Raw genomic sequence first — 57,671 nt, forward strand, 5'->3', positions numbered from 1 at the left:
CACGCGCCTCGGTCATCTCGTGGATGACCCCGCCGTAGGAGCCCACGAACTCCGGGCCTGCGGTCTCGGGTGTGGAGAAGTAGGTGTCCAGCTTCTTCGCGAGGCCGTCCCGGCCGCCGTACAGGTTGGCCAGACCGCGGCTGTCCTGCGGGGCGGTGAAGGCGTAGCCCCAGCCGTTGGTCTCGGTGTAGTCGTACCCCCAGACCCTCGGGTCGTACTGGCCGGAGGGCAGCCGCCAGTCGCCGTCCGGCTTCTTGCCCTGGAAGAAACCGGCCTGGTCGTCGAAGAGCTTGACGTAGTTCCGGGACCGGTTGAGGAAGTACTCCGACTCCTCCTTGTAGCGCGCCTTCTTCGTCTTCTTGTAGAGCGCCTTGCCCATCTGGGCGATGCCGTAGTCGTTGAGGTAGCCCTCCAGCGACCAGGAAAGGCCCTCGTGCGTCGAGGTGTTCGCGTATCCGGTGAAGACCGAGGTCTCCATCCCCTTGCGGCCGACGCCGGAGGACGGCGGGGCCACCGTGGCGTTCTTGACCGCCGCGTCGTAGGCCGCCTCCGCGTCGAAGTCCACGCCCTTGACGTACGCGTCGGCGAAGGCCACGTCCGAACTGGTGCCGGTCATCAGGTCGGCGTAGCCGGGGGATGACCACCGCGAGACCCAGCCGCCGTCCTTGTACTGCTGGACGAAACCGTCGACCATCTTCCCGGCCTGCTTCGGGGTGAGGAAGGAGTACGCCGGCCAGGTCGTCCGGTAGGTGTCCCAGAAGCCGTTGTTGACGTACACCTCGCCCTCGACGATCTTCGCCCCGGTCCGCGTCGGGGTGTCGGTGCCGGTCTTCGGCGAGAACGCGCTCGCGTACACGCTCTTCCCCTTCACCTGCTCGAAGCCGGAGTTGGGGTAGAGGTACAGGCGGTAGAGGCTGGAGTAGAGCGTGGTCAGCTGGTCGGTGTCGGCGCCCTCGACCTCCACCTTGCCGAGGAGCGCGTCCCAGGCCTTCTGCGCGTCCTTCTCCACCCGCTCGAAGGAGTGCTTCGCCGGCAGTTCCGCGGCGAGGTTCGCCTTCGCCTGGTCGACGCTGATCAGTGAGGTGGCCAGCCGCAGGCCGACCGTGCGGTCCTTGCCCGGGGCGAAGCGGAAGAAGCCGGTGACGTCGTCACCGCCGCCGCCCTTCAGCCGGCCGCTGTCGGTCACCTTCGCGTCGAAGACGCCGTGGACGAACAGCCGGGTGGCGCCGGTGGAACCGCCGCTCTTCACGTCGGAGTAGCCGCTGAACGAGCCGGTGGCCGGGTCCAGGGTGAGGCCGCCGTCGTTGCTGACGTTGTCGAAGACGACGCTCGCGTCGTCACCGGGGAAGGTGAAGCGCATCCGCGCCGCGTGGTCGGTGGGCGCCATCTCGGCCTTGAGGCCGTTCTCGAACGTCACGCCGTAGTAGTGCGGCCTCGCCGTCTCGTTCTCGTGGCGGAACGGCAGGGCGCGGGCCGTCCGGGAGGCGTCCGGGGTGCCGGAGGCCGCCGACGGCATCAGCTGGAAGGTCTGGCGGTCACCCATCCAGGGGCTTGGCTCATGACTGGCCGAAAACGCCTGGAGCGTGGGCAGGTTGTCCGCGTTGTTGCCCCGCGCGTAGTCGTACAGCCAGCTCGTGGTCCCCGCGTTGGTCACCGGGGTCCAGAAGTTGAAACCGTGCGGGACGGCCGTGGCGGGGATGTTGTTGCCCCGCGAGAAGCTGCCGCTGGAGTTCGTGCCGCGGATGGTCGAGGCGTAGTCCGACAGGTGCGCCCGGCGCTTCTCCGGGGCCTTCGGGGCGATCGTGATGTCGTCGATCCAGCCCTGGAACTTCGCGGGGCCCTGGGAGGAGTCGTACGCCACCAGGATCCGGTCGACGCGCTTGCCGGCCGCGACCGCGCCGATGCCCGCGTCCACCTTGTTCCACTGGTTCACGTACAGCCGCTTGGCGTCCGCCTGGCCCTGCGGGGTCAGCGGTCCGCCGTGGCTGTCGGTGGCCTTCAGCTCGCTCAGATAGGTGCCGTCGGTGAACGCCAGGTCCACCGCGACGTGCGTCGACGGGTAGTTCAGGTCCGTCTCGCCCATCTGCGGATAGACCAGGTAGGAGAGCCGGGTGTCCCGGGTGACGAGCGTGTCCACGTCGAAGACCTTGTTGTACGCGTACGCCCGGCCCTTCGGCAGGTGCGTACCCGCGTAGCGCAGCGCCTTCGTCCCGGTGAACCCGGCGCCCGCCTTGGCGGTGGGGGAGCCCGACGGGCCGCGGTCGGTCTGGGTGCGCATCTCGTCGGGGGCGGGCGAGTAGGTGCCGCCGTCGGAGAACTGGACGTCGGCGAGCTGGATCGCGTCGGAGGCGCCGTTGTTCTTCGTGATCTCCAGCCGGAAGTGCTGGTAGGCCCGGCCCGGGGCGATGTCGTACGACGTGGTGTGCAGCCGCTTCGCGAACGTCTGGCCGGTCCGGGTGTCCAGGTCCGTCCAGCTCTTCCCGTCGGCGGACCCCTTCAGCGTCCAGTCCTTCGGGTCGCGTTCGTCGTGGTCGTTCGCCGACGTCAGGGCGTACGCGGCGAGTTCGACCGGTGCGGCCAGATCGAACTCGACCCAGCCGGAGGAGGCGAATTCCAGCCACTTGGTGGAGGGCTCCACGTCGACGAGGTTCTCCTTCACCTCGCCGCCGGCGGTGTTCTCACCGCTGGCCCGCAGCTCCGTGACCTGATCGGTGACATTGCCCGGTATTCCGGCAGAGAATCCGCCATCGACACCGGATGTCCTTTTCTTTCCGTCCGGGGCTTCTTCGACGGTGTTCCGCCAGTCCGGCTGAATCTCGTCGGCTTCGAAGGAGGAGCTGAACGAGGTGTTTCCGGGCGATTTCCCCGGAGAGCCCGACGGATGCGCGAGAGCCGCCGTGGGGGTCGCGGCGACGAGGACGAGAGAGGCCGCGGTGACCGCGGCCCAGTAGCCGTGTCTCTTTCGAGAGCCTTGCCGGTGAGCGCGTAGGGACTGCATGCGAAGCACATCCTCCTGTGGGGCACGCGGAGACAACGTTGTCACTGTGGGACGCGGGTACCAGTAGGGAGGTAAGTGGCTCGATGTGTCAAGGGTGTTGCACCGGAACGGCGGGCCGAAACGGCCGAAAAGCGGAAATGGGCATTCCGGTGCATGGGCCGTTGCCCGGACAGACGGTGCCGACACGTCCGCGAGGTCTCAACTCGGGAAAGACTGCCGCTCAAACCTGCATTCGATCTTGCTCAGTTGGCCGCAAGTGGACTATACCTGTCGGCGTCCGCACAGCCGTTTCCCACGGCCGCGGGCACGGGGGACGGGTCACGTCTGCGGGGCGCCATGCGGCGGCCGGCAGCACGCTCCCCGGAAACTCCCCCACTGCACCTGGAAATCCGGCAATCTGCACGACCCAAGCGCAACTGACCGCGGTGGCGGGACCCTTCGCCTGAGGCGAATTCACGACGGGTGACCGGTACACCGCCTGAGTCCTGGAGAAGGCGAGGACTTGAGCATGGGATCCACCTCCGGCCACACGAATGAGGGCCTTGGCCGTCGCGATGTGATCAAGCGTTCTGCCGCACTCGGCCTGATCGCCGTACCGACGATGGGCTTCCTGTCGTCCTGTGCGAGCAGCGACGGCGGGAGCGACGACGACAAGGTCGAAAAGGGCACCAAGAGCGCGAAGAACCCGCTGGGTGTCAACGAGACCGCGGCGCTCGACGTCGTCATCTTCAACGGCGGCTTCGGCGAGCAGTACGCCATCGACGCGGAGAAGAAGTACAACGCGGCCTTCCCCAAGGCTCCGAAGGTCAAGCACACGGCGACCGAGAAGATCCAGTCGACGCTTCAGCCGCGCTTCAACGGCGGCACCCCGCCGGACCTGATCGACAACTCCGGTGCCGAGCAGATGGACATGGGCGTCCTGGTCGGCAAGAACCAGCTGCTCGACCTCACCCCGCTGATGGACGCCCCGTCCTACGACGACCCGGCCAAGAAGGTCCGCGACACGCTGCGCCCCGGTGTCCTGGAGATGGGCCAGTTCGACGGCGACCCGGTGTGGATCATGTACTACGCGTACACGGTCTACGGCGTCTGGTACTCGCAGACGGCCCTGGAGAAGCTCGACGCGACGTACCCGGAGAACTGGGACGACATGCTCGCGCTCTGCAAGAAGGCGAAGAGCAAGGGCATCGCCGGCTGGACGTACCCCGGCAAGTACCCGTACTACCTGCCGTTCTCGCTGTACCCCTTCATCGGCAAGATCGGCGGCCGCGAGGTCCTCGACAAGATCGACAACCTGGAGCCGAACGCCTGGAAGGACCCGGCCGTCAAGGCCGCGTTCGAGGCGTACTACGAGCTCTACCAGAAGGGCTACGTCCTCAAGGGCACCCCCGGCCTCACCCACATCCAGTCGCAGACCGAGTGGACCAAGGGCAAGGCGCTGTTCATCCCGAACGGCTCGTGGGTGGAGAACGAGGCCGCGCCCACCACGCCGGACGACTTCAAGATGATGGTCGGCGCGCCCTCCAGCCTGGACTCGTCCGACAAGATGCCCTACGGCACCATCTGGGCCTCCGGCGGCGAACCCTTCATCGTCCCGGCGAAGTCGAAGAACCCCGAGGGCGCCATGGAGCAGCTGCGCATCATGCTCAGCGAGGACTCCTCGAAGAACTTCACCAAGGCGGTGAAGTCGCTCAGCGCCTACAACGGAGGCACCGACGGCCTGGAGCTGTCGACCGCCATGCAGTCCGGCGTGGACGTGCTGAAGCAGGCCGGCGACAACGTGGTGAACCCCCGTATGCAGGACTGGTACGTGAAGCTCCAGAAGGAGCAGATCGGCATCGCCGGGCTCGGCGAGATGATGGCCGGCCGCGCGACCCCGGCGGAGACCATCAAGAAGATCCAGGCGTTCGCCGACGCGGCCGCCAAGGACCAGTCCATCAAGCACTACAAGCACCAGTGAGCAACCGTCACCAGCGGCGGCACCCGCTCAGAGATCGGGGTCGGTAAACGATGCAGCACGGCAAGTACCGTTTCATCGTGGGATTCCTCGTGGTCCCCCTGGCGTTGTACGCCATCTTCGTCATCTGGCCTTTCGTCCAGTCCATCTACTACTCGTTCACGGACTGGACGGGGCTCAGCCCGGAATTCAAGATGGTCGGCTTCGACAACTACAGCCGGATGCTCGACGACCCCATCTTCTGGAAGTCGTTGCAGCACAGTGTGCTGCTCGTGCTGCTGCTGCCGCTGGTGACGCTGGGACTCGCGCTCTTCTTCGCCTTCATGCTGAATGTCGGCGGCCGTCGGCGGAAGAACGCCACGGTCGCCGGCGTGCGGGGTTCCTCGTTCTACAAGATCGCCTATTTCTTCCCCCAGGTGCTGTCGATCGTGATCGTCGCCCTGCTCTTCCAGTTCGCGTTCAACCCGACGTCCGGAATGCTGAATTCGACGCTGAAGGCCGTCGGTCTCAGAAGCCTTCAGCCGGACTGGCTCGGAGATCCGAACCTCGCGCTGTACTGCGTGATGGTGGTCCTCATCTGGTCGACCGTCGGATTCTTCGTCGTGCTGTTCTCCGCCGGAATGGCCTCCATTCCGAAGGACTTCTACGAGGCGGCGCTGCTGGACGGTGCCGACCGCGTCACGACGTTCTTCAAGATCACGCTGCCGCTGCTCTGGGACACGGTGCAGTCCGGCTGGGTCTACATGGGCATCCTGGCCCTCGGGGTGGAGGCGTTCACCGCGGTCCAGGTCATGACCGTGGGCCCCGGCGGCCCCGACTACTCGACCACCATCCTGCCGCTGTACGTGTACCAGACGGCCTTCCGGGACGCCCAGGCCGGATACGCCACCACGATCGGTGTCGGGCTGCTCATCGTCACCATGCTCTTCGCGGGCATCGTGATGCGGCTGGGCCGGCGCGAGCGGCTGGAGTTCTGATGCCGGGGCCCGTCAGGTACGACGACCGGGTTCCCGGCGACGCGCAGAACAGTTCGGTCCCGGTGGCCGGCCCGACAGTTGTACGAGGTGAGCACACGTGAAGGTCACTGAGACCCCTCCCGCCGTCCCGTCACCGCGCTCGCCGGTGACGAAGAGCGCCACCCCCGCGGGTGAACCGGCCAAGGCGACCGAGGGCACCGTCCTCAACGTCTTCTCGCACGGGATGCTCGTCATCTGGGCCGTGCTCGTCGTGATGCCGCTGCTGTGGGCGGTGATGGCGTCCTTCAAGACGGACGACGCGATCCTCTCGACCCCGTGGTCGCTGCCCGACCGGCTCCACTTCGAGAACTGGTCGCGGGCCTGGACCCAGGCCCATATGAGCGACTACTTCCTCAACACCATCCTGGTGGTGGGCGGTTCCCTCATCGGCACACTGCTGCTCGGCTCGATGGCCGCCTATGTGCTGGCGCGGTTCGACTTCCCGGGGAACCGCTTCATCTACTTCCTCTTCATCGGGGGGATGAGCTTCCCGATCATCCTGGCGCTGGTCCCGCTGTTCTTCGTCATGAACAACATGGGCCTGCTGAACTCGGTGCACGGGCTGATCCTGGTCTACATCGCCTACTCGCTGCCCTTCACCGTCTTCTTCCTCACCTCCTTCTTCCGGACGCTGCCGACCTCGATCGCGGAAGCGGCCATGCTCGACGGCGCCTCGCACACCCGGACCTTCTTCCAGGTGATGCTGCCCATGGCCAGGCCCGGCCTGATCAGCGTCGGGATCTTCAACTTCCTGGGCCAGTGGAACCAGTACATGCTGCCGACGGTGCTCAACACCGACCCCGACGGCAAGGTGCTCTCCCAGGGACTCGTCGAACTGGCCACCAGCCAGGGGTACAAGGGTGACTGGTCGGGCCTCTTCGCCGGCCTGGTCATGGCGATGCTGCCGGTCCTCGCGGCCTACATCGTCTTCCAGCGGCAGGTGGTCGCGGGGCTGACGGCGGGGGCGCTCAAGTAAGGGCCGCCCACGCGTTCACGTATCAGTCACACCCGCCGCAGAAGCAACAACAGTCACCAGAAACGAACACGTCTCTGAGCCCGTGAACCGCCCCCGGTCATCGACCGGTGGGCGGTTCACGGCGTTTTCGGGGCCTTCGCCGGGGCGTGAGAGGGGAGGCCCCGCGCTCACCCGAGGCTGCCACTGCTCAAGGTCTTGACGGGGGGCACCCCAAAACGCTCAGCTTAGAGTTCACATGTTGGAGAATATGGCAGGAGTGGGAGAGTCGATGGAGACTCCGGGGTCGCAGACGTCTCTGCATCGGGCCAACCTTGAGCGGGTCGTGCGCGCGGTGAGGATGGCGGGGTCGCTGACCCAGGCCGAGATCGCCAGGAGCACGGGCCTGTCGGCGGCCACCGTCTCCAACATCGTCCGCGAACTCAAGGACGGCGGCACGGTCGAGGTGACGCCCACCTCGGCGGGCGGGCGCCGGGCCAGGAGCGTCTCCCTCAGCGGGGACGCGGGCATCGTCATCGGGGTCGATTTCGGCCATACGCACCTCAGGGTGGCCATCGGCAACCTGGCCCACCAGGTCCTCGCCGAGGAGTCCGAGCCGCTGGACGTGGACGCCTCGTCGGCGGAAGGTTTCGGCCGGGCGGAACAGCTGGTCAACCGCCTCGTCGAGACCACCGGCATCGCGCCCGGGAAGGTGATCGGTGTCGGCCTCGGCGTACCGGGCCCGATCGACGTCGAGTCCGGCACGCTGGGCTCCACCTCGATCCTGCCGGGCTGGACCGGCATCAATCCCGGCCAGGAGCTCGCGGGCCGCCTGGGCGTCCCGGTGTACGTGGACAACGACGCCAACCTGGGGTCGCTGGGCGAGCTGGTCTGGGGCGCCGGCCGGGGCGTCAAGGACCTCGCGTACATCAAGGTCGCCAGCGGTGTCGGCGCCGGCCTGGTGATCGACGGGCGCATCTACCGCGGACCGGGCGGGACGGCCGGTGAGATCGGGCACATCACCCTGGACGAGTCCGGCCCCGTCTGCCGCTGCGGCAACCGCGGCTGCCTGGAGACCTTCACCGCCGCCCGGTACGTGCTGCCGCTGCTCCGGCCGAGCCACGGACCCGACCTCACGATGGACCGGGTCGTGCAGCTGGCCCGCGAGGGTGATCCGGGCTGCCGCAGGGTGATCGGTGACGTCGGCCGGCACATCGGCAGCGGCGTGGCGAACCTGTGCAACCTCCTCAACCCCAGCCGGGTGGTGCTCGGCGGCTCACTCGCCGAGGCGGGCGAACTCGTGCTCGGGCCCATCCGCGACTCGGTCTCGCGGTACGCCATCCCCAGCGCCGCCCGGCAGCTCTCGGTGCTTCCCGGCGCGCTCGGCGGACGGGCCGAGGTGCTGGGCGCCCTGGCCCTCGTACTCAGCGAGATGGGGGATTCAACCCTTTTGGAGAGCACTGCCCCTGCGGCCTCTCCTGCCTTCACTTAGATAACGGATGGCACCGTTGTCATCTCGTTAAGAATTTACTCCTTGACGGCGGCCCTGCGGCCGAGTTGACTTCCAGCCACCTCGGCCGCAACGTCGCGGCCTCGTCAGGGAGGTTCGAAATGAACACGCGTATACGTCGTGCCGCCGTTGCCGTTGCCGCCACCACGATGGCCGTCTCGCTCGCCGCTTGCGGGAGCGCCAAGGAGTCGGGCGACAAGGCCGAGAAGGACTCGGGCAAGAAGGGCGACGATCTCAAGATCGGTCTGCTCCTTCCCGAGAACGGGACCGCCCGTTACGAGAAGTTCGACAAGCCGATCATCGAGAAGAAGGTCGGCGAACTCACCGGAGGCAAGGCGGAGGTCGTCTACGCCAACGCCAAGCAGGACGCCACCACGCAGGCGCAGCAGGTCGAGACCATGATCACCAACAAGGTGGACGCGCTGATCATCGACGCCGTCGACTCCAAGGCGATCGAGAACAGCGTCAAGAAGGCCAAGGACGCCGGGATCCCCGTCGTCGCCTTCGACCGCCTCGCCGAGGGCCCGATCGACGCCTACACCTCCTTCGACAACGAAGAGGTCGGCCGCGCCCAGGGCACCGCCCTGCTGGAGGCCCTGGAGGGCAAGACCAAGCCCACGATCGTGATGATGCACGGCGCGATCACCGACCCGAACGCCGCGCTCTTCAAGAAGGGCGCCAAGTCCGTCCTCGACGGCAAGGTGACCTACGGCAAGGAGTACGACACCAAGGAGTGGAAGGCGGAGAACGCCAACGCCAACATGGAGGGCGCGATCACCGCCCTCGGCAAGGACAAGATCGACGGCGTCTACTCCGCCAACGACGGTCTGGCGGGTGGCATCATCCAGGCCCTCAAGTCCGCCGGTGTCTCCAAGCTCCCGCCGATCACCGGCCAGGACGCCGAACTCGCCGGTGTGCAGCACATCGTGGCCGGTGAGCAGTTCATGAGCGTCTACAAGTCCTACCCGCAGGAGGGCATCGTCGCCGCGGAGATGGCCGTCGCGCTCGCCAAGGGCGAGAAGCTCGACTCCATCGCCACGTCCAAGGCCGACAACGCCACCCAGAAGGACGTCCCCACGGTGCTCGTCCCGGTCGTCTCGCTGACCAAGGACAACATCAAGGAGACCATCATCAAGGACGGCATCTGGAAGATCGAGGAGATCTGCACGGCCAAGTACAAGGCCGCCTGCGACGCGATCGACCTGAAGTAGTCCTTGCCGCGGACCGGCCCGCAGCACCCGGCCGTTCCGCAGGTGAAGAGCCCGTCCGGTGCCCCGCCCACCAACTGTCCCGCTACCGGGCGGGGCACCGGACGGAACGCTTCCGCAGTTCCTATGTTCCTGCTCGACCACCGCGCCTCCCCCCAGGCGCGGCATCCCCGCCGGGTCAGGCGGCGAAGGAGATGGTTCACGTGTCCGCTACGCCCGTGTTGGCGTTGCGAGGGGTCTCCAAGCGATTCGGTGCCGTCCAGGCGCTCACCGATGTCGAGCTTGAGGTCCACTCCGGCGAAGTGGTCGCCCTGGTGGGCGACAACGGCGCCGGCAAATCGACGCTGGTCAAGACGATCGCCGGCGTCCACCCCATCGATGACGGCGTCATCGAGTGGGAAGGCCGGCCGGTCCAGGTCAACAAGCCGAACGACGCCCAGAATCTGGGCATCGCGACCGTCTACCAGGACCTCGCGCTGTGCGACAACATCGATGTCGTCGGCAACCTCTACCTCGGCCGGGAGATCCGCCGGTTCGGGGTCCTCGACGAGATCGAGATGGAGCGCCGCTCCCGCGAACTCCTGAGCACGCTCTCGATCCGTATCCCGAGCGTCCGCATCCCGATCGCCTCGCTCTCCGGCGGCCAGCGCCAGACCGTGGCCATCGCGCGGTCGATGCTCGGTGAGCCCAAGCTCGTCATCCTCGACGAGCCGACCGCCGCACTCGGCGTCGAGCAGACCGCACAGGTCCTCGACCTCGTGGAGCGGCTGCGCGAGCGCGGCCACGCGGTCATCCTCATCAGCCACAACATGGCCGACGTGAAGGCCGTCGCGGACAAGGTCGCCGTGCTCCGGCTGGGCCGGAACAACGGGATCTTCGACGTGAAGACCACCTCGCAGGAAGAGATCATCTCCGCCATCACGGGCGCCACGGAAAACGCCGTGACCCGTCGTGCGGCGCGCAACGCGGAGGCCCAGAAGTGACGACCGACAAGACCACCACACCCGTGGTCAACCCGGAGGCCGCCAAGGGCGCGGACACCGTGGTCGACCCCCGCCTGCTCGTACGCGAGCAGGGACTCGGCGGATATGTCACCGAGTTCAAGCGCAAGATGCGCGGGGGTGACCTCGGCTCGATACCCGTGATCATCGGCCTGCTCATCATCTGCGTGGTCTTCCAGAGCCTGAACTCCGAGTTCCTCTCCGCGAAGAACATCAGCGACATCGCCGTGGCCATGGTGGCCACCGGCATGATGGCCGTCGGCGTCATCTTCGTGCTGCTGCTCGGCGAGATCGACCTCTCGGTCGGCTCGGTCAGCGGCGTCTCCGGTGCGGTCGTCGCCGTCCTCAGCGTCTCGCACGGCATGAACGAGTGGCTCGCCATCGTCGTCGCGATCGTCAGCGGCGCCGTCATCGGCGCGGTCCACGGCTTCTTCTTCGCGCGGATCGGCGCCCCGGCGTTCGCCGTCACCCTGGCCGGCCTGCTGTTCTGGCTGGGCTTCATGCTCCAACTCCTGGGCGACAGCGGCACGATCAACCTGGACAGCGACGGGGTCGTCGGCAACCTGACCACGTACTACTTCACGGACGTCGCCGCCGCCTACGGCCTCGCCGTCGTCGCCGTCGTCGCGTTCTTCCTGTCCGCCTTCCTGGACAGCCGCCGCCGGGAGGCCGCCGGCATCCCCGCCCGGCCGCTGACCGACATCGTGGTGCGCACCGTCGTACTCGCGGTGTTCGCCTTCGCCGCCGCCTTCATGTTCAACCAGCACCGGGGCCTCCCGCTGGCCCTGGTCCTCTTCCTCGTCGTCCTGGTCGGCACGGACTTCCTCCTGCGCCGCACCGCGTACGGGCGGAAGATCTTCGCGCTCGGCGGCAGCGTCGAGGCCTCCCGCCGCGCCGGCATCAACGTCACCGCGATCCGCATCTCGGTGTTCGCCATCGCCGGGACCTTCGCGGCCGTCGGCGGCCTCTTCTGGGCCTCCAAGATCGCCGCGGTCAACCAGGGCTCCGGCACCGGTGACCTCCTGATGAACGTCATCGCCGCGGCCGTCATCGGCGGCACCAGCCTCTTCGGCGGCCGGGGCCGCACCTGGAACGCCCTGCTCGGCGTCATGGTGATCGTCTCGATCCAGTACGGCCTCGCCCTGGAGGGCATCGCCACACCGATCCAGTACATGGTGACCGGCGCGGTGCTCCTCGCCACGGTCGTCATCGACTCCGTCAGCCGCAAGACGCAGAAGACCGCGGGCCGCGCGTAGCCCGCCTTCCGTACGCGACCCGGCCGGCCCGGGACCGCGTACGGAAAATCCCGGCCGCACACCGGTGCCCGGCGCCCCACCCGGGCGCCGGGCACCGGTGTGCGCCCGTCCCCGGCGACGCCCCAGGTGAGACCGGACACGGGCTCCGGGGCCGGGCCGCCCACGCCACCCGGCGGGCGGCGCACGGCGCGGCCCGCCGCCAGGTCCCGGGCGGCGGCACAAACCCCGCCCGATGCCCGCGGTCGCGCGGGGAACATTAGACTCATCGGATCGGCATGCTCGACCAGCTCAAACGCAAGGAGGCACGGGTGGACCTGCTGACCCGCATCGGGGGACCGCGCGACCTGGACCGGCTCAGCCTTGAGCAGCTGGAGCGGCTCGCCGAGGAGATCCGTACCTTCCTCGTCGACGCGGTGTCCAAGACCGGCGGCCATCTCGGCCCCAACCTGGGAGTGGTCGAGCTGACCATCGCCCTGCACCGGGTGTTCGAGTCCCCGAAGGACAAGGTGCTCTTCGACACCGGCCACCAGAGCTATGTGCACAAGCTGCTCACCGGCCGGCAGGACTTCTCGAAGCTCAAGAGCAAGGGCGGCCTCTCCGGCTACCCGTCCCGCGCCGAGTCCGAGCACGACGTCATCGAGAACTCGCACGCCTCGACGGTGCTCGGCTGGGCCGACGGCCTCGCCAAGGCCAACGAGGTGCGCAAACGGGACGACCACGTCGTCGCCGTCATCGGTGACGGCGCGCTCACCGGCGGCATGGCCTGGGAGGCGCTGAACAACATCGCCGCCGCCAAGGACCGCCCCCTCGTCATCGTCGTCAACGACAACGAGCGCTCCTACGCCCCGACCATCGGCGGCCTCGCCAACCACCTCGCCACCCTGCGCACGACGGACGGGTACGAGCGGTTCCTGGCCCGCGGCAAGGACATCCTGGAGCGCACGCCCGTCGTCGGCAGGCCGCTCTACGAGACCCTGCACGGCGCCAAGAAGGGCCTCAAGGACTTCATCGCCCCGCAGGGCATGTTCGAGGACCTGGGCCTGAAGTACGTCGGCCCCATCGACGGCCACGACATCGAGGCCCTGGAGTCCGCGCTCCAGCGGGCCAAGCGCTTCGGCGGCCCGGTCATCGTGCACTGCATCACCGAGAAGGGCCGCGGCTACACCCCCGCCCTCCAGGACGAGGCGGACCGCTTCCACGCGGTCGGCAAGATCCACCCGGACACCGGGCTGCCCATCTCCACCTCCGGTCTGGACTGGACGTCGGTCTTCGGCGAGGAGATGGTCAAGCTGGGCCACGAGCGCGAGGACGTCGTCGCCATCACGGCGGCCATGCTCCAGCCCGTCGGCCTCGGCAAGTTCGAGGAGGCCTTCCCGGACCGCATCTACGACGTCGGTATCGCCGAGCAGCACGGCGCGGTCTCCGCGGCCGGCCTGGCCACCGGTGGGCTGCACCCCGTCTTCGCGGTCTACGCGACCTTCCTCAACCGCGCCTTCGACCAGGTGCTCATGGACGTGGCCCTGCACCGGTGCGGGGTGACCTTCGTCCTGGACCGGGCCGGGGTCACCGGCACGGACGGCGCCTCGCACAACGGCATGTGGGACATGTCGATCCTCCAGTGCGTGCCCGGCCTCCGGATCGCCGCCCCGCGCGACGCCGACCAGGTCCGCGCCCAGCTGCGCGAGGCCGTCGACGTCGACGACGCCCCGACCGTGGTCCGCTTCTCCAAGGGCGCGGTCGGCCCGGCGGTCAAGGCCGTCGGCACGGTCGGCGCCATGGACGTCCTGCGTACGGCGGGCACCGACGCCCCGGACGTCCTGCTGGTCTCCGTCGGGGCGCTCGCCCCGATGTGCCTGGAGATCGCCGGGCTGCTGGACGCCCAGGGCATCTCCACCACCGTGGTGGACCCGCGCTGGGTCAAGCCCGTCGACGAGGCGCTCGCCCCGCTCGCCGCGCAGCACCGGGTCGTCGTCACCGTCGAGGACAACAGCAGGGCCGGCGGTGTCGGCTCCGCCGTCGCCCAGTCCCTGCGCGACGCCGGGGTGGACGTACCGCTGCGCGACTTCGGCATCCCGCCGGTCTTCCTGGACCACGCCTCCCGCAAGGAGGTCCTGGCCGAGATCGGGCTGACGGCGCCGGACATCGCCCGGCAGGTGACCGGCCTGGTCGCCAAGCTCGACGGCCGGTACGAGAGCAGCGCCGCCGTCGCACCGGTCAGCGACTGACCCGCGCCACGCCCCAGGCACCGTCCGCGCCCCTCCGCCCACCCGGGCGGAGGGGCGCGGACGTGTGCGGGCCTGGTGCGGGGTGGTGCGGGGCGCTCACGGGCGGCGCCGGGGCGCGTCCGGACCACGGGCCCGGCCCGCCGCCCCGGCGCGCGCCCGCGCGCCCGCGGCCTCCCGAGCCCGCGGGGCGCCGCCGGACCGCCCTCACGCCCCCTCCGAGCCCGCCGCAGGGCCCCCGGCCGGACCGTCCTCACGCCCCCGCCCGAGCCCGCAGGGCCCCGGCCGGACCGTCCTCACACCCTCCCCGAGCCCGTAGCGCGCGGTCGGTCCGCTCCACGCCCGCGAGCCCCGCCGGCCCACCCCCACACCCCCCTGGTACGCCGTTCGGCGGAGCGCGCGTCCCTCTCACGGGCCCCATCGGGTGAATCGCGCGCTCCCGCCGCTCCTCGGCCACGCCCCCTCTCGATCATGACCGTGAGCCGGGGTCACGCGAGGACGCGGCGACGGACACCACGGAGGCGGGCCGATGAGCACACTGTTCCGGACGAAATCGGTCGAACAGTCCATCAAGGACACGGAGGTACCCGAGCAGTCCCTCAAGAAGTCCCTCTCCGCGCTCGACCTCACCGTGTTCGGCGTCGGAGTCATCATCGGCACCGGCATCTTCGTCCTCACGGGCAAGGTCGCCAAGGAGACCGCCGGGCCCGCCACCGCCCTCGCGTTCGTCGTCGCCGGTGTCGTCTGCGCGCTGGCCGCCCTGTGCTACGCCGAGTTCGCCTCGACCGTGCCGGTGGCCGGGTCGGCGTACACGTTCTCGTACGCCTCGCTCGGCGAACTCGTCGCCTGGATCATCGGCTGGGACCTTGTGCTCGAATTCGCGCTGGGTACGGCCGTCGTGGCGGTCGGCTGGTCCGGCTACGTACGCTCGCTCCTGGACAACATCGGCTGGTCCATGCCCGAGGCGCTCTCGGGTCCCGACGCCGCCCAGGGGTTCGGCTTCGACATCCTGGCGTTCGCGCTCGTCCTCGTCCTGACGGTCGTCCTGGTGCTCGGCATGAAGCTGTCCGCCCGGGTCACCACGGTCGTGGTCGCCGTCAAACTGGCCGTCGTCGGGATCGTGATCGTCGCCGGGCTCTTCTTCGTGAAGGCGGCCAACTACAAGCCGTTCGTCCCCCCTGCCGAACCCCAGCCCTCCGGCGCGGGCTGGGACGCGCCCCTGGTCCAGCTGCTGTTCGGCTACGCGCCCACCAACTTCGGCCTCATGGGCATCTTCACCGCCGCCTCCATCGTCTTCTTCGCCTTCATCGGCTTCGACGTGGTGGCCACCGCGGCCGAGGAGACACGGATCCCGCAGCGGGACATGCCGCGCGGCATCCTCGCCTCGCTCCTGATCTGCACACTGCTCTACGTCGCGGTGTCCATCGTGGTCACCGGCATGCAGCACTACACCGAACTCTCCGTCAGCGCCCCGCTGGCCGACGCGTTCAAGGCCGTCGGGCACCCGTTCTACGCGGGGGTCATCAGCTTCGGCGCCGCGGTCGGGCTCACCACGGTCTGCCTGATCCTGCTCCTCGGCCAGACCCGGGTGTTCTTCGCGATGAGCCGCGACGGGCTGCTCCCGCGCTTCTTCTCCAAGACCCACCCGCGCTTCGGCACCCCGTACCGCCCCACCATCCTGCTCGGCGTGGTCATCGCGATCGTCGCGGGCGTCACGAGCATCAACGAACTGGCGACCCTGGTGAACATCGGGACGCTCTTCGCCTTCGTGGTCGTCGCCCTCGGGGTCATCGTCCTGCGCCGCATCCGCCCCGACCTCCACCGGGCCTTCCGTACCCCCTGGGTACCGCTGCTGCCGATCGTCTCGGTGGCCGCGTCGGTCTGGCTCATGCTGAACCTCCCGGCCGAGACCTGGCTGCGGTTCGGGGTCTGGATGGTGATCGGGGTGGTCATCTACCTCGCGTACGGCCGCCGGAACAGCGGCCTGGCGCAGGCGGAGCGCCGCTGAAGGGGGCCTGCCGGTCGAGCCGCTGACGGGCTTCTGCCGGGCGCGCCGCTCAGTCCCGGGGCCGCACCGTGCGCGGGCCCGCGCACCGGGCCCCGTGTGCCTCGACCCGGCGGCGCAGTCCGCGGTCGGCCGTGACCACCAGGCACTCCCGGCCGGGCGCGCGTCCGGCGACCAGCTCGACGATCCGGTCGTCACCCTCGCCGGGGGCGCTCACCACGCGTACCCCCGGTACGGAATCCACCTCCCGCGCCGCGCCCTCGACGACGAGCACGACGTCGAGCGGCCCGGCGAGCCCCGGCAGCCCGGCCGCGGCGTACGGGACCAGGGAGTCCCGTAGCCGCTCGGCCGCGCCGCGCCGGTCGTGCCACCAGCCGTCCGGGACGGATCCGACCACGTTCGCCGCGTCCACCACGACCAGGGCCCGTTCGTTCGTCACCCCCGAAGGGTGACACACGGTCAGCCCCCGGTGGCCGGTGACTTCTTCGCGGACTCCGGAATCGTCGCGTCCTCGCGGATCGCCTTCCAGAGGTCGTCGGCCTGCGGCTGGGCGGCCACCACGCGGTTCGGGTCCTTCTTGTCGTACGCCACCGGCAGCATGATCGTCTCCATGCTCGCCGGGTCCACCCCGTTCATCGACCGGGCGAACTCGCTGAGCGAGGTGAGCGACGCCAGCTCCTCGTCCGTCGTGAGCGACTTGGTGGCGGAGTTGGCGATCTTGTACGTCTTCGTCGGACTGCCCAGCAGGTCCTGCGACTTGATCTCCGTCAGCAGGGCGATGAGGAACTGCTGCTGCAACCCGATCCGGCCGAGGTCGCTGCCGTCACCGATGCCGTGCCGGGTACGGACGTACGAGAGCGACTCGGTGCCGTTCAGCTTGTGCGTACCGGCGGTCAGGTCGAGCCCGGAGGACTTGTCGTGGATGGCCTCCTCGACGTCGACCGTGACTCCGCCTATCGCGTCGACCAGGTCCTTGAACCCGGCGAAGTTGATCTCCATGTAGTGGTCGATGCGGACCCCGGACATCTTCTCCACGGTCTTGACCACACAGGCCGGACCGACCTGCGCGTACACGGAGTTGAACATGACCCGCTCGGCGGAGGGCGCCGTCGAGCCGTCGGTCTTCGCGCACTCCGGCCGGGTCACCAGCGTGTCGCGCGGGATGGAGACGGCGACCGCCTTCTGCCGGCCCTCGGGGATGTGCACCACCAGCGCGGTGTCCGACCGGGCCCCGCTGACGTCACCGCCCCCGCCCAGTTCCTTGTTCTCCGCCCCGGCGCGGGAGTCGGAACCGAGGACGAGCAGGTTCTGACCGGCGGTGGGCAGCTTCTCGGGGCGGTCCTCACCGAGCGCCTTGTTGATGTCCACGCCCTTGATGTTGCCGTCGAGCCGGCTGTACAGCCAGTAGACGGTGCCGCCCCCGGCGAGCAGGAGGACGAGCAGCACGCCGAGCGTGATCTTCAGACCGCGGCGGCGCTTGCGTTCCTTCCTGCGGCCCCGGCCGGACGGCTGCCCGTTGCGTGGGGCGGGCGGGCCCGGAGGCATGACGTCGTTGCTCATCCTGTTCGAGTCCCTCGTTCTGGCAGCCCTGACAGCCGGCTGTGGGCGGTGGACTCGGGTGGGGGGTGAGCCGGTCCGACGTTCGTGGTGCATAGCACTATAGACAGTTCATCGAGCACCCGTACGAACCCCGGCGCTTCCACCCCTTGCCTTGCCGCTGTCCGGCCGTCGCGTTCCGAGCCCGGATGTTCCCCTATGTATGGGTCTAAGATGTGGCAGATTTCGAAAACACGCGCGAGGCGATCACCCCGACGTGCGGATGTCTGGAAGGGCGGGCCACGGAAATGCTCGGACGGAATACCCGTACGACCTCACGGTCCGCCGCGGAGACGGACGCACTCCGGGGAGTGTGGCTCGTACGGGGCAAAGAGGGCCGTCTCAGTGCCTACGTCCCCGCCGAGGGCGGACTCCTGCGCTGGACCGAGACGCGTGCCGGCGGGCCGGACTGGGACCGGCCCGTCCTCGTCGCCGTCCCGCACCTGACCCATCTGTCGGTGACGCAGGACGCCAACGGATACGTGCACTTCGTCGGCCGCCGTGAGCAAGGAAAGGCCGACGGGCGGCGGGTCGTCGACGTCGTGTACGCCATCCAGTACCAGAGCGGCCGCGCCGTCTCCCAGTGGCGCTCGCTCGGCAATCCGCACAAGGACGCGGAGTCCGCCGCGCGGCTCGGACGGCCCGTGGTCGTGGTGACCGCGGCGGGCATGGTTCACATCTTCGTCAGGAACGCCGACGGCGGACTCACGCTGCGACGTGAACAGAGCGACGGCAAATGGCGCGGCTGGGAGGACCGGAACGACAGCGGCATCGAAGGTTCCCTCGCCGCGATCGCCCTGAGTTCGGGCCGGATCGAGCTCTTCGCCACCACCGACGGGGGGACGCTGCACTGGTCCCAGAAGCAGGCCGGCGGGGCGCTCGGCGCCGGATACCCGTCCGGCTTCGCGGTGGTGCGGGACTCCGTGGCCGTGCTGGAGACGGGTCCCGACCGTCCGACCTACTACTGGACCGACCCCGCGGGGCACGGCGTCGTGGCCTACCGCGCGGGTGGGTGGCCCGTGGCCCTGGGCGGGGCGCCGGGCGAGGGCTCCCACGCGGCGACCCGCGCGTTCCTCGACGGTTACGACTGCACCGTGCTGGCTCACAAGGGAGTGGACGGCACGGCCGTGATCGGCGTGGGCGTCACCGAGAACGAGGGAAACGGGGTGTGGTGGTCGGACACCGGTGTGCGGTGCCTGACCACGCCCGCTCTGGCGCAGGACGCGTTCGGCAGGGTGGTGGTGGCCGTCGTCGGCGAGGACGGGGAGCCCAGGGCGGCGCGGCAGACGGACGAGCCGGGGCTGTCACTCTCGGGGTGGAACTCCCTCTGACGCGTGCCGGGGTGAGGGGACGGCCTGTTCCGGAGCGGCGCATGCCCTCCCGCGGTACGGGACAGGGCAACGCGGACGGCCAAGACCCGTCGATGGTTGTGCGGCGGACAGTATGGCGTGCGTCACGCGCCCTGTCGAGCGCCATGTCGCGCTCTGCACGGAATCGACACGTTGACATCTATTAACGTTCACTTAAAATCTTTGCCTGACGCAACAGTTTCGAGAGCTTGGCCGCGAGCGCTCGATGGGGGCGCGTCCGCAGGCGAGTCGAGGGGGACTCGGGTGGGCGTGGTGTGCGGAGCGGGCAGTCGGCAGTGTGCAGGTGATCTCTTGCCTCGAACTGGAGTGTGAAATATGGGTGCTGGGCCCCGTCTGAGTGTCATCGTCCCGTTCCAGGACGTGGAGACGTACCTCACGGAGTGCCTGGAGTCCATCGCACGGCAGACGTTCCGCGACTTCGAAGTGATCATGGTCGATGACGGATCGACGGACTCGTCCACCGCCATCGCCGAGGAATTCTGCGCGGCCGATCCCCGGTTCCGTCTGATACGCCAGGATTCCCAGGGGCCTGGGCACGCGCGCAACACCGGGCTCCGGGCCATGCGCCCCGGCGGGGAGTTCCTGGTCTTCGCGGACGGCGACGACGTCATCCCGGAGTACGCCTACGAGTTGCTCATCCGCACGCTGTCGGAGTCCGGGTCGGATTTCGTGTCCGGAAACGTGCAGATGATGAACTCCACGACCAAGTGGCAGTCCCCGCTGCACAAGGGGCCGATGCAGCGTGACCGCAAGGGGACGCACATCACGCGGTTCGAGGCGCTCATCTACGACCGCACGGTCTGGAACAAGGTGTTCCGCCGGAGCTTCTGGGACTACCACTTCATACAGTTCCCCGAAGGGGTTCTCTACGAGGACTCCTGGGTCAACATGTTCGCCCACTTCAAGGCGAAGAAGGTCGATGTCATCAGCGACATCGTCTACTTCTGGCGCAGACGCGACGGTGGCGCCGCGCCCTCCATCACCCAGCGGCACACGGAGCTCAACAACCTCCAGGACCGGGTCGCGGCGGTGCAGTCCGTCAGCCGCTTCCTCGGGCAGCACCGCTCGCGGGCCTTCAAGGCCCACAAGCGCAAGTACGACCTCGCCTGCCTGAAGTCGGACCTCATGCTGCACCTCAAGGTCCTCCCGGACGCCGACGACGAGTACCGCGACGCCTTCATGTACGCGGCCCAGGAGTTCTTGTCCGAGGCCGACGGAGACATCATCGAAGAGCTTCCCGCGGACGCCCGTGTGAAGTGGCTCCTCGTCCACCAGGGCCGCCTGGACGAGCTCCTGGACGTACTGGAATTCGAGAGGAAGGGCGGGCCGCTGCCCGTCCGGCGACGCCTGCGCCGGTACCTGAACTACCCGCACCTGGGGAACCGTGAGACGGGTCTGTACAAGCGCGACTACCGCCTCGACAAGGAGCTGTCGCCCTTCAGTTCGCTCTCCGAAGCCCGGTGGGACGGGGATCTGCTGACGTTGAGCGGGTCCGCCTACGTGCGCTTCATCAACGTGCACAAGCGGCACATGTCGAAGAAGATGCTCGCCCTCCGCAACAAGAAGACGGGCAGCACGCTCGTCAACCTCGCCAGGACCACGTACTACCCGCAGGCCACCGAGTACTCGAACCAGAACCGCTACTGCTACGACTGGGCCGGTTTCGAGGCGCGGTTCGACACCACACGGCTCAAGAAGAAGGGCGAGTGGGTCGAGGGGACCTGGGACGTGGCGGCGGGGGTGTTCAGCCGTGGTCTGTTCCGCTACAAGAGCATCGGCCGGGGCGGCGCCGGCACCGCCGCCAACCCCCCGCACCGGTATGTCGACAAGAACACCCGCATCGTCCCGCTGTTCGTCCAGGGCGGCTTGAAGATCCGTGTCGAACGGGTGCGGTGCCGTATCACACGGCACCGCGTCGTGGGGCAGCACCTCGAACTCGGCGGCGTCTACCTCGGCCCCAAGATGCCGGAGTGGGGAAAATTCCGCGTGACCAGCATGAACGGCGCGGGTCGGCACGAAGCCTGGATGTCCTTCCAGCCCGGTGGCGACGGCTGGTGCACCTTCGTCGCCCGGGTACCGCTGGACAAGGTCGTACCAGGATCGAGGGGGTCCGACGACGCCGTCCCGCAGGCATGGACCATGGGCAGCAACGGCTGGAAGACGACGGTCCATGTGGAAGGCCGCAAGACCCCGCTGTACCCGGTGATGGCGGAGGAGGCCGAGGACGGCCACTACCGGATGCCGTCGGCGCTCCAGACCGAGGACGGGGACCGCGAGATCGTCGTCCACCGCAACGGCTCCGGATACGTGGTGCTCTTCGAGCGCTCTGCGCTGCCCCTGCTGACCGACCACTGCTGGCGCGAGGACGGTTCGCTGGAACTCATCGGCCGGTACTCCTGCGCGGACCTGCTGACCTCCCGCGAGCGGACCAGCGCGCACCTGGTGGTCAGATCGCGCGCGCACGGCGCCGAACGGGCCGTGCCGATCGAGTGGAACGGCCACGGCTTCCGGTGCGTGGTGCGGCCCGCGGCGATGGCGACCCTCGCCGGAGCCATCCCGCTCGCCGCCGGCCGGTGGGACTTCTTCCTGCGCCGCCAGGACCCGTCGGAGGTCGCTCCCGACCAGCGCCTGGCCGATCTCATGGTGAAGATCGAGCAGAGCCTGGTGAGCACCTTCCCGAGGGAGATCGAGGAGGGGGGCCGGGGCTACGACCTCCAGGCCGAGGCGTACGACCGGCTCTCGCTCCTCGTCCGGTCCGCCATGGCCGAGAACGCCAGGGGCCCCTACCGCCAGAAGCTTCTGCGTACCAAGTACTATCCGCAGGCCCGCCGCGAGGAGATCCGGCCCGCCGTGCTGTTCGACGCCTTCAAGGGCACGCAGTACTCGGACAGTCCGCGTGCCGTCCACGAGGAGATGGTCCGGCGCGGCGTCGCCCTCGAACACCTCTGGGTCGTACGGGACGACCAGGTGCAGGTCCCGCCCACCGCCCGGCCGGTGCGCATGTGGTCGCAGGAGTGGTACGAGGCGCTGGCGACCTCGCGCTACATCGTGGCCAACAACCACCTTCCCGACTGGTTCGCCAAGCGCTCCGGCCAGGTCGTCGTGCAGACCTGGCACGGAACCCCCCTCAAGAAGATCGGCCATGACATCGAGGCCGTGCACTTCGCCGACCAGCGCTATCTGGAGCGGGTCGCGAAGGAGGTGCAGAACTGGGACATGCTGGTCTCGCCCAACACCTTCTCGACACCGATCCTGAAGAGGGCGTTCCAGTTCCCGGGGGAGATGGTCGAGTGCGGCTATCCCCGCAACGACATCCTCCGCCGCCCCGGAACCGAGCGCCGTGCGGAGGAGATCCGTCGGCGCATCGGTCTGCCTCCCGGCAAGCGCGTCATCATGTACGCGCCCACCTGGCGCGACGACCAGTTCTACGCGCCCGGCAAGTACAAGTTCGACTTCAGGATCGACCTCGAGGACGCCCGCGCACGGCTCGGTTCCGACCACGTGCTGATGGTCCGCCGGCACCCCAACGTGGTGGACCCGGTCCCGGGCGCGGGCGACGGCTTCGTCTTCGACGTGTCCGACTACCCCGACATGGCGGATCTCTCGCTCATCACCGATGTGATGATCACGGACTATTCGTCCCTGATGTTCGACTTCGTCAACACCGGGCGGCCGATCCTCTTCTTCACCTACGACCTGGACCACTACCGCGACACACTGCGCGGCTTCTACTTCGACTTCGAGCAGGCCGCTCCCGGTCCGCTGGTGTCCGAGTCCGCGGAGCTCATCTCCGCCATCGAGGACATCGACCTCGTCCAAGAGGGCTACGCCGACCGCTACCAGTGGTTCCAGGAGGAATTCTGCGACCTGGACGACGGATACGCCTCGGCCCGGCTGGCCGAACACATCCTCGTCGCGGGCGGGGACATGGAGCCCGGCGAGGCCCGTGGCGGATCCGACGTCCGGGCGTCGCTCCACCGGTCCCGGGAGCCCGATCCCTTCGCCGACTTCGACGCGTACGTCCAGAACCAGGCGGGCCCCCGACAGGACGCCGGCACCCCGGCCGCTTCGCCGCGGCCCGTGAGGACGGACTCCCTCCATGTCTAAAGCAGCGACGTCCAAGCGTGCCGTGGTCACCGGCATAGACGCCTCCGGCGCGTACCCCGTCCAGTACCGGTTCAGCCACGCCAAGAGCGGTACCCGGCATCTGGTCGTGATCTTCGCGAACTTCTCCGCACCCGAGGAGTACGGATGGTCGAACGGAGTCCTGGACAACGTCCGGGCCAACATCCTCTGGGTCCGTGACCTGTTCGACGGGAAGAACACCTACTACCTGTGCAAGGGCATGGACTTCGAACTGGAGAGGTCCGTCGTCACGCTCATATCCAACGTGATGAACTCACTGGGACTCACGCCGGACCAGTGCACCATGTGGGGCGGTTCCAAGGGCGGGAGCGCCGCGCTGTACTTCGGCCTGAAGTACGGGTTCCGGAACATCGTCGCCGTGGTCCCGCAGTTCCGCGTCGGCACGTATGTCCTGAAGCACCCCACCGTGGCCGCCCACATGATGGGCGAGGTCACCGAAGAGAACATACGCGTCCTGGACGAGGCCGTTCCCGGCCTGGTGCGGGCCGGGGCCAACCGCGGTGCCAACGTCTACGTCCTCTCCTCACCTCTGGACGAGCAGTACGGGGAGCAGGTCGAGCCCTTCCTGCCCCTCTTCGGCGGCTACGAGAACTTCAACTTCGTCTACAGCGAATCGCCCTTCATCACGGACCACGTCACCGTGACCCGACGCAACGTCCCCGCCCTGATGGGACTGCTCAACCTCCTCGTGGACGGCATCGCCCCGCGGATCGGGTTCGTCACCAACGGCCATGAACAGCCCGACGCCGACAAGTCAGGCATCGACGCCTACCTCAAGGCCACGTCGCTGGTGCGCGAGACCTTCTCCCCGCCCGTGGTCCTCACGCCCTCTCCCGGGGAAGCGGTCCCGACGGCGGAGGTGCGGTTCTCCGGCTCGGCCCAGGGAGCGGTGCGGCTCAGTTTCTGGGAGAACGGCGCGTACGTGGCCTCGCCGAAGGTCGCGCCGGACGGCGGTTGGTCCTGGACACGTGACCGTGCCTGGACCCCGGGGGAGCACACGCTCCGTATGTTCGCGGTGGACGCGGCCGGCTACCACTCCGCGAGGACGGAGATCAGGTTCACCGTGCCCCCGCAGGGGACTCCGGTCGCGGCCGCCCCGCGGCCGCCGGAGGGGATCCAGCCGGCCATGAGCGGGCCGCCCGCCGGGCCCACGGTCTCGTACCCCGCTCCGGACCAGCGTGTACCCGGACCGGGCGTGGGTGTCGCCGGATACGCCCCGGGCGCGGGGCACGTGGTGTTCGTGGCCGAGGGCGGGACCTCGCTCGGGGCCGTACCGGTGGCGCCGGACGGCAGTTGGTCCTGGGACGCGGGGTGGGCCTGGCCCCCGGGACCGCACACGGTGGAGTGCCACGCGGTCGACGCCCAGGGCGGTGAGTCCCGGCGGACCCGGGTCTCGTTCCACGTAATGGGTGCCCAGGCCCCGGCGGCGGCGATGTACCAGGCTCCCCGGTTCTGACGTTCCGGGGACCCGGCGGATCAGCCGCTGTCTTCCGTGTCCGTGCGGACGGTCATGACCACCGCGAGGTGATCCGACACCCCGGTCTCCCGGACGGCGCAGCCGGCCCTCCTGAGCCGGGTGAACTGATAGTCCAGCTTGACGCCGGAACGGTGCGTCGCCCGGCCCGCGCGTGAGCCGGCGGACCGCTGGTCGCACTCCCGGTACCGGCGGAAGGCCTCGTGAGGCCAGATCCAGCGGTAGGCGTCGGCCCGCGACGGCGGCGAACTGTTGAAGTCACCACCGAACACCGTGCGGGAGTCGGCGGCCGCGACCAGTGTCCTGAGCTGATCGTCCCGGTACTCCCACCCGGGGTGTGCGCGGTCGGATCCGACGACACTCAGATGGGCGTTGCAGATCCTGATCCGGTGGACGGGCACCGAAGCGCACTGGATTCCCCGCTGCAGTCCCACCACCGGCTGCCGGGAAGCCAGAGGGGCGACGTCCTTCAGAGGGTACGAGGCCAGGAGCGCGATACCCGCGTCCCCGCTGCCGCCACCGGTGCACCGGACCGGGGTGTGCCGTCCGTGGGCGTCACGATAGGTGTAGGCCTCGAAGGCGCTGTGCCAGCCCTCTCCGAGCCGCTGCCGCGCCAGGGCGAGATCGTCGGCGCAGACCTCCTGGAGCATGATCACCGAGGCGCCGTCGACCGACGCCAGCTCCACGAGCGCCTCGGCCTTCCGGCGGTGGGTGCCCGTCTTCTCGCAGCCCCACTGATCGACCCCGCACATGTTCCACGTCGCGATCCGCAGGCGCGGCGGGACGCCCTTCGAAGGCACTCCGCTCGTGGTGAGCAGGAGCGCCAGAGGCAGGACGAAGCACAGCACGCTCGCACGGGCGGAGAACGGCCGCAGGAGGGGACGGTGGGGCCGGCCGCGGGTCATCCGGGCAGCCTACGTGTGGCCTCGGGGCCGTCCGACGGCAGGACAGCTCACGTGCGCCGGAGCACGCGAACCGGCCGCCCACCGAAGCGGACAGCCGGGCACCCCCCCCACGCGAACGGGCCGTACAGGGAAGCCCTGTACGGCCCGAGCGGTACCGGGGAGGGGAGAGGCTAGGCCGGGACGCTCGCCACGCCGCGCTCCAGGAACTTCTTCCCGTTGACGCGTTCCGAGACGCCCTCGCGGTCCAGGTACGGCGTGATGCCGCCCAGGTGGAAGGGCCAGCCCGCGCCGGTGATCAGGCAGAGGTCGATGTCCTGGGCCTCGGCGACGACGCCCTCGTCCAGCATCAGCCCGATCTCCCGCGCCACCGCGTCCAGGACCCGGTCGCGGACCTGCTCCTCCGTCAGGACGGTGTCGCCCTGCTTCAGGAGCGCGGCGACCTCCGGGTCCAGCTCCGGCTTGCCGGAGTCGTAGACGTAGAAGCCGCGCTTGCCGGCCTTGACCACCGCGGCCAGGTTCTCCGAGACCGTGAAGCGCTCCGGGAAGGCGCGGTTCAGGGTCTCCGAGACGTGCAGACCGATGGCCGGGCCGACCAGCTCCAGCAGCACCAGCGGGGACATCGGCAGGCCGAGCGGCTCGACGGCCTTCTCCGCCGTCTCGACCGGGGTGCCCTCGTCGATGACGTTCTGGATCTCGCCCATGAAGCGGGTGAGGATGCGGTTGACGACGAACGCCGGGGCGTCCTTCACCAGGACCGCGGTCTTCTTCAGCTTGCGCGCGACACCGAACGCCGTGGCCAGCGAGGCGTCGTCGGTCCGTTCGCCGCGCACGATCTCCAGCAGCGGCAGGACCGCGACCGGGTTGAAGAAGTGGAAGCCGACGACCCGCTCCGGGTGCTTCAGCTTCGACGCCATCTCGGTGACCGAGAGGGACGAGGTGTTCGTGGCGAGGATCGCGTGCGCCGGGGCGACCGCCTCGACCTCCGCGAACACCTGCTGCTTGACGCCGATCTCCTCGAAGACGGCCTCGATGACGAAGTCGGCGTCGGAGAACCCCTCCGCCTTGTCCAGCACACCGGTCACCAGGGCCTTGAGGCGGTTGGCCTTGTCCTGGTTGATCCGGCCCTTGCCGAGCAGCTTGTCGATCTCGGCGTGGACGTAGCCCACCCCCTTGTCGACGCGCTCCTGGTCGATGTCGGTCAGCACGACCGGCACCTCCAGACGGCGCAGGAAGAGCAGCGCGAGCTGGCTGGCCATCAGGCCCGCGCCCACCACGCCGACCTTGGTCACCGGACGGGCCAGGGACTTGTCCGGGGCCCCGGCCGGGCGCTTGGCGCGCTTCTGGACCAGGTTGAAGGAGTAGATGCCCGAGCGCAGCTCGCCGCCCATGATCAGGTCCGCGAGGGCCTGGTCCTCGGCGTCGAAGCAGGCGCCCAGGTCGCCGCCCTTCGCCGCGGCGACGATCTCCAGCGCGCGGTACGCGGCCGGGGCCGCCCCGTGCACCTTGGAGTCGGCGACGGCCCGGCCCCGCGCGACGGCCTGGTCCCAGGCCTCCCCGCGGTCGACCTCCGGGCGCTCCACCGACAGCGAGCCGGTGAGCACGGACGCCGTCCACAGCAGCGACTGCTCCAGGAAGTCCGCACCCTCGAAGATCGCGTCGGCGATGCCGAGTTCGAAGACTTGCGCGCCCTTGAGCTGACGGTTCTGGTTCAGCGAGTTCTCGATGATCACCGAGACGGCGCGGTCGGCGCCGATGAGGTTGGGCAGCAGCGTACAGCCGCCCCAGCCCGGGACCAGGCCGAGGAAGACCTCGGGCAGCGAGAAGGCGGGGATCGCGGTGGAGACGGTGCGGTACGAGCAGTGCAGACCGATCTCCACACCGCCGCCCATGGCCGCGCCGTTGTAGTACGCGAACGTCGGGACCGCGAGGCCGGACAGCCGGCGGAACACGTCGTGGCCGCCCTTGCCGATGGCCAGCGCGTCCGAGTGGTTCTTCAGGAGCTCGACGCCCTTGAGGTCGGCGCCGACCGCGAAGATGAACGGCTTGCCGGTCACACCGACCCCGACGATCGAGCCGTCGGCGGCCTCCTTCTCGACCTGGTCGATGGCGGCGTCCAGGTTCGCCAGCGACTGCGGGCCGACGGTGGTCGGCTTGGTGTGGTCCAGGCCGTTGTCCAGCGTGATCAGGGCGAACCTGCCCGCCCCGGCCGGAAGGTCGAGGTGGCGTACGTGCGCCCGCGTGACGACCTCGCCGGGGAACAGTTCGGCCGCGCCCCTCAGAAGCTCGGTGGTGGTGGTGCTCACTTGCTGCCTCCGGCGTTCTCGAAGTGCGGGTTCTCCCAGACGACGGTCGCACCCATGCCGAAGCCGACGCACATGGTCGTCAGGCCGTAGCGGACCTCGGGGTGCTCCTCGAACTGGCGGGCCAGCTGCGTCATCAGCCGGACGCCGGAGGAGGCCAGGGGGTGGCCGTACGCGATGGCGCCGCCGTACTGGTTGACGCGGTCGTCGTCGTCGGCGATGCCGTAGTGCTCCAGGAAGGCGAGCACCTGGACCGCGAACGCCTCGTTGATCTCGAAGAGACCGATGTCCTCGATGGTCAGACCGGCCTTGGCCAGGGCCTTCTCCGTCGCCGGGATCGGGCCGTAGCCCATGACCTCCGGCTCGACACCCGCGAAGGCGTAGGAGACCAGACGCATCCGGACCGGCAGGCCCAGCTCACGGGCCACGTCCTCGGCGGCGAGCAGCGAGGCGGTGGCGCCGTCGTTGAGCCCGGCGGCGTTACCGGCCGTGACCCGGCCGTGGGGGCGGAACGGGGTCTTCAGACCCGCCAGGGACTCCATCGTGGTGCCCGGCCGCATCGGCTCGTCGGCGGTGACCAGGCCCCAGCCCGTCTCCCCGCCCTCCTCGTTGGTGCGGCGTACGGCGATCGGTACCAGGTCCTGCTGGATCGTGCCGTTCGCGTAGGCCTTGGCGGCCTTCTCCTGCGAGCGGACCGCGTACGCGTCGGCGCGCTCCTTGGTGATCGTGGGGTAGCGGTCGTGCAGGTTCTCCGCGGTCATGCCCATGAAGAGGGCGGACTCGTCGACCAGCTTCTCCGAGACGAAACGCGGGTTCGGGTCCACGCCCTCGCCCATCGGGTGGCGGCCCATGTGCTCGACACCACCGGCGACGACCACGTCGTACGCGCCGAAGGCGATGGAACCGGCCGTCGACGTGACGGCGGTCAGGGCCCCCGCGCACATGCGGTCGATGGAGTAGCCCGGGACGGACTGCGGGAGACCGGCCAGGATTCCGGCGGTACGGCCGAGGGTGAGGCCCTGGTCGCCGATCTGGGTGGTCGCGGCGACGGCGACCTCGTCGATCTTCGCGGGGTCCAGGTCCGGGTTGCGGCGCAGCAGCTCCCGGATGGCCTTCACGACGAGATCGTCGGCGCGGGTCTCGTGGTAGATGCCCTTCGGGCCCGCTTTGCCGAACGGGGTGCGGACGCCGTCGACGAAGACGACGTCCCGGATGGTACGAGGCACGGTGGCTCTCCTCCAGGGTGCGGGATGGCACTGCTGCGGGGCGCGCCGATGAGCGCGCCGCCACCCTCATGCTACTTGCGGGTAACCAAGCTGCCCACCCCCCGTGCCCGGAGCGGCGAAGGTCACATGTCACCACAAGCCCGCAGGTGCCGGCCGCGCGCCGCGCGGCGGCCCGGGAGTACGGACCGCCCGCCCCCGGGGCTCAGGCGCCGGTGTCCAGCGCGCGCAGCAGCAGGGGGCCGACCTGTTCGATCTGCCAGCGGCGGGCGCCGTACCCGGCCAGGGCGGTCTCGACCGCGCCCGGCGTCAGGGTTTTCGGCGGCTCCCAGCAGACCCGGCGCACGGTGTCCGGAGTGATGAGGTTCTCCTGGGGCATGTGGAGTTCCTCGGCGAGTCCGGAGACCGCGGTGCGGGCCGCCGACAGCCGGGCCGCGGCGGCCGGGTCCTTGTCGGCCCAGGCGCGGGGCGGCGGCGGACCGGCCGGCTGCTGGCCGGGCTGCGGGAGCTCGGTCTCGGGCAGCGCCCTGGCCCGGTCGACGGCGGCCTGCCACTGTTCCAGCTGGCGGCGTCCCATGCGGTGGCCGAAACCGGGCAGCGCGGTCAGGGCGTGCACGTTGGCCGGCATGGCGAGCGCCGCCTCGATGATCGCGGCGTCGCCGAGGACCTTGCCGGGCGAGATGTCCCGGCGCTGCGCGACCTGGTCCCGGGCCGTCCACAACTCCCGTACGACGGCGATCTGTCGGCGGCGGCGCACCTTGTGCATGCCGGAGGTCCGGCGCCAGGGGTCCTTGCGCGGGGGAGCGGGCGGCGCCGAGGCGATCGCGTCGAACTCCTCCAGGGCCCATTCCAGCTTGCCCTGCCGCTCCAGCTCGGCCTCCAGGGCGTCGCGCAGGTCCACCAGCAGCTCGACGTCGAGCGCGGCGTAGCGCAGCCAGGGGTCGGGCAGCGGGCGGGTGGACCAGTCGACCGCGGAGTGGCCCTTCTCCAGGGCGTACCCCAGGAGGTTCTCCACGATGGCGCCGAGACCGACGCGCGGGAACCCGGCCAGCCGTCCGGCCAGCTCCGTGTCGAAGAGCGAGGTGGGGACCATGCCTATGTCGCGCAGGCAGGGGAGGTCCTGGGTGGCGGCGTGCAGGATCCATTCGGTGCCGGTCAGGGCCTCGCCCAGGGACGACAGGTCCGGGCAGCCCACCGGGTCGATCAGCGCGCTCCCGGCGCCTTCCCGGCGCAGCTGCACGAGGTAGGCGCGCTGCCCGTAGCGGTAGCCGGAGGCGCGCTCGGCGTCGACGGCGACGGGACCGGTCCCCGCGGCGAACGCCGCGACGACCCCGGCCAGCGCGTCGTCGGTCGCCACCACCGGGGGAATGCCCTCGCGAGGTTCCAGCAAGGGGATCGGCGCCGGGGCGACGTCGTCCGGGGGAGCGCCCCCGGTGGTTCGCAGTGATGTGTCTGCTGCGGTCTCTTGGGCGTCGGTCACATGCCAAGGGTATCCGTGTATGCGTGGCGTACGCCGACGGAACGTTCCGTCGGCGTACGCCACGCACCCGAACCGGCCGGGTGGGCGTCCGCGCGGGTCGGCGCGGGTGCGCGCGGGTCAGTGGATGATGCCGGTGCGCAGGGCGACGGCGACCATTCCGGCGCGGTCCCCGGTGCCGAGCTTGCGGGCGATGCGGGCGAGGTGGCTCTTGACCGTGAGGGCGGACAGCCCCATCGAGACGCCGATGGCCTTGTTGGACTGGCCTTCGGCGACCAGGCGGAGCACCTCCACCTCGCGGCCGGACAGTTCGCGGTAGCCGCCCGGGTGGCTCGGGGAACCGGGGGGCCTGCGGTGCATGCGGGCGGCGTTGGCGCCGATGGGCGCCATGCCGGGACGGCCGGGGTGGCCGATGTTGGTGCGGGTGCCGGTGACGACATAGCCCTTGACGCCGCCCGCGAGGGCGTTGCGCACGGCGCCGATGTCGTCGGCGGCGGACAGGGCCAGGCCGTTCGGCCAGCCGGCGGCTCGGGTCTCGGACAGCAGGGTCAGCCCGGAACCGTCGGGCAGGTGGACGTCGGCAACGCAGATGTCGCGCGGGTTGCCGACGCGGGGACGGGCCTCCGCGATGGACGACGCCTCGATGACGTCACGTACTCCGAGTGCCCACAGATGGCGGGTGACGGTGGAACGGACGCGCGGGTCGGCCACGACGACCATGGCCGTCGGCTTGTTCGGGCGGTAGGCGACCAGGCTTGCGGGCTGCTCGAGGAGAACGGACACCAGGCCTCCTGGGGGAGTGGCGGGACGGCCGGCTCGGGGGTGCAGCCGGGGCGAACCGTGCTTGAAGGGTCATTGACCTCTTCGGCAGCAGAGCCGTGCTCCTTTAGAGGAAGATCACGATTTGGTGAGTAACAATTCGGGCAAATCGGACGGGCGATCGATTGTACGAAAAGAGAGCCGGTGCCTGTGCGACCGGCTCTCCCGAAAGTGACACACCGTTACGGAATCTGCGGCCCCCGCCGCTGAGGCAGCGTCACCACCGCCGCGTCGGCCGCGTCCGACGGCGGCAGCCCGGCCAGCTGGCAGAGCAGATCGCCCCAGGCGGCCAGGTGCGCCGCCACGTCCGGGACACCGCCGCGCCCCTCGCGCGGGGTCCAGGAGGCGCGGATCTCGATCTGGGTCGCCGGACGGCGCGCGGACAGCGCGCCGAAGTAGTGCGAGCCGGCGCGCGTCACGGTGCCCCCGGCCTCCCCGTACGACAGCCCCCGGGCGTCCAGCGCCCCCGTCAGCCAGCTCCAGCAGACCTCGGGCAGCAGCGGGTCGGCCGCCATCTCCGGCTCCAGTTCCGCCCGCACCAGGGTCACCAACCGGAACGTGCCCTGCCAGGCATCGTGCCCGGACGGATCGTGCAGGAGCACCAGACGCCCGTCGGCGAGATCGTCGTCACCGTCCACGACCGCCGCCTCCAGGGCGTACGCGTGAGGTGCGAGCCGCTGCGGCGGCCGTGTCGGTTCGACCTCCAGTTCGGGGCGCAGGTGCGCGGAACGCAGCCCTTCGACCGCCGACCGGAACGCGGGCGGGACCAACTCGCCCTCCCCGCTCCCCTCGGTGTCGGCGCCATCGGAATGATCGGAAAATTGTCCCTGAGCCGGAGCCATGCGGGGAAGAGTAGGCGGAACCGGGGTCTCGCGCAGGGAAGGACACCCGCCCGGGCCGGCTCCTTGCCGCTCCATGCGAAGATTCCAGGTGTGAGTGCCAACCACGGCCCCTCGGGGCTGCAGACGACATCCGCCACCCATGAGTCGGCCTTCCTCAAGGCGTGCAGGCGTGAACCCGTGCCGCACACCCCGGTGTGGTTCATGCGCCAGGCCGGGCGCTCGCTGCCGGAGTACCTGAAGGTCCGCGAGGGCATCGCGATGCTCGACTCCTGCATGATGCCGGAGCTGGTCACCGAGATCACCCTCCAGCCGGTGCGCCGGCACAAGGTCGACGCCGCGATCTACTTCAGCGACATCGTCGTACCGCTCAAGGCCATCGGCATCGACCTGGACATCAGGCCCGGCATCGGCCCGGTGATCGCCGAGCCCGTCCGCACCCGTGCCGACCTGGCCCGGCTGCGCGACCTCACGCCCGAGGACGTCTCCTACGTCACCGAGGCGATCGGCATGCTCACCGCCGAGCTGGGCGCGACACCGCTGATCGGTTTCGCGGGGGCGCCGTTCACCCTGGCCAGCTACCTCGTGGAGGGCGGCCCGTCCCGCAACCACGAGCGCACCAAGGCCATGATGTACGGCGACCCCGAGCTCTGGGCCGACCTGCTCGACCGCCTCGCGGAGATCACCTCGGCGTTCCTCAGGGTCCAGATCGAGGCCGGCGCCTCGGCGGTCCAGCTCTTCGACTCCTGGGTGGGCGCCCTGGCCCCCGCCGACTACCGGCGCTCCGTCCTGCCGGCCTCCGCCAAGGTGTTCGACGCGGTCGCCGGGTACGGCGTCCCGCGCATCCACTTCGGCGTGGGCACCGGCGAACTGCTGGGGCTCATGGGCGAGGCCGGGGCGGACGTCGTCGGGGTGGACTGGCGCGTCCCCATGGACGAGGGCGCGCGCCGGGTCGGCCCCGGCAAGGCGCTCCAGGGCAACCTCGACCCGGCGGTGCTCTTCGCGCCGACCGCGACGGTGGAGGCGAAGACCCGGGAGGTGCTCGACGCCGCCGCCGGTCTGGAGGGGCACATCTTCAACCTCGGGCACGGCGTCATGCCGACGACCGACGCGGACGCCCTGACGCGCCTGGTGGAGTACGTCCACGAGCGGACGGCGCGCTGAGCGCACGCCGGTGACACCGCGTCCCGGGGCCACGGGACGCGGTGCCACCGGCGCCCGGTGCCCCGGGGCCTCCAGGCGTTCCGTGGGCGGGCGGCCGGGGCTCCGGAATTCGGCCGGAAATCGCCGTCCGATCAGGCGCTTCCGGCCTTCCGTACCTCCGTGACCGCCTTGCGCGCCGCCACCAGCACCGGGTCCCAGACCGGGGAGAACGGCGGTGCGTACCCGAGGTCCAGCGCCGTCATCGCCTCCACCGTCATCCCGGCGGTCAGCGCCACGGCCGCCACGTCCACACGCTTGGCCGCGCCCTCACGGCCCACGATCTGCACGCCCAGCAGCCGTCCCGTGCGGTACTCGGCGATCATCTTCACGGTCATGGGCCGGGCCCCCGGGTAGTAGCCGGCCCGCCCGGTCGACTCGATCGTCGCCGTGACGTACCGCAGGCCCACCGCGGCCGCGTCCTTCTCGCGCAGCCCGGTGCGGCCGATCTCCAGGTCGCAGACCTTGCTCACCGCCGTCCCCACGACCCCCGGGAACGTCCCGTAGCCGCCGCCGGCGTTCGCGCCGATGACCTGGCCGTGCTTGTTGGCGTGGGTGCCCAGGGCGATGTGCCGGGTGCGGCCCGCCACCAGGTCCAGGACCTCCACGCAGTCGCCGCCCGCCCAGATGTTGTGATGGCCGCGCACCCGCATCGACAGGTCGGTCAGCAGCCCGCCGGACGGACCGGTCGGCAGGCCGGCCGCGCGGGCCAGGGCGGTCTCCGGCTCGACGCCGATGCCCAGCACCACGACGTCCGCCGGGTAGGTCGCGTCGGCGGTGGCGACCGCCGACACCCGGCCGTCCGCGCCGGTGAGGATCCGGGTGACCGAGGCCCCGTTCACCGTGGTGATGCCCATACCGTCCATCGCCTCGTGGACCAGGCGCCCCATGTCGGGGTCGAGGGTGGCCATGGGCTGCGCGCCCCGGTTGACCACCGTCACCTCGTACCCGCGCCTGAGCATCGCCTCGGCCATCTCGACGCCGATGTAGCCCGCGCCGACCACGACCGCCCGCCGTCCCGTGGTCCGCTCCAGCGTCTCCAGGAGCGCCTGACCGTCGTCCAGGGTCTGCACCCCGTGCACCCCGGCGGCGTCGATCCCCGGCAGCTCCGGGCGGACGGGCCGGGCCCCCGTCGCGATCACCAGCTTGTCGAAGTCCGTCCAGTACGCCTCACCGCTGTCGCGGTCCAGGGCCCGCACCCGCTGCCCGGCGACGTCGATCCCGGTCACCTCGGTGCGCATCCGCAGATCGATGGACCGCTCCCGGTGCTCCTCGGGGGTACGGGCGATCAGGGCGTCCGGACCCTCGACGTCCCCGCCGACCCAGTAGGGGACACCGCAGGCCGAGTACGAGGTGAAGCGGCCGCGCTCGAAGGCGACGATGTCCAGCTCGCCGGGCCCCTTGAGCCTGCGGGCCTGCGACGCGGCGGACATCCCCGCCGCGTCGCCCCCGATGACCACCAGTCGCTCCGCCGCCATGCCGGCTCCCTTCGTCGATGGATCAGGGAGCCCACGCTACGGCGCTCACGGCGCGGGCGGCGCCTGCGCCCCGGGCGCCGAGGGCCGGTCCGGCGTACGGCGGCGCGGCAGCCTGCGGCGCAGCAGCCGGCCCAGTACCAGCAGGACGGCCACGGCGGCCAGGAACGGCGCCGTCGCGCCGACCGCCACCGTGATCCACCGCAGCGTCGTCACGAAGGCGTCCCAGCCGCCGCCCAGGGCGTCCAGGAACCCGGTGTCCTCGTCGTTGGGGTCCGCGCCGTCCGCGTACGGCTCGCTGAGCTCCAGGGTGATCGTCGCCAGCGAGGTGCGGTCCTTCAGGGAGGCCTGCTGGGCCAGCAGCGACTCCAGGTCGGCCTGACGGCTGCTCAGTTCGCCTTCGAGGGCCACCACGTCGGACAGCCTCCCGGCCTTGTCCATCAGCTCGCGGACCCGGGCCACGCTCGCGCGCTGGGTGGCGATCCGGCTCTCGACGTCGACGACCTGTCCCGTGACGTCCTTGGCGGCCGACGTGCGCGTCAGGAGCTTGCCCGACCCCGCCAGCTCGTCCAGCACGCCCTCGTACCGCTCCTGGGGCACGCGCAGCACCAGGTGCGACGTCTCGTGGGTGCCGTCCAGGCGCTCCGTGGTCTCCTCCGAGACCAGCCCGCCGGCGCCCTCCGCCGTCGCCCGTGCCGCCGCGACCGCCTTGGGCACGCTCGCGACCTCGACGTCGAGCGTGGCCGTACGGATGACGTGGACGGCGACCGCGGTGTCCGGCCGCGCCTCGGAGGTGGCCCCGGCGGCGGGCCGGGCGGCGGCCGGGCCGCCCCTCTCCGCGCCGGACGCCGCCGCCTTCTCGTCCGAGGCCGCCCTGTCGTCCGAGGCCGCCGTCCCCCGGTCGACGGCGGAGTCCCCGGCCCCGCAGGCTCCGGTGCCGAGCAGGACGGCCAGCAGCCCCGCGGCCAGGACGGCGCGCGGAAGGCGTCCGGCGGAGCGGACGGGTGGTCTGCCGCGCGTGTGGTGTCCGACGGTCATGTCGTGTCCCCCCAGGGCTGTTTGCCGATGCTGCCGGTTCGACGTACGGGGCCCGTGCGCGGGTTGCCGGAACGCGGTGTCGAAGCGGTCACGTTCGGGACTCGTTCCGGGTTTGAGAGAGTGGACCCATGCAGCGTTCTCTTCAGCACGACACCTCGCCCCTGGGTCATGTCGTCGTCATCGGCGGCGGCATCGCCGGACTCGCCGCCGCCCACCGGCTGCTCGCCACCGGGCTGCGGGTCACCGTCCTGGAGGCGACCGAACGGCTCGGCGGCAAGCTGATGACCGGTGAGGTCGCCGGGGCGCGGGTGGACCTCGGGGCCGAGTCGATGCTCGCCCGCCGGCCCGAGGCGGTCGAGCTGGCCACCGCCGCCGGTCTCGGCGACCGGCTCCAGCCGCCCGCCACCGCCACCGCCTCGGTCTGGACCCGGGGCGCCCTGCGCCCCATGCCCAAGGGCCACGTCATGGGCGTCCCCGGCGACCCGGCGGCGCTCGGCGAGCTCCTCTCCGCCGAGGGGCTGGCCCGGATCGCCGAGGAGCGTGACCTCACCCCGACGGCCGTCGGTGACGACGTCGCGGTCGGCGCCTACGTCGCGGACCGGCTCGGCCGCGAGGTCGTCGACCGGCTCGTGGAGCCGCTGCTCGGCGGGGTGTACGCGGGCGACGCCTACCGGATCTCGATGCGGGCCGCCGTACCGCAGCTCTTCGCGGTGGTGAAGGAGGGCGGCTCGCTGCTCGACGGTGTCCTGCGCGTCCAGGAGAGGGCCGCCGCCCGGCAGCTGACCGGCCCGGTGTTCCAGGGCATCGCCGGGGGCGTCGGCACCCTGCCGGACGCCGTGGCCGACGCCGTGCGGGCGGGCGGGGCGCGGATCCGTACCGCCACCCCCGTCCTCGGTCTGACCCGGACCGGACAGGGCTGGGACGTGCGCACCGAGACCGGGGTGATCGCCGCCGACGGTGTGGTGATGGCCGCGCCGGCCTGGTCCGCGTCCACGCTGCTCGCCGCCGAGTGCCCGGCGGCCTCCGTCGAGCTGGCCGCCGTGGAGTACGCCTCGATGGCCTTGGTCACCCTGGCCTTCCGGCGCTCCGACGTCGAGGGGACCGAGGCGCTGCGGGGCCGCTCCGGCTTCCTCGTACCGCCCGTCGACGGGCGCACCATCAAGGCCGCCACCTTCTCCAGCCACAAGTGGCGGTGGGTCGCGGACGCGGCCCCCGACCTCTTCGTGATGCGTACCTCGGTCGGCCGCTACGGCGAGGAGGACCACCTGCACCGCGAGGACTCCGAGCTGGTCGCGGTGTCGCTGAGGGACCTCGCCGAGGCGACGGGGCTGACGGCCCGGCCCGTGGACACCGTGGTCACCCGGTGGATCGGCGGCCTGCCGCAGTACCCCGTCGGCCACCTGGGCCGGGTCGCCCGGATCCGTGAGGAGGTGGCGAAGCTGCCCGCGCTGCGGGTGTGCGGGGCGGTCTACGACGGGGTCGGCATCCCCGCCTGCGTGGCGAGCGCCCGGTGGGCCGCGGACGAGATCGCGGAAGAGATCACCGCCACGCCGACCCGGGTTCAGGGCGCCGGGAGCGAGGCGGGACAATAGCCGTATGAGTGCGCCAGAAAAGCTTCCGAACGCAGGCAAGAAGGCCAAGGACCTCAACGAGGTCATCCGCTACACGCTGTGGTCCGTCTTCAAGCTGCGAGATGTGCTTCCCGCCGACCGCGCCGGTTACGCCGACGAGGTCCAGGAGCTGTTCGACCAGCTCGCCTCCAAGGACGTCACCGTCCGCGGCACCTACGACGTCTCCGGTCTGCGGGCCGACGCCGATCTGATGATCTGGTGGCACGCCGAGACCTCCGACGCGCTCCAGGAGGCCTACAACCTCTTCCGGCGCACCGCCCTCGGCCGCGCGCTGGAGCCGGTCTGGTCGAACATGGCCCTGCACCGCCCGGCCGAGTTCAACAAGTCGCACGTGCCGGCCTTCCTCGCCGACGAGGAGCCGCGCGCCTACGTCAGCGTGTACCCCTTCGTGCGCAGCTACGACTGGTACCTGCTGCCGGACGAGGACCGCCGCCGCATGCTCGCGGACCACGGCAAGATGGCCCGCGGCTTCCCGGACGTGCGCGCCAACACCGTCCCCTCCTTCTCGCTCGGCGACTACGAGTGGGTTCTGGCCTTCGAGGCGGACGAGCTGTACCGCATCGTCGACCTGATGCGCCACCTGCGGGGCTCCGAGGCACGGATGCACGTGCGCGAGGAGGTCCCGTTCTACACGGGCCGCAGGAAGGCGATCGCAGACCTGGTGGCGGGGCTCGCATAGCCAGCGTTTCCCGGCCACCCCGACCCGGAAGATCAGTTGGCGGGCAACGGCGCGTGTGACGCCGCCCGTCGTTCCAGCGACACCGGGTCCGGTTCCGGGAGCACATCGGCCCTGACCGGCGTAGTGCGGTGGCCCGTGGGGGAGTCAGCCATTCCTCCCCGCGGGTCGCCGCCTCGTGCCGGGCGCGGCCGATGTGTCCCGGGACGCCTACGTCCTGGGGGCTCCTGTGTCTCCCTGGGGCTCCGGCGCCTCTCCGGGGCCTCCCGCGCCTCCCGGGTGTCCTCCGGGGCGCCCTTCTTCTCCGGTATCCGCCTGAGCGCACGTCATCTCCGGTGCGCCTCCCGGGACGCGACCGTCCCGGCCGTCTTCCGGGCCCTGGCCTCGCGGGCACGTCCCCGGAGCGCGTCGCGGCTCTCAGATCTCCGCGCCCGGTGCCCGGCCGAGCGGACGCGCGGGGCGGCCGCCGAGCAGCGCCGCCCGGAGCCGCGGGTCCCGCACCGCCGCCACACCCCGTACGGCCACCGCCGCCAGCATCTCGCGGTCCGCGCCGTGCGCCGGGGCGGGCAGCGAGTCCAGCCACCGCTGGCCTGACGGCGAGGCCCACGGGCTGTACGGCCCGTTCTCCGCGTGGGCGATGGCCAGGCACCCCAGGGTCAGCACCAGCGGCAGCCCGAACCAGGCGGCCACCGGGCCCGCGTCGCCCGTGTCCTGACCGGGCATCAGCGCGGTCACCGCGGCCAGCACCGCCACCAGCACCGCGGCGCCCCGTACTCCCCGCGCGGCCGACTCCAGGGTGGTCCGCGTGCCGTGCGGTACGGCCAGTCCGGCGGCCACCAGCCGGTCCGCGAGCCCGCGCACGGTGTCGGCGGCGGCAGCGGCCGCCCGTATCGGCGCTATCCGGGACTGCCCCTCCGGGCCGATCGCCCGGATCACGGTGCGCTCCACCTCGTCGCGGCCCACCGGATCGACGACCGTCGCCCAGCCCGTGTGGGCGAGCAGCAGCCGGCGCCGCAGATGCATCGAGACCAGCGCCAGATCCGCCACCCGGTGCGGTCCGCCGGCCAGGAACGCCGTCTCGTACAGGCTGAGATCGCGGGGCAGCGGGGCGCCGGGGTCACCCGGGGCGTCGGACGACCGCAGCGCGGCGCCCGCGGTGACGAGGCAGAGCCGTACGCAGGAGACGGCCGCCGCGCCCCATGCGACCAGGAGGAACCAGACCCAGAGCATGGCGGATTTCTATGCGAGAGGGGCACGCGTGCGCCATGGTCTGTTCACGATCCGGACAGAAATAGGTCACACGTGGTCATGGATGGCTGAAATCCCGCCTTCACGAGCTGCTGCCGCAGCCCCCGCCCCCACCGCCGCAGCTGGAGCCCCCACCGCAGCTCGATCCGCCCCCGCAGCTCGACCCCCCGCCGTCCCCGCCGCCCGAACCGCACGAGGACCCGGATCCCCCGTCACCGCTGCCGCCGTGACTCCCGCCGAGACCGGCCCCCGCGCACCACACCGGCTGCGGCCCGCTGTCACCGGCGTACGCCCCCGCCCCCACGCCCGCCGACGTGACCACCCCGCTGCTCCGGCCGGGGGAGCCGTACCGGGCCGCGGCCAGCAACTGCTCCCGGAGTTCGGGGTAGGGCAGCGCGGCGGCCCCCCGGGTGGCCACGAGGTGGGCCGGGTGGGCGACCTGGGCGTGGGCGGCCCGGTAGGCGTCGGCGGCCCGGCGTCCCGCCCGGGTGAGCCGTGCCCTGGCGGACGCCGCGGCGACCAGGCCGACGACGGCGCCCAGGACGAGCGCGGGCAGCACCTTGAGGACGAACGGGAACGGGACGTCGTCGTACCCCTCGTGCAGGGCGTACTGAGCCACGGTCAGGCCGATGCTCACGGGCAGGCCCACGACACACCCGACGCCCTGGGTGAACGCCCACCGGCGGCGCGCGCGGTTGCCACCCGGTGCGGCCAGCAGCCCGCGAGCGGCCAGTCCGTCCCCGATCTCCTGTACCGCCGGGTGCCGCATCACGGCCTCCCGCAGGGGGCGCAGGGCGCCGCTGGGCGCGGCGGCCGACTCCTGGAGCACGGCACGCTCCACCACGTCACGTGCCTCCGCCCGGCGTACGGCGACGATGCCGGGGCCGCCGACCACCAGGCGGCCGTCCGCGTAGAGGGCGGTGAGCGCGGTGTCGACCGTCCTGGCCGGACCACCGCCCAGGAAGGCCGCCTCCGAGAGGTCGTGCACCCGTTCGTCGGCCCCGCCGCCCCGACGGCGGCCCACCGCCGGGGGCAGGACGAGCAGCAGGACGCTGGAGACCACCACGGCAAGGGTGAACACGAGGGCGAGGGCGTTCACCGGGCCCCCCGTCCCGACCGGGTTCCCGACCGGACTCCCGACTGGACTCCCGACAGGACGGTACGCGCGGCCCGGACGACCCGGGTGTCACGCGCCGCCCGGACCAGACGGGCCCCACGGCCCGGTGGCGTGGGGGCCGCCCGGTCCCGCCACCACCGGGTCAGCCCACGGCGGGCGGCGTCGTCGGCCGGGAGTCCCGCGATGAGGAGGTGTTCCGCGAAGTCCAGGGCGTCGCGGCGGTAACCCCCGGACAGCGGCCGGGTCCTGGCGTATTCCAGGTACGCCGGCCGGTAGCCGTCGCCCAGGATCGCCGGCAGTTCCGGGGCGACCCTGGCGACGACGTCGGCCCGTTTGGCGGCCAGGGCGCGGCTCTGCACCGCCAGCCGCCGGTGGTCGAAGCCCTCGGGCACGGGGGTGCCCGCCACCAGCGAGGAGAGCAGCGAGGTCTGCGCCACCCCGACCCGCTCCCGGGCCCCGGGCCGTGTCCCGGGGGCCTGCTTCCCGGGGGCCTGCTTGCCGTGCCGCGCGGAGCGCGACGCGGCGGGTGGGGAGGTCCCGGCCGGTGCGGCGGCCGCCAGGGTCTCGCGGATCACGGCCAGTTCACCCGCCAGCTCCTCGGCGGGCGGGAAGGCGTCGTCGCGCTCCAGCAGCACACCCGGAGGATCCACCCGTGCGCGCAGCTCGGTCAGCACGTCCAGGACGGGCCGCGTCACCGGGTGGGCGTGCGTGTCGTGCCACACGCCGTCCTTCTCGACCCCGCCCGCCACATGGACGTACGCGATGGCCTCCACCGGCAGTTCGTCGAGCGCGGTCGCGGGGTCCTCGCCCCGGTTGACGTGGTTGGTGTGCAGGTTGGCCACGTCGATCAGGAGGCGTACGCCGGTGCGTTCGACCAGCTCCGCGAGGAACTGACCCTCGGTCAGCTCTTCGTCGGGCCAAGCGATCAGCGCGGCGATGTTCTCCAGGGCGAGCGGCACGGGCAGCGAGTCCTGGGCGATCCGTACGTTCTCGCACAGCACGTCCAGCGCGTCCCAGGTGCGCGGCACGGGCAGCAGATGGCCCGCCTCCAGCCCGGGTGACGCGGTGAGCGGCCCCCCGGCCCGTACGAACGCGATGTGCTCCGTCACCAGCGGCGCGCCCAGCAGGGTGGCCCGTGCCGCCAGGTCCGCGAGGCGGTCCGGGCCGGGCCGGGCGGCCCCGCCCAGGCCCAGCGAGACTCCGTGCGGGACGACGGTGACCCCGCGCTCCCGGAGCCGTGCGAGCGGTTCGGGGAGGTGGTCGGCGCAGATGTTCTCGGCCACGGCCTCGACCCAGTCGATACCCGGCAGTGCCTCGACGGCGTCCGCGATCTCGGGCCGCCAGCCGATGCCGATCCCCAGCTTCATGATGTCCCCTCCCCGTCCCGTACGGGTCCCCGTCCCGTGGGAAGGTTCTGACCCCGTCGGGCGCCGTCGAATCCGGGAAGAGGGACGTTCAGAGCCCGATCTGAGGTTCCCGGGCCGGGGGCCGGGGTGCGCCGGGCGGGATTCCGGGCGGTCGCCCTTCTGCCCGGCCCGCCGCCCCGCCCCCGTCCCCGGTGGTGTCAGGGGCGGCGGCGCAGGGCCGGGTGGTCCGCGACGACCGTGCACGAGCCGGGCGCGATCTCGGTGAACCCCGCGTCCCGGACCACCGGCAGCCCGCTCACGGTCAGCTCGCGCCAGTGCCCGGCCTCCGGGACCCCGACGGAGAGCGGGAACCCGGCCTCGCGCCACGCCGTGCGCTCGGCGCCGGACAGCTCCCACCACGCGAGCTGGGCGCCGTGCCCGGCCTGCGCCATCGTCTTGCCCGCCGACATGTCCAGCTCGGGGTTGAGCCACAGCACCGGCCCCGTCCCGTCGGGCACCGGCGGGGGCTCGGGGTCGTCCAGCTCCGTGCCGGACACCTGGAGCTTGGCCAGCTCCTTGGGCCAGCCGTCCAGCGCGACCGGCGGGAACACCCGGACCTCGGCCCTCTCGCCCGTGACCGTGATCCCCGGCAGCGCGCACGCCTTGCGCCACTCCGCGCCACGCGCCCGGCGCACCACCTTGCGGATGCGGGCGTCCTCCCAGTCCCGCATGGCCCGCGCCCACTCCCCGTCGCCCAGCGCACGTTCGTCCGACAGCATCGTGAGCACCGCGCGCGCGGCGGTCCGCAGCGCGTCGGTGCGCGCGGGCGGATCGGTCTTCTCCAGACGCACCACCAGCGGAAGCACGAACTGGGGTGCCTCGTCGCGGGCGGCCGGCTCCGGACGGAAGGGGTCGGCCGAGGCCGTCGCGGGAAGGGGCTCGGGGATGTCGTCGCTGCTCACGGCTTCCAGTCTGCCAGGCCCCAGGACGACCCCTGTTGGCGGAACCCGATGCTCCGGGTGAGGATGCACGCCATGAAGAGCGACCTCTTTTCCAGCGAGCACCTGGCCCAGCAGGCCACCGCCCCGGGTATGACGTTGCAGAACGCCAAATCCATCAAGTACGCCGTCAACGGTGAGATGCACGCGCGCCAGGGAGCGATGATCGCCTTCCGCGGCAACCTCCAGTTCGAACGCAAGGGCCAGGGCGTCGGCGGCATGCTCAAGCGCGCCTTCACCGGCGAGGGGCTGCCGCTCATGGCCGTACGCGGCCAGGGCGAGGCCTGGTTCGCCCACGAGGCGGCGAACTGCTTCATCGTGGAGATGGAGCAGGGCGACGTCCTGACCGTCAACGGCCGCAACGTCCTGTGCTTCGACCCCGGCCTCGCCTACGAGATCAAGACGGTCAAGGGCGCCGGGATGGCCGGCGGCGGTCTCTTCAACAGCGTCTTCACCGGCGCCGGCAAGCTCGGCCTGATGTGCGACGGCCACCCCATCGTGATCCCCGTCACCGCGCAGCAGCCGGTATACGTCGACACGGACGCGGTCGTCGGCTGGAGCGCCCAGCTCTCCACCTCACTCCACCGCTCCCAGAGCTTCGGTTCGATGGTGCGCGGCGGCTCCGGCGAGGCGGTCCAGCTGATGCTCCAGGGCGAGGGCTTCGTGATCGTACGGCCCAGCGAACTCAAGCAGGAGAAGGCCTCGGCGAATTGAACCTTCGGGGAGTGGGGCGCCGCTACGGCCCGCGCGGGCCCTGGGTGCTGCGCGGGGCCGACCTCGTGCTGCCCCCGCGGACCCTGGTGCGGGTGGAGGGGGCCAACGGCACGGGCAAGTCGACGCTGCTGCGCCTGCTCGCGGGGATCGACGCACCGACCGAAGGCCGGCTCACGGGGCGGCCCCGGACGGCGTACGTCCCCGGGGCGCTGCCGTTCACAGTCGGCGGCTACCTCGTCCACCTGGGCCGGGTACACGGTCTGGACACCGTCGAAGCGGGCCGGCGGGCCGACCGGTGGCTTGCCCGCTTCGGGGCTGCCGGGTGCTCCCGTACGCCGATGGCGCGGCTGTCCAAGGGGACCAGTCAGAAGGTCGCCGTCGCCCAGGCGCTCCTGGCGGAGCCGGACCTCCTGGTCCTGGACGAGGCGTGGACGGGACTGGACGCCGCCGCCCGCGACGAACTCGACCGGGCCGTCACCGAGCGGGTCGCGGACGGGGCCACGGTCGTCTTCGTCGACCACGATCCGCGACGGCAGTCGGGCGCGGTCGACGTCACCTACCGCCTGGGCGGCGGGAGGCTCGTCGCCGTCCCGACGGCCGGCGCGGAGCCTCCCGCTGTGTCCCGTGCGGCGCCGCCCCGGATCAGGATCGAGGCGGAGGGTTCCGCCGCCGTCCTTCCGTCCGGGCTGCCCGGCGCACCGGTGGTGGAGCGGGACACTTCCGGCGGGGTCCGGCTCACGGTCGCCGCGACCCACTCGGACGACCTCCTGCGCGCACTGCTCACGGCCCGCCCCGGGTGGCACATCACCGGGCTCGCCCCGGCCGGGGCCCGCGTGCCGTCCACGGACGCGGCTCCGACTTCGCCTCCGAGCCCGACTCCGCTGCCGATCCCGACTCCGGCTCCGGCTCCGGCCCGCGACGGAGCCACCGCGACGGGGTCCGGTGTCCCAGGGCGCACGCCCGGCGCGGACCGTGCCGTCCCGTTCCCCGGAATCCCCCGGGGACGCCGCTTCGCCGCCCTGGTGCGCTGCCAGGCCGCCCTGCTGACACGATCGCAACGCTGGCTCGCGCCCGTCCTGTTGCACGCGGCCTTCCTGGCGGTCGGCGTCCAGGCCGGACAGCCGGTGCTGGACTCTCTCGGCTACGCGGCCGCCGGCTTGCTGCCCGTCACCGCCTGGCTGACCCGGCTCTGCGTCACCCAGGAACCGCCCGCCGCCCGTGCCGTCGTCGCCGCCGCCCTGGGACCCGCGCGGGTCCACGGCGCCGCCCTGGTCACCGCCCTCGGTGCTGCGCTCGTCCTCGGGACCGTGGCGACCGCGTTCGTGCTGCTGACCGGCGAACCGCTGAGCAACGACCGCACCGCCGCCGTCCCGCTGCCACCCGCCGCGCTCGCCGGACTGCTCACCGCCCTCTGTTGCGCCCTCGTGGGCACCGCGGTGGGGGCGCTCTGCGCCCGGCCGGTGCTGCACCGCCGGGGCTGGTCGCTCGCCACCACCGTGCCCGTCGTCCTGCTCGCCGTGGTGACCGACGGGTCTCCCGCGAAGCGCGCCGTGACGGGCCTGGTCTCCGGTTCACGGGACGGCACGGTGCGCGTACCCCTCCTGGCGTGCGCCGGGGCCCTGCTCCTCGCCGCCGCGGTGACCGCCCTCACCGTCCGGCTCGCCTCGTCGCGGGAGTGAGTGAGTACGCTCGTGCCCATGGACGACGCCTGCTCCAGGACGCCCGCCCCGGTGCCCGTACCCGAGGACACCGGCGGGCCGTACGCGGCGTGTGTGCTGTGCGGGGAGCCGACCGAGTACCCGGAGTCGGTGAAGGGTGCCACCCTCTGCCCGGTCTGCGCCTGGCAGGAGGCGGCCCGCACGGCCTGCTCCGGCTGAGGGCGGGACGGCCCAGGGGCGGCGGGGCGGCGGATCAGCCCCGCATCAGCTCGGAGACCTTCACGAAGCGGTACCCGCGCTCGCGCAGCGCCGGGACCACCTGGCGTACCGCCTCCTCGGTGACCGGGGCCGCGCTGCGGGTGCAGTGCATGACCACCAGCGAGCCGGGCTCCACGCCGTCCAGCACCTGTTCGGCCACCGCGTCCGCGTCGGTGGCGAAGGCGTCGCCGCTGACGACGTCCCACTGCACCGCCGTCACACCCGTCGGGGCCAGCGCCTTGCGTGACGCGTCGTCGTAGCAGCCGCCGGGGAAGCGGAAGTACGGCACCACCTGGCGCGCCCCCGTCGCGCGGATCGCGTCGAACGCCCGCTCCACCTCGTCGCGCATCTCGCCCTCCTCCACGGTCGGCAGCCCGTAGCAGGGGGTGGAGAAGGCGTAGTGGCTGTACGAGTGGTTGGCGATCTCGAAGAGGGGGTCGGTGCCGATCGAGCGGGCCTGGGACGGGTACTCCTCGGCCCACCGGCCGGTCATGAAGACGGTCGCGGGGACCTTCAGCCGGCGCAGCAGGGAGATCAGCGCGGGGTTGTCGAAGTGCTCGCCGGCCTCGGCGCGTGGTCCCTGGTCCGCCGTCATGTCGGCGTCGAAGGTGAGCGCCACGACCTTGTCGTTCCGGCCCGGCGACCCGGTCGGTGCCCGGCGTTCGAACACCGGGGTCAGGCCGGCGGGTCCGGGGGCCAGGGTGGGCGGTCTCTCCGCCCGGTCCGGGGCGGACGCCGCCGGGCTCGGGCTCCCCGGGGTCGGGCTCGCGGGGCTCGGGCTCCCCGGGGGTGCGAGGGTCTCGGCGCGGGTGGTCTCCGGGCCGCCGCAGCCCGTGAGAACCACCCCGCCCAGGATTGCCAGTGCTGTCATCGTACGAACCGATTTGATCACTGGGGGACGTTAGCTGACGGCCCGTCGGTGGAGCGCGCGGCGCTCCGGAGGCGGCGGCCGGGGCCCGGACGGACCGCTCGGGCGGCTCAGCGCCAGGGGCCGGTCACCGCGAACGTCGTCCCCGGGGTGTAGCAGTTCACGAACATCGTTTCGCCGTCCGGCGAGAAGGTGACCCCGGCGAACTCGCCCCACTCGGGCTCCTCGGCCGTCCCGATGTTCTGCCTCCCCCGGGCCATCGGATAGACCTCGCCCCGCCGCGTCACCCCGAACACGTGCTGCGCGCCCCCGCCGTCCTCGCAGACCATCAGCCCGCCGTCCGCGGCCAGGCAGATGTTGTCCGGGGACTCGCCCGGCAGCTCGACGTCCGTGTCCGGGCCGAAGACGACGACCAGGGTCAGCCGCCGCCGGGCGGGCTCGTACCGCCACACCTGACCGAAGTGGTCCGCCGCCGATCCCTCGGCGCTGCGCGCGAAGCTGGAGACGAAGTAGACCGACGAGCCGCCCCAGTAGCATCCCTCCAGCTTCTGGGCGTGCGTGATGCCCTTCGGACCGAAGTCCTGGAAGCGGATCGGGGTGCCGGAGGCCTGCGGATCGGGTACGGGCACCCACTCGACCCGGTCGAAGCGCGCGCCGGTCTCCTGGACCACGGAGAGGTCCGGCACCCCGGGGACCCGCATGGCCTCCAGTGCGCCGCCCGCCCGCAGCGAGTCCGTCCCGCCGAGCGGCCTCTCCGGGAGGAAGCGGTAGAAGAGGCCGAACGGCCGCTCGAACGCGTCCTCGGTCTCGTAGACGATGCCGTTGCCGGGATCGACCGCGATCGCCTCGTGCTGGAAACGGCCCATCGCGGTCAGCGGGACGGCACCGGTGCGGCGCGGATCGGCGCCGTCCACCTCGAAGACGAAGCCGTGGTCCTTGGTGTATCCGTTGGTTCCGGCCCGGTCCTCGGTCTCCTCGCAGGTCAGCCAGGTGTTCCACGGGGTGCGGCCACCCGTGCAGTTGACCGCCGTACCCGCGATCGCGACGCGCTCACCCAGGACCTCGCCCCGGCCGTCGAGCTCCAGGACCGTACAACCGCCCTTGCCCGCCGGATCGTAGGTCAGGCCCTCGACCGTGGGCACCCCGATCGCGGCGTAGTCCCGGTTCTCGTGGTTGCGCACCAGACGGACCCGGCCACGAGGCCCGGCGAAGGCGGCCATGCCGTCGTGGTTGCCGGGCACCAGGCCCTCGCCGGAGCGCAACGGCTCGCCCTCCCGGGAGAGGACCCGGTAGCGGAAGCCCTTCGGCAGATCGAGCAGACCGTCCGGGTCGGGCACCAGCGGACCGTAGCCGCTGTGACCCCGGGCGGCGGAGGTCCCCGCGAAGAGTTCGGTGAAGGACCCGGTGAAGGCGATCGAGGCGGCGGCGCTCCCGGCGAGGACCTGGCGTCGTGTCGCGAGCCGTCGGGGCGCGGACGGCCTGAGGGGGGCGGATGACATATGGGGTGCGGATGACATGAGGGCGGCTCCTGGTGCCTGTGGGGTGGGACGGTGACATGACGTCGTGGGGAACAGGCCTGCCCGGTCGGCCGTCCCGGCGAACGTGGTCACTCCTGGGCGCACGGTCCCGGCGGACGCGGTCACCCCGGGGCGAACGGTCCCGGACCGGCGTTGCGGGGGAGCAACAGACGGAAGACGCACCCGGCACCGGGCCGGGTGTCCAGCTCCAGCCGCCCGTGGTGCGCCTCGGCGATGGTGGCGGCGATGGACAGGCCGAGCCCGGAACCGGGGTCCCGGCCCTCCGCACCCCCGGCGGGAGCGCGGTAGAAGCGTTCGAAGACCTGCCGGGCGGCCTCCTCCGCCAGTCCGGGTCCGTCGTCGGCGATCTCCACGACGCACGCCTGGACGCCCTCGGGCAGCGGCGGGGTCGGACCGCTGCGGCCCGGACGGTCGGTGCCGCCGGTGCGCGGACCCGTACGCACGGTGCCGACCCGGACCTCGACGCGTGTCCCGGGAGGTGTGTGGACACAGGCGTTGGAGAGCAGATTGGCGATCACCTGGGACAGCTGATGGGGGTCGCCGAGCGTCTCGATCACGTCCAGCTCGTCGCGGGCGCGGTCCCGGCCGCCTCCGGGCAGGGGGACCAGCCGTACGTCCCGCCCGGGGTGGGCGACGACGGCCGCGCTGACGCCGTCCGCGGCCAGCGAGAGCAGATCGACGGTGTCCCGGTGGGCGACCGGCGCGTACCCGAGCGTGGCCAGCAGGAAGAGGTCGTCGACGAGCCGGCTCATCCGGTCGGCGTTCCGGGCGATCAGCTCATGGGCCTCACGCCGGTCCGCCGCGGAGGTGCGCGGCTGCTGGAGGAGGAGTTCGGCGAACCCCTGGATGGAGGTGAGGGGGGTGCGCAGTTCGTGACCGGCGTCCGCCATGAAGCGGCGCAGCCGTCGCTCCGAGGCGTCCTTGCGGCGCAGGGCCGCCCGCACCTGGTCGAGCATCGTGTTGAAGGCGATGCCGAGGCGTCCGACCTCCGTCCCGGGATCGGTGTCGGTGACGCTCAGGGCCAGTTCCCCGCCGGTGATACGCCGGGCGGTGCGTTCCATCCGGTCCAGGGGGCGCAGCCCCAGGCGTACCGCCACGCCTCCGAGCAGCATCACACCGGCGGCCGTGACGGCCCCGATGGCGAGGCTGAACCACAGCAGCTTGGACGTGGCCCCCTCGACGGTGTCCAAGGGCAGCGCCACGACCAGGCGCTCTCCCGAGGGGACGGACTCGGCGACCACCCGCCAGCTCGTCCCACCGTGCTCGGCGGGCACGGTGGCGGGCCGCCCGTCCTCCAGGCGGAGCGCGGTCGGGGGAAGCCGGGGGGTGCTGTCACCGCTGCCCAGCGAGTGGGGCAGGAGCGAGCCGTCCCGGTCGTAGAAGAAGACCCGGTAGTCGGACGGCAGGACGTCGTCACGGGGCAGCGGACCCGCCCCGCCCGCCGCGTCCCGGCCCGGGTCGCCGTAGGCCGGGGGAGGCGGCCGGAAGTGGGTCAGACGGTCGTCGATCTGACCGGTGAGCCAGGCGCGCATGACCGTCAGACCGGCCGCCTGGGAGGCCAGCACGGCGACCGTGGCCAGCACGGTGGAGATCAGCACCAGCCGGGTGCGGAGCGACGGCGGACGCGGGGAGCGGAGCCACGGCGGGCGCCGGAGCCTCACGCCGGGCCCTCGCGCGGCAGCCGCAGGCAGTAGCCGACACCGCGCACGGTGTGGATCAGCTGCGGACCGGGGTGGTCGATCTTGCGGCGCAGGTTCTTGATGTACGTGTCGACGATGCGGGTGTCCCCGGCGAAGCCGTACTGCCACACCTCCTGGAGGATCTCCCGCTTCTCCAGCACCTTCTCCGGGTGGGACACCAGACACACCAGCAGCCGGAATTCGGTGGGGGACAGCTGTACGGGTCCCCCGGAGCGGTGCACGGTGTGCCGGTCCCGGTCGACGGCGAGATCCGCGTACCGCAGCGGGGGCCGCTCGGCCGGTACGGAGGGCGACCCCCCGGTGCGCCGCAGGATGGCGCGGACGCGGAGCAGGATCTCCTGGATGTGGAACGGCTTGGTGACGTAGTCGTCGCCCCCGGAACTGAGCCCGATGATGCGGTCCTCGACCTCCGTGCGGGCGGTCAGGAACAGCACCGGGGTGTAGACGCCCTGGGCGCGCAGCTCGCGTGTGACGGCGAAGCCGTCGGTGTCCGGGAGCATCACGTCCAGCACGATCAGGGCCGGTCGGCAGCGGCCCGTCTCGAACATGGCCTCCCGGCCGTTCGCCGCCGACGCGACGCGGTATCCGGCCGCGTGCAGCGCCGAGGTGAGCAGGGTGCGGATGCCGGGATCGTCCTCGACGACCAGGACGGTGTGCCGGGCGGACTGGGCGGCCATCGGACGGGGTCACCTCGGGGGTACGCGGGGAACGCGCCGCCGGGTGAGGCGGCGCGCGGCGATGCTAGCGACCGAACATGTGCGGACCGCACAGGAAAGGGCCGCGGACCCACAGGAAAGGGCCTCGGACCGCACAGGAAGGGCCGCGGACGGTGCGCGGGCGGGCGCCCGGTGGGTGACGGCGTCCCGGGGCGGGCGGGGGGACATCCGCCCCGGGACACCGCCGGTCAGCCGGCGACCTCCTCGTCCTTCGCGAGCGCGGTGGTGCGCTCGGTCACCGTGGTGCGCAGGGCATCCACCGCCGTGGTGACGTCCTGGGACGGGATCCCGGCGCGGACGGCCTGCTCCGAGATGTTCTTCAGGGCCTCGGTCGCCCTGCCCGAGGCGTAGAACGTCTCGTACAGGTCCCGGTAGGCCGTCTTGTACACCTCGTCGAAGGCGTCGAGCTCCAGGAACCGGTCCTTGAGCGCGTGCCCCGTCATCCCACCGGGGCCGCCGCCCCGGCCCTCGCCGCCGTCCGCCCCGCCCGGCATGCCTTCGGGCATGCCCTCCGGCGCGCCTTCCGGCATGCCCTCGGGGGCTCCCTCCGGCATGCCTTCGGGCATCTCTCCTGGCCGGCCGCCACCCGGGCCGCCGCCCATGCCCGTCTCGTCGTCGGGACCGGCGGTCGCGTCCCCGCTGAAGGTGAGGTTGTAGTCCCACCCCAGGACCGAGAACTTCTTCGTGTCCAGGTCGTACCCGAGCAGGTAGTTCTTGCCCGGCCCCGCCATGTCGTCGAAGTTCATCAGCAGGTTCTGGGCGGCGACGTAGGTGGCGAACGACTCCACGTCGAGGTGCGTGCCGAGGTCTTCGGCGAACTCCTCGTCCGACGCCTCCTCCACCCACTTGATCAGCTTCATCACCGGTTCGAGGTCCTGGCTGCCGACCTTGTTCAGCTGGCGGAAGGAGGCCTTGTAGTCGGAGGGGTCGTCTCCCTGGTAGGCGAAGCTGCCGCCGGCCCTCGCCTTGTACACCACCGACTCGCCCCCGACGGCCTCGGCGTACTCGGTGTCGGGGTTCTCGACCATCAGCCGGGCGGCGGCCGGCCGGTCGTTGATCTTCAGGGTCGAGAAGCCGTACCGCTCGGCGGGCTCGCCGCTCTCCTTCATCAGTGACAGCGCCAGCGCCTCGTTGAACGGCACCTCGGCGTTGCTGCCCGGACGGAGCGAGATCTCCCGCTCGCCCTGGTAGGCCCGGCCTTCGACGTACTCGTCGATCTTGATGAGCCAGGGCAGCTCCTCGGGCTTGTCGGCGGAGAGGTCGTACTGGGTCATGCCCCCGCCCCGGCCGCCGCCCGCCGCCCCACCGGGGCCCTGCCCGGCGGCCGCGCCGCCGGTGTCGCCGGTGTCGGTTGTGCCGCCCGTGCCGGTCGTACCCGTACCGCCCGGGCCGCCCGAGTCACTCGCGCCGCCGGTCGGGCCGGGGCCGTCCGGGGCCGTGCCGCCCGTGCCGCCCGCGTCCGCACCCTGGCCGCCGTCCGGAGGGCCGCCCGCGCCCTGTGGCATCCGCGGGCCGCCCCCGCCCTGTCCGGTGTCCCCGGTGTCCCCGGCCTCTCCGGGGCCGCGGCCTCCACCGCCCGGCATCCCGCCCGTGCCCCGCAGGGACATCAGGGTGGAGTTGCCCTTGAGCCGGATTCCGACGTCCCTGAGGAAGACACCGTCGATGGTGAGGTCGGCCTGGATCGACTCCTTGGTCCCGTCGTCCTCGAACTCCTTCATCATCTTGTCGAAGTCCGTCTGGTCGTACTCCAGTCGGATCGAGTGCCGTACCGACGTGTCGTACAGGCCGACCGTGCCCGCGACGTCCTCCGTGATGGTGTCGGCCTCCACCCGGGAGGCCGAGGTGACGTACGGGGAGACACGGGCGTCGCCGAACGCGTACACCATCACCGCGAGTCCCGCGCACAGCGCGCCGGCCGGCTTCCAGTGGTGCCGCAGCCGTACGGGCACCCGGTCGCGCAACCGGCGCCCGCGGGCCGTCTTGTCGCCCGGCATCACAGGTCGGTCGTGTCGTAACCGGTGAGCACGGTCACCCGCTGTCCGGAGGTACGTTCCTGGAGGGCGGTGACGAGGTCGCCCGGCTCGGTGCCCTTCTTCATCCGGACCGTGTAGAACACCTCGTTCAGCGCCCCGCCGCGGATCGTCTCCGTACTCACCAGCTCGAACTCGGTGGTGTACGCGATCAGGACGTCACGGATCGCCGGGGTGTAGTCCTCGCCCGCCGGGACCTGGACCTTGACCACCTGGCGCTGGACGTTCAGGGCGAACCAGTCGAACTTGTGCATGACGACGATCACGACACAGATGACGACGGCGCCGACCGCCGCCAGCGTGTAGAAGCGGGCACCGCAGGCCATACCGATCGCCATGGCCAGGAAGATGAAGCCGACGTCCCGGGTCTCCTTGACCGCGTTACGGAACCGGACCACCGACAACGCGCCCACCAGCGAGAACGCCCGAGCGAGGTTGGACCCGACCACCAGCATGATCAGGGCGACGATCATGCCCACGATGACCAGGGTCTGGACGTAGGACTGGCTGTAGGACACGTTGCGGTGCGTGTACCGGTACACGTAACCGATCACCGTGCTCAGGACGAACGACAGCGCCATGGCCACGACGACGTCGGTGACGCTGAACGTCCCGCTGAGTTCCTGCAGATCGAAGTTCACTGTGCTCCTGCCTTCACCGGCGCCTCGTGCGCCGGCGGCTGAGTGTCGAGGGGGGTGGGGGGAGGCGGGCAGTCCGCCTCGTCGACGTGGAAGACGGACCGGGGTGCCAGCCCGAACGCCTCGATGGACTGCACGTACTTGGAGACGCGGACGAGGTCGAGATTCCGGCGTGCGGCCAGGTCCGTGATCCAGTACGGCGTGCGTTCGTTGACCTTGACCTCCATCACCGCCATGTGGGGCGGGATGGTGAACCGGTTCTCGGGGGTGGCCAGAGCGAAGTCGAAGTCGCGGTCACGGCCCCGGATCCGCCGGTCGAAGGTCACCCGGAGCCCGGTGTCCGAACCACGGCCGACCAGCGCCTCACGCTGGTAGCCGGTGATGGCGGTCGGACGCAGGTTCAGCCGGACGACGAGGTCGAGCACCTCGTGGACGAAGCCGCGTTCCCTCGGGGAGTGCTCCACCATCTCCCGTGCGTCGCAGAGTTGACGGGCGGTGCCGTAGGGGAGGGTGATACGGCGTTTCTGGGTGACCCGGTTGACGCGCTGCTTGATCTCGACGCAGACGGGCGACTCGTCGGAGACGCCGTCCAGAGCGCCGTAGTGCCGGATGCGCAGCTTGCGCCGGAACTTCAGGCCCTCGATCTTCTCCCAGTAGAACCGCAGCTGCGGCGAGTCGTAGTACAGGCTCCACACGCCGTACCCGCCGGCCGGGCTGTTCAGGTCGCGGTCCATCCGCTCCGAGAGCTCGTCGCGGATCTCGGCGGCCTGCTCGACCGGCACCAGGTACTTGAGCTCGAACCGGTTGAACGCGTGCAGCCTGCTCGCCACATGCTGCGTTTCGGCGTCCTCGGGGGTACCCGGGGCGGGTTCCCTGGACGGGGCCATGTCGGGTCGCGACACCACGCGCCTCCTTCGTCGTCCGTGCCGGACCGGCCGGCCCGGGACACGCAACCAACGGCGCATGAGGAAGCGATGAGAAACCCGGGTGTATTGCGGGAGGATCCGGGATGGCCGAAAGATGAACGGCGGGTGGCGTGCCCCCGGGCTTCCGGCGTGCCCCCGGCTTCCGGCGTGCCGTCGGCGACGGGACCGTCACCTTCCCCGGGTGCGGTCGTTCTCCCTGTGCCGACGGTGGTGACGTCCCGAGGGAGCCCGAAGTGCGAGACGCCGGACGCCCGTCGTACGGACACGTCCCGCATCCCGGTACGCCCGGAGGGACTTCGATGACCCCGACGAGGCGACGGCGCACGGTCCCCCGCGTCCGGGCCACCGCCGTGGTCTGCGCCGGACTGTTCATGCTCGGGATGGACGTCACCATCCTCAACGTGGCCGTCCCCGGCCTCCGCCAGGACCTGCCCGCCACCACCGCCCAGGTGCAGTGGATCGTCGACGGGTACGCCCTGGTCCTCGGCGGCACCGTCCTCTCCGTGGGCGCCTTCACGGACACCTGGGGGCGCAGACGCTCGTTCGTGAGCGGTGTCGTGCTGTGCGGCGCCGCGTCCTGGGCGGGTGCCGTGGCCGGCGAACCGTGGCAGCTGATCGCCGCCCGCTGCGGCATGGGGGCGGGCGCGGCCCTGCTGATGCCGGCCACCCTCGCCGTCATCCACCACGTCTTCCCCGAAGCGGTGCTGCGGGCGCGGGCCATCGCCGTGTGGGCGGCCGTCGGCGGACTCGGGGGGCTCGGCGGGCCGGTCGTCGGCGGCTGGCTGGTCGAGCGGTTCTCCTGGCGGGCCGCGTTCTGGATCAACGTCCCCCTCGCCGCCGTGATCGCCGTGGGGGCGCTCCTCGTGGTGCCCGAGTCCCGCGCGGAACGCCGGACGGGGTTCGACGGCCTGGGAGCCGTGCTGTCGGCCGCCGGTCTGCTGGCTCTGGTGTGGGCGGTGACCGAAGGGCCGCACCGCGGCTGGACCGGTCCCGCCACCCTCACCGGGTTCGCCGCGGCCGCCCTCCTGCTGACCGCGTTCACCTGGTGGCAGGCCCGTACCGCGACGCCCATGCTTCCGCTCACGGTGCTGCGCGCGCCCCAGGTCCATGTGGCCGCCGTGGCCCTCACCCTGATGTCCTTCGCCCTGTTCGGCGCCCTCTTCGTCCTGACCCTCTACCTTCAAGGCGTCCTGGGATACGGGCCGTTGGAGGCAGGGCTGCGCACCATGCCGCTGCCCGCCGCGCTCGCCGCGGGCGCGGCGTGCGCCCTGCCGCTGCTGTCCTCGCGCCGTGCGGCCGCCCGGGGTGCCGCCGGGGTCCTGGGGCGTGTTCCGGAAGTGGCCCCGTCCTCCGGGCGGACGGCGCCACCTTCGGAACACGCCCTGGCCGTCCGGCTGCCCGTCGTCGCGGGCCTCCTCGTCGTCACCCTCGGATTCGCGGTGCTGGCGACCACCGGTGCCACCTCCGGCTACCCCCGCTGCCTGGTCTTCCAGCTCGTGGCCGGTTTCGGCGCCGGGCTCGTCGCCGCCGCGGCCACCGAGTCCGTCATGGGGGCCGTACCGTCCGGCGCGGCGGCCCTCGGTTCCGCGGTCAACGACTCCACCCGCCAGCTCGGCTCCGCGCTCGGGATCGCCGTCCAGGGCTCCCTGTTGACGACCGTCTTCACCGACCGCCTCACCGCCGTACTCGGCCGGGGGAGCCTGCCCGCGCGGCCCGCCGACAGCCTGGGCCTCGACCTGGCGCGCCTGCCGGAACCCCTGCGCTCCTCGGTGGCCTCGGGGGTGCGGGAGGCGTTCGCCGACGCCATGACGGTGACCGCGCTCACGGCGGGGGCGGCCACCGCCGTCGCCGCCGTACTGGCCGCCTGCCGGCTGCGCCCGCCCGCCCCGGCCCCGTCCGGTGAGCTGCCGGCCGCCTCCCGTACCCCCGCCGCCCCGTGACGGGCCGCGCGGCCTCGGAGGCAGGGGCTCGTCCCCCGGGGCCGGACGCACGTGTCCCCGGGGCGGCGACCGCCACCCCGGGGACACGGAACGCGAGGATCAGGCCAGCGACGCGCTGAGCGTGATCGTCGTGCCCGTCAGCGCCTGGCTGACCGGGCAGTTCGCCTTGGCGTCCTCGGCGGCCTTCACGAAGCCCGCCTCGTCCAGACCCGGCACCTCGCCCTCCACCGTGAGGTGGATGCCGGTGATGCCGGTACCGGGCTGGAAGGTGACCTCGGCCTTGGTGTTCAGCCGGGCCGGCGGATTGCCCGCGGAGGCCAGGCCGTTGGAGAGCGCCATCGAGAAGCAGCTGGAGTGCGCCGCCGCGATGAGCTCCTCCGGACTGGTCTTGCCATTCGCCTGCTCCGCGCGGGACGGCCAGGAGACCGGGTACTCCCCGACCCCTGAGGAGTCGAGGGTCACGACACCCTTGCCCTCCAGCAGGTTGCCCTCCCAGACCGTGTGCGCCTGACGCGTGGTAGCCATATGGGTCCCTTCGAACGGTGTACGCGGTTGTGCGGCCGCCGTCCGTGGTGCCGAGGGCGCCACGGACGCGGTACGCACCCTCGAACCTACTGCGCCACCAAGCCCTTCGCGTCACGTGCCAGTGCCGTCAGCCGGGAGATCGCCCGGAAATACTTCTTCCGGTACCCGCCGTTCAGCATCTCGTCGCTGAACAGCCGGTCGAAGGGGAGGCCGGAGGCGAGCACCGGCACCTCGCGGTCGTACAGCCGGTCCGCGAGGACCACGAGCCGCAGCGCCGTGGACTGGTCGGGCACCGGCTCCACGTCCGTGAGGCAGACCGCCGTGATCCCGTCGGTCAGCGCCCCGTACCGGCTCGGGTGGACCCGGGCGAGGTGGCCGAGCAGCGCCGGGAAGTCGTCCAGGGACGCCCCCGGGGTGGCGTACGCGGCCTTCGTCACCTGGTCCGGCGAGTACGGCGGCGGGGCCTCGGGCAGTCCCCGGTGGCGGTAGTCCTCGCCGTCGATCCGCAGCGGCCGGAAGTGCGCGGACAGGCCCTGGATCTCCCGGAGGAAGTCGGCGGCGGCGAACCGGCCCTCGCCGAGCTTGCCGGGAAGTGTGTTCGACGTGGCGGCGAGCGCCACACCCGCCTCGACCAGCCGGCTGAGCAGCGAGGACACCAGCACGGTGTCACCCGGGTCGTCGAGTTCGAACTCGTCGATGCACAGCAGTCGGTGTCCGCCGAGGGTCCGCACGGTCTGCTGGAAGCCGAGCGCCCCCACCAGGTTCGTCAGCTCGACGAACGTGCCGAACGCCTTGAGCGAGGGCGCCGCCGGGGTGGCGTGCCAGAGGGAGGCCAGCAGGTGCGTCTTGCCGACGCCGTACCCGCCGTCGAGATAGACCCCGCGCGGTCCGGTGGGCACCGTGGCCGTCTTCTTCCCGAACCACCTGCGCTTGCCCGTGCCCGTGGCGTGCGCGCCCCCGAGCCTGGCGGCGAACGAGCTGAGCACCTCGACGGCCTCGTGCTGGCTCGGCTGGCCGGGGTCGGGCTCGTACGTCTCGAAGCGCACCGAGTCGAAGCGCGGCGGCGGCACCATCTCCGCGACCAGGCGGTCGGCGGGGACGTGCGGTTCGAGGGCGCACAGGGACTTCGGGGCCGTTTCTGCTATGGGGCTCTGCCC

The 57,671-nt window shown here is 71.4% G+C and carries 42 protein-coding genes and 1 pseudogene (2 of these 43 running past the window's edge); 19 read left to right on the forward strand and 24 right to left on the reverse strand.

Annotated elements, in window-relative coordinates; translation table 11 throughout:
* Window positions 1–2,998 carry the 5' portion of a GH92 family glycosyl hydrolase gene (locus B9S64_RS27005; RefSeq protein WP_103493937.1) on the reverse strand. Its footprint begins 851 nt before the window's first position, so the window shows 2,998 of its 3,849 coding nt (coding positions 1–2,998); it begins with the start codon at window positions 2,996–2,998; the stop codon falls past the left edge of the window.
* Window positions 2,999–3,506: 508 nt separating this feature from the next.
* Between B9S64_RS27005 and ngcE the strand changes: the two genes are divergently transcribed.
* The 9 genes from ngcE to B9S64_RS27055 all read left to right on the forward strand — a co-directional run bounded on the left by ngcE (window position 3,507) and on the right by B9S64_RS27055 (window position 16,128).
* Window positions 3,507–4,958, forward strand: a complete 1,452-nt coding sequence (gene ngcE, locus B9S64_RS27010) for an N-acetylglucosamine/diacetylchitobiose ABC transporter substrate-binding protein (protein ID WP_103493938.1) — start codon at window positions 3,507–3,509, stop codon at window positions 4,956–4,958.
* 50 nt (window positions 4,959–5,008) lie between these two features.
* The gene (locus B9S64_RS27015) at window positions 5,009–5,932 is read left to right on the forward strand and encodes a carbohydrate ABC transporter permease (protein ID WP_103493939.1); all 924 of its coding nucleotides are present in this window, start codon (window positions 5,009–5,011) and stop codon (window positions 5,930–5,932) included.
* A 97-nt stretch (window positions 5,933–6,029) separates the two neighbouring features.
* Window positions 6,030–6,947: a carbohydrate ABC transporter permease gene (locus B9S64_RS27020; protein ID WP_103493940.1), complete on the forward strand. Its 918-nt coding sequence runs from the start codon at window positions 6,030–6,032 to the stop codon at window positions 6,945–6,947.
* A gap of 268 nt (window positions 6,948–7,215) precedes the next feature.
* Entirely contained in the window at window positions 7,216–8,415 is a 1,200-nt protein-coding gene (locus tag B9S64_RS27025) for an ROK family transcriptional regulator (protein ID WP_028442728.1), read from the forward strand.
* 119 nt (window positions 8,416–8,534) lie between these two features.
* Window positions 8,535–9,644, forward strand: a complete 1,110-nt coding sequence (locus tag B9S64_RS27030) for a sugar ABC transporter substrate-binding protein (protein ID WP_103493941.1) — start codon at window positions 8,535–8,537, stop codon at window positions 9,642–9,644.
* 191 nt (window positions 9,645–9,835) lie between these two features.
* The gene (locus tag B9S64_RS27035) at window positions 9,836–10,624 is read left to right on the forward strand and encodes an ATP-binding cassette domain-containing protein (protein WP_028442726.1); all 789 of its coding nucleotides are present in this window, start codon (window positions 9,836–9,838) and stop codon (window positions 10,622–10,624) included.
* A complete protein-coding gene (locus B9S64_RS27040; RefSeq protein WP_103493942.1) occupies window positions 10,621–11,898 on the forward strand; it encodes a sugar ABC transporter permease in 1,278 nt (425 codons plus the stop codon). Before B9S64_RS27035 ends, B9S64_RS27040 begins: the two co-directional genes overlap by 4 nt.
* 275 nt (window positions 11,899–12,173) lie before the next feature.
* A complete protein-coding gene (dxs, locus tag B9S64_RS27045; protein ID WP_203631608.1) occupies window positions 12,174–14,123 on the forward strand; it encodes a 1-deoxy-D-xylulose-5-phosphate synthase in 1,950 nt (649 codons plus the stop codon).
* Between the two features lie 526 nt (window positions 14,124–14,649).
* Window positions 14,650–16,128: an amino acid permease gene (locus tag B9S64_RS27055; protein ID WP_103489759.1), complete on the forward strand. Its 1,479-nt coding sequence runs from the start codon at window positions 14,650–14,652 to the stop codon at window positions 16,126–16,128.
* A gap of 49 nt (window positions 16,129–16,177) precedes the next feature.
* Here B9S64_RS27055 and B9S64_RS27060 read toward each other — a convergent pair whose 3' ends face one another.
* Entirely contained in the window at window positions 16,178–16,564 is a 387-nt protein-coding gene (locus tag B9S64_RS27060) for an NTP pyrophosphohydrolase (protein WP_103489758.1), read from the reverse strand.
* 20 nt (window positions 16,565–16,584) lie between these two features.
* A complete protein-coding gene (locus tag B9S64_RS27065) occupies window positions 16,585–17,685 on the reverse strand; it encodes an LCP family protein (protein WP_103489757.1) in 1,101 nt (366 codons plus the stop codon).
* A 284-nt stretch (window positions 17,686–17,969) separates the two neighbouring features.
* On the opposite strand from B9S64_RS27065, the gene B9S64_RS27070 reads away from it, so the two are divergent.
* The 3 genes from B9S64_RS27070 (at window position 17,970) to B9S64_RS27080 (ending at window position 24,693) form a co-directional block, all read left to right on the forward strand.
* Window positions 17,970–19,052 carry a hypothetical protein gene (locus tag B9S64_RS27070; RefSeq protein WP_258037735.1) on the forward strand — a complete coding sequence of 361 codons (1,083 nt, stop codon included), beginning with the start codon at window positions 17,970–17,972 and terminating at the stop codon, window positions 19,050–19,052.
* Window positions 19,053–19,406: 354 nt separating this feature from the next.
* A complete protein-coding gene (locus tag B9S64_RS27075; protein WP_103489755.1) occupies window positions 19,407–23,198 on the forward strand; it encodes a bifunctional glycosyltransferase family 2 protein/CDP-glycerol:glycerophosphate glycerophosphotransferase in 3,792 nt (1,263 codons plus the stop codon).
* Complete coding sequence (locus B9S64_RS27080) at window positions 23,191–24,693, forward strand: hypothetical protein (protein WP_103489754.1); 1,503 nt, start codon at window positions 23,191–23,193, stop codon at window positions 24,691–24,693. The genes B9S64_RS27075 and B9S64_RS27080 overlap by 8 nt, the downstream gene beginning before the upstream one ends.
* Before the next feature lie 20 nt (window positions 24,694–24,713).
* Here the strand turns inward: B9S64_RS27080 and B9S64_RS27085 are convergent, their stop codons facing one another.
* The 6 genes from B9S64_RS27085 to B9S64_RS27110 form a co-directional block, all read right to left on the reverse strand.
* Window positions 24,714–25,616, reverse strand: coding sequence for an endonuclease/exonuclease/phosphatase family protein (locus B9S64_RS27085; protein ID WP_103489753.1), 903 nt, complete (start codon window positions 25,614–25,616; stop codon window positions 24,714–24,716).
* Between the two features lie 170 nt (window positions 25,617–25,786).
* Window positions 25,787–27,919, reverse strand: a complete 2,133-nt coding sequence (locus B9S64_RS27090) for a 3-hydroxyacyl-CoA dehydrogenase NAD-binding domain-containing protein (protein WP_103489752.1) — start codon at window positions 27,917–27,919, stop codon at window positions 25,787–25,789.
* Window positions 27,916–29,142, reverse strand: a complete 1,227-nt coding sequence (locus tag B9S64_RS27095) for an acetyl-CoA C-acyltransferase (protein ID WP_103489751.1) — start codon at window positions 29,140–29,142, stop codon at window positions 27,916–27,918. Before B9S64_RS27095 ends, B9S64_RS27090 begins: the two co-directional genes overlap by 4 nt.
* Before the next feature lie 202 nt (window positions 29,143–29,344).
* Window positions 29,345–30,619, reverse strand: a complete 1,275-nt coding sequence (locus B9S64_RS27100; protein ID WP_103505231.1) for a ribonuclease D — start codon at window positions 30,617–30,619, stop codon at window positions 29,345–29,347.
* 117 nt (window positions 30,620–30,736) lie between these two features.
* Window positions 30,737–31,399, reverse strand: a complete 663-nt coding sequence (locus B9S64_RS27105) for a response regulator transcription factor (protein ID WP_014049023.1) — start codon at window positions 31,397–31,399, stop codon at window positions 30,737–30,739.
* A 218-nt stretch (window positions 31,400–31,617) separates the two neighbouring features.
* A complete protein-coding gene (locus B9S64_RS27110) occupies window positions 31,618–32,277 on the reverse strand; it encodes a DUF3000 domain-containing protein (protein ID WP_103489223.1) in 660 nt (219 codons plus the stop codon).
* 90 nt (window positions 32,278–32,367) lie between these two features.
* Here B9S64_RS27110 and hemE point away from each other — a divergent pair, with 90 nt between their 5' ends.
* Complete coding sequence (gene hemE / locus B9S64_RS27115) at window positions 32,368–33,438, forward strand: uroporphyrinogen decarboxylase (RefSeq protein ID WP_103489224.1); 1,071 nt, start codon at window positions 32,368–32,370, stop codon at window positions 33,436–33,438.
* 131 nt (window positions 33,439–33,569) lie between these two features.
* Here the strand turns inward: hemE and B9S64_RS27120 are convergent, their stop codons facing one another.
* Together B9S64_RS27120 and B9S64_RS27125 are read right to left on the reverse strand one after the other, a co-directional pair.
* Window positions 33,570–34,952 carry an FAD-dependent oxidoreductase gene (locus B9S64_RS27120; RefSeq protein ID WP_103489225.1) on the reverse strand — a complete coding sequence of 461 codons (1,383 nt, stop codon included), beginning with the start codon at window positions 34,950–34,952 and terminating at the stop codon, window positions 33,570–33,572.
* 45 nt (window positions 34,953–34,997) lie between these two features.
* Window positions 34,998–35,987, reverse strand: a complete 990-nt coding sequence (locus tag B9S64_RS27125; RefSeq protein WP_103489226.1) for a DUF4349 domain-containing protein — start codon at window positions 35,985–35,987, stop codon at window positions 34,998–35,000.
* Window positions 35,988–36,115: 128 nt separating this feature from the next.
* Between B9S64_RS27125 and hemG the strand changes: the two genes are divergently transcribed.
* Together hemG and hemQ are read left to right on the forward strand one after the other, a co-directional pair.
* Window positions 36,116–37,579, forward strand: coding sequence for a protoporphyrinogen oxidase (hemG, locus tag B9S64_RS27130; protein WP_103489227.1), 1,464 nt, complete (start codon window positions 36,116–36,118; stop codon window positions 37,577–37,579).
* A 4-nt stretch (window positions 37,580–37,583) separates the two neighbouring features.
* Window positions 37,584–38,297: a hydrogen peroxide-dependent heme synthase gene (gene hemQ, locus B9S64_RS27135; RefSeq protein WP_103489228.1), complete on the forward strand. Its 714-nt coding sequence runs from the start codon at window positions 37,584–37,586 to the stop codon at window positions 38,295–38,297.
* Between the two features lie 414 nt (window positions 38,298–38,711).
* On the opposite strand, the gene B9S64_RS27140 is transcribed toward hemQ, so the two are convergent.
* From B9S64_RS27140 to B9S64_RS27155, 4 genes are all read right to left on the reverse strand, one after another.
* A complete protein-coding gene (locus tag B9S64_RS27140) occupies window positions 38,712–39,524 on the reverse strand; it encodes a TIGR04222 domain-containing membrane protein (protein WP_103505230.1) in 813 nt (270 codons plus the stop codon).
* 100 nt (window positions 39,525–39,624) lie between these two features.
* Entirely contained in the window at window positions 39,625–40,641 is a 1,017-nt protein-coding gene (locus B9S64_RS27145) for a TIGR04222 domain-containing membrane protein (protein ID WP_109492144.1), read from the reverse strand.
* The gene (locus B9S64_RS27150) at window positions 40,638–42,026 is read right to left on the reverse strand and encodes a DUF692 domain-containing protein (RefSeq protein ID WP_103491472.1); all 1,389 of its coding nucleotides are present in this window, start codon (window positions 42,024–42,026) and stop codon (window positions 40,638–40,640) included. Before B9S64_RS27150 ends, B9S64_RS27145 begins: the two co-directional genes overlap by 4 nt.
* A 197-nt stretch (window positions 42,027–42,223) precedes the next feature.
* On the reverse strand, window positions 42,224–42,967 hold the full coding sequence (locus B9S64_RS27155; RefSeq protein ID WP_103491471.1) for a peptidyl-tRNA hydrolase: 744 nt from the start codon (window positions 42,965–42,967) through the stop codon (window positions 42,224–42,226).
* Window positions 42,968–43,039: 72 nt separating this feature from the next.
* On the opposite strand from B9S64_RS27155, the gene B9S64_RS27160 reads away from it, so the two are divergent.
* The 3 genes and pseudogenes from B9S64_RS27160 to B9S64_RS27170 all read left to right on the forward strand — a co-directional run bounded on the left by B9S64_RS27160 (window position 43,040) and on the right by B9S64_RS27170 (window position 45,594).
* Window positions 43,040–43,717: an AIM24 family protein gene (locus tag B9S64_RS27160; RefSeq protein ID WP_103491474.1), complete on the forward strand. Its 678-nt coding sequence runs from the start codon at window positions 43,040–43,042 to the stop codon at window positions 43,715–43,717.
* Window positions 43,714–44,574: pseudogene (locus B9S64_RS35235) on the forward strand (ATP-binding cassette domain-containing protein); the annotation flags it as partial. The gene B9S64_RS27160 and the pseudogene B9S64_RS35235, both read left to right, overlap by 4 nt.
* Before the next feature lie 840 nt (window positions 44,575–45,414).
* The gene (locus tag B9S64_RS27170; RefSeq protein ID WP_103491470.1) at window positions 45,415–45,594 is read left to right on the forward strand and encodes a hypothetical protein; all 180 of its coding nucleotides are present in this window, start codon (window positions 45,415–45,417) and stop codon (window positions 45,592–45,594) included.
* A 34-nt stretch (window positions 45,595–45,628) separates the two neighbouring features.
* On the opposite strand, the gene B9S64_RS27175 is transcribed toward B9S64_RS27170, so the two are convergent.
* The 7 genes from B9S64_RS27175 to B9S64_RS27205 form a co-directional block, all read right to left on the reverse strand.
* The gene (locus B9S64_RS27175) at window positions 45,629–46,504 is read right to left on the reverse strand and encodes a polysaccharide deacetylase family protein (RefSeq protein WP_103491469.1); all 876 of its coding nucleotides are present in this window, start codon (window positions 46,502–46,504) and stop codon (window positions 45,629–45,631) included.
* 107 nt (window positions 46,505–46,611) lie between these two features.
* A complete protein-coding gene (locus B9S64_RS27180; RefSeq protein ID WP_374936070.1) occupies window positions 46,612–48,018 on the reverse strand; it encodes an alkaline phosphatase PhoX in 1,407 nt (468 codons plus the stop codon).
* A gap of 122 nt (window positions 48,019–48,140) precedes the next feature.
* Window positions 48,141–49,700, reverse strand: a complete 1,560-nt coding sequence (locus tag B9S64_RS27185; protein ID WP_103491467.1) for a cell wall metabolism sensor histidine kinase WalK — start codon at window positions 49,698–49,700, stop codon at window positions 48,141–48,143.
* Window positions 49,697–50,416, reverse strand: coding sequence for a response regulator transcription factor (locus B9S64_RS27190; protein WP_103491466.1), 720 nt, complete (start codon window positions 50,414–50,416; stop codon window positions 49,697–49,699). The genes B9S64_RS27185 and B9S64_RS27190 overlap by 4 nt, the downstream gene beginning before the upstream one ends.
* Window positions 50,417–50,643: 227 nt before the next feature.
* On the reverse strand, window positions 50,644–52,449 hold the full coding sequence (locus B9S64_RS27195; protein WP_109492145.1) for a CotH kinase family protein: 1,806 nt from the start codon (window positions 52,447–52,449) through the stop codon (window positions 50,644–50,646).
* Window positions 52,449–53,126, reverse strand: a complete 678-nt coding sequence (locus B9S64_RS27200; protein WP_103488505.1) for a DUF4956 domain-containing protein — start codon at window positions 53,124–53,126, stop codon at window positions 52,449–52,451. The genes B9S64_RS27195 and B9S64_RS27200 overlap by 1 nt, the downstream gene beginning before the upstream one ends.
* Window positions 53,123–54,010, reverse strand: a complete 888-nt coding sequence (locus tag B9S64_RS27205) for a polyphosphate polymerase domain-containing protein (RefSeq protein ID WP_103488504.1) — start codon at window positions 54,008–54,010, stop codon at window positions 53,123–53,125. The genes B9S64_RS27200 and B9S64_RS27205 overlap by 4 nt, the downstream gene beginning before the upstream one ends.
* 338 nt (window positions 54,011–54,348) lie before the next feature.
* On the opposite strand from B9S64_RS27205, the gene B9S64_RS27210 reads away from it, so the two are divergent.
* The gene (locus tag B9S64_RS27210) at window positions 54,349–55,989 is read left to right on the forward strand and encodes an MFS transporter (RefSeq protein ID WP_258317585.1); all 1,641 of its coding nucleotides are present in this window, start codon (window positions 54,349–54,351) and stop codon (window positions 55,987–55,989) included.
* A 99-nt stretch (window positions 55,990–56,088) separates the two neighbouring features.
* Here B9S64_RS27210 and B9S64_RS27215 read toward each other — a convergent pair whose 3' ends face one another.
* The gene (locus tag B9S64_RS27215; protein WP_028442694.1) at window positions 56,089–56,514 is read right to left on the reverse strand and encodes an OsmC family protein; all 426 of its coding nucleotides are present in this window, start codon (window positions 56,512–56,514) and stop codon (window positions 56,089–56,091) included.
* A gap of 86 nt (window positions 56,515–56,600) precedes the next feature.
* A protein-coding gene (zapE, locus tag B9S64_RS27220) for a cell division protein ZapE (protein ID WP_103492867.1) crosses the window boundary here: on the reverse strand, window positions 56,601–57,671 show its 3' portion. The gene runs 24 nt beyond the window's last position; 1,071 of the gene's 1,095 nt are visible here — the last part of the coding sequence; the start codon falls outside the window, past its right edge; it ends in the stop codon at window positions 56,601–56,603.

The organism is Streptomyces sp. SM18 (genome assembly GCF_002910775.2).
Taxonomy (GTDB): domain Bacteria; phylum Actinomycetota; class Actinomycetes; order Streptomycetales; family Streptomycetaceae; genus Streptomyces; species Streptomyces halstedii.

Bases quoted from the DNA above. Each gene is read 5' to 3' on its own strand.
- B9S64_RS27085 (WP_103489753.1), bottom strand. From the start codon at position 25,616: ATGACCCGCGGCCGGCCCCACCGTCCCCTCCTGCGGCCGTTCTCCGCC.
- B9S64_RS27080 (WP_103489754.1), top strand. From the start codon at position 23,191: ATGTCTAAAGCAGCGACGTCCAAGCGTGCCGTGGTCACCGGCATAGAC.
- B9S64_RS27055 (WP_103489759.1), top strand. From the start codon at position 14,650: ATGAGCACACTGTTCCGGACGAAATCGGTCGAACAGTCCATCAAGGAC.
- B9S64_RS27125 (WP_103489226.1), bottom strand. From the start codon at position 35,987: ATGACCGTCGGACACCACACGCGCGGCAGACCACCCGTCCGCTCCGCC.
- hemQ (WP_103489228.1), top strand. From the start codon at position 37,584: ATGAGTGCGCCAGAAAAGCTTCCGAACGCAGGCAAGAAGGCCAAGGAC.
- B9S64_RS27195 (WP_109492145.1), bottom strand. From the start codon at position 52,449: ATGCCGGGCGACAAGACGGCCCGCGGGCGCCGGTTGCGCGACCGGGTG.
- B9S64_RS27180 (WP_374936070.1), bottom strand. From the start codon at position 48,018: ATGTCATCCGCACCCCATATGTCATCCGCCCCCCTCAGGCCGTCCGCG.
- B9S64_RS27075 (WP_103489755.1), top strand. From the start codon at position 19,407: ATGGGTGCTGGGCCCCGTCTGAGTGTCATCGTCCCGTTCCAGGACGTG.
- dxs (WP_203631608.1), top strand. From the start codon at position 12,174: ATGCTCGACCAGCTCAAACGCAAGGAGGCACGGGTGGACCTGCTGACC.
- ngcE (WP_103493938.1), top strand. From the start codon at position 3,507: ATGGGATCCACCTCCGGCCACACGAATGAGGGCCTTGGCCGTCGCGAT.
- B9S64_RS27110 (WP_103489223.1), bottom strand. From the start codon at position 32,277: ATGGCTCCGGCTCAGGGACAATTTTCCGATCATTCCGATGGCGCCGAC.
- B9S64_RS27170 (WP_103491470.1), top strand. From the start codon at position 45,415: ATGGACGACGCCTGCTCCAGGACGCCCGCCCCGGTGCCCGTACCCGAG.
- B9S64_RS27015 (WP_103493939.1), top strand. From the start codon at position 5,009: ATGCAGCACGGCAAGTACCGTTTCATCGTGGGATTCCTCGTGGTCCCC.
- B9S64_RS27150 (WP_103491472.1), bottom strand. From the start codon at position 42,026: ATGAAGCTGGGGATCGGCATCGGCTGGCGGCCCGAGATCGCGGACGCC.
- B9S64_RS27120 (WP_103489225.1), bottom strand. From the start codon at position 34,952: ATGGCGGCGGAGCGACTGGTGGTCATCGGGGGCGACGCGGCGGGGATG.
- B9S64_RS27160 (WP_103491474.1), top strand. From the start codon at position 43,040: ATGAAGAGCGACCTCTTTTCCAGCGAGCACCTGGCCCAGCAGGCCACC.
- B9S64_RS27205 (WP_103488504.1), bottom strand. From the start codon at position 54,010: ATGGCCCCGTCCAGGGAACCCGCCCCGGGTACCCCCGAGGACGCCGAA.
- B9S64_RS27070 (WP_258037735.1), top strand. From the start codon at position 17,970: ATGCTCGGACGGAATACCCGTACGACCTCACGGTCCGCCGCGGAGACG.
- B9S64_RS27140 (WP_103505230.1), bottom strand. From the start codon at position 39,524: ATGCTCTGGGTCTGGTTCCTCCTGGTCGCATGGGGCGCGGCGGCCGTC.
- hemG (WP_103489227.1), top strand. From the start codon at position 36,116: ATGCAGCGTTCTCTTCAGCACGACACCTCGCCCCTGGGTCATGTCGTC.
- B9S64_RS27190 (WP_103491466.1), bottom strand. From the start codon at position 50,416: ATGGCCGCCCAGTCCGCCCGGCACACCGTCCTGGTCGTCGAGGACGAT.
- B9S64_RS27030 (WP_103493941.1), top strand. From the start codon at position 8,535: ATGAACACGCGTATACGTCGTGCCGCCGTTGCCGTTGCCGCCACCACG.
- B9S64_RS27210 (WP_258317585.1), top strand. From the start codon at position 54,349: ATGACCCCGACGAGGCGACGGCGCACGGTCCCCCGCGTCCGGGCCACC.
- B9S64_RS27065 (WP_103489757.1), bottom strand. From the start codon at position 17,685: ATGAGCAACGACGTCATGCCTCCGGGCCCGCCCGCCCCACGCAACGGG.
- B9S64_RS27175 (WP_103491469.1), bottom strand. From the start codon at position 46,504: ATGACAGCACTGGCAATCCTGGGCGGGGTGGTTCTCACGGGCTGCGGC.
- B9S64_RS27025 (WP_028442728.1), top strand. From the start codon at position 7,216: ATGGAGACTCCGGGGTCGCAGACGTCTCTGCATCGGGCCAACCTTGAG.
- B9S64_RS27215 (WP_028442694.1), bottom strand. From the start codon at position 56,514: ATGGCTACCACGCGTCAGGCGCACACGGTCTGGGAGGGCAACCTGCTG.
- B9S64_RS27035 (WP_028442726.1), top strand. From the start codon at position 9,836: ATGGTTCACGTGTCCGCTACGCCCGTGTTGGCGTTGCGAGGGGTCTCC.